Here is a 57,671-nt window from a genome sequence, read left to right as displayed (position 1 = left end):
GCCAGCGCCAAAGGGTGTGGATCGCGATGGCGCTCGCCCAGCAGACCCCGCTGCTGCTGCTCGACGAGCCGACCACGTTCCTCGACATCCAGCACCAGATCGACGTCCTCGACCTGTGCGCCGAACTCCACGAGGAGCAGGGGCGCACGCTCGTCGCGGTGCTGCACGACCTCAACCACGCGGCCCGGTACGCGACCCATCTGATCGCCCTGAGGGGCGGCGAGGTCATCGCCGAGGGCGCGCCGGGCGAGATCGTCACCGCCGCCCTGGTCGAGGAGGTCTTCGGGCTGCGCTGCCAGGTCATCGACGACCCGGAGACGGGGACGCCGCTGGTGGTGCCGGCGGCGCGCAGGGCGCGGACGGGCGCCGGGAGGCTCGCGGCTACAGAAGCTTCCTGAGCTGGAACAGGTCCTTCAGGCCGGCCTCCAGTTTCACCCTGCCCGAGCCCCAGGCCTTGGCGAAGTTCAGCTCGCCGTCGACCATCGCCACCAGGTCGTCGCCGGTCATCGTCAGTCTGATCTGCGCCTTCTCCACCGGAGGGCCCTGGAGGGTGTCCTGCACCACGATCCGGCCGCCCGTCATGCGGCCGACGAAGGTGACGTCCAGGTCGGTGATCCGACAGCTCACCGAGCGGTCCAGGGCCGTGGCCGTGCGGACGTCGCCCTGGGCGCTCTGCATGGAGTCGGAGAGCTTCTCGAGTGCGGCGCGGCACTCCTCGGTCGTGGCCATCGCGCACGACGGTACCCCAGGCGTTCGCGGTAGCGTCTGGGCATGAGCGACACAGTGCCGGAGACCGGACCGGGGGCGGCGCAGGCGCCGACGGCGGCCGCGCCCGGGGAGCGCGCGCGGGCGGCCGGCCCGGAGCGGGAGCAGACGGCCGATCCGGGCCCGGAGCAGGCGGCCGGCCCGGAGCAGGCGGCCGAGCGCGACCCCGCCGCCCCCGCGCCGCTGGCCGTCCCCCGGGTCCCCACCGGGCACGCCGAGGTGGACGCGCGGCTGGAGCGGCTGGCCGACGCCGACCACCTCGCCACCGACGGACACGTCGAGGTGTACGAGGATGTACACCGGGGGCTGCGCGACGCGCTCACCGCGCTCGACGCCCGCCCCGGCCCTCCGGCGCCCGCACCGTCGCACGACCCTCGGACGCCTTCACCCTCGTATGGCAGTAGGAGCTGAACCGAACGTGGCAGGAGTCGCACGTCGCCGTCTGGACGCGGAGCTGGTCCGCCGCAAGCTCGCGCGCTCGCGTGAGCACGCCGGGCAGCTGATCGCCGCCGGCCGGGTCAGCGTCGGCAAGACCGTCGCGACGAAGCCGGCCACCCAGGTCGAGACCGCGGCCGCGATCGTCGTCGCCGCCGACGCCGACGACCCGGACTACGTCTCCCGCGGCGGGCACAAGCTCGCCGGGGCGCTGGAGGCGTTCGTGCCCCAGGGGCTCGCGGTGCGCGGGCGGCGGGCGCTCGACGCCGGCGCCTCCACCGGAGGGTTCACGGACGTGCTGCTGCGCGCGGGCGCCGCCCATGTCGTCGCCGTGGACGTCGGATACGGACAACTCGCCTGGTCTCTGCAGAGCGATGAACGCGTCACCGTCAAGGACCGTACGAACGTACGCGAGTTGACGCTTGAAGCGATCGATGGGGAGCCTGTGGATCTTGTCGTGGGGGACTTGTCCTTCATCCCGCTCGGGCTGGTGCTGCCGGCTCTGGCACGGTGCGCCGCACCCGACGCGGACCTGGTGATGATGGTCAAGCCCCAGTTCGAGGTGGGGAAGGAACGGCTCGGCAGCGGGGGCGTCGTGCGCAGCCCGCAGCTGCGGGCGGAGGCCGTGCGGGGCGTGGCCGCGAAGGCGTGGGACCTGGGACTCGGGGTGCGGGGGGTCACCGCCAGTCCGCTGCCCGGACCGTCGGGCAATGTCGAGTACTTTCTGTGGCTTCGGTCCGGGGCGCCCGCCCTGGACCCGGCCGACGTCGACCGTGCAGTTGCGGAGGGGCCGCGTTGAGTCAGAACCGAGCTCGTACTGTTTTCCTGCTCGCCCACACCGGACGGCCGGCCGCCATCCGCAGCGCCGAGCTGGTCGTCAAGGGGCTGCTGCGCGAGGGCATCGGGGTGCGCGTCCTGGAGTACGAGGCCTCCGACCTGCATGTCCCGGACGACGTGGAGCTGGTCGCCGAGGCCACCCCGCAGTGCCTGGAGGGGTGCGAGCTGCTCATCGTCCTCGGCGGTGACGGCACGCTGCTGCGCGGCGCCGAGTTCGCGCGGGCGTCCGGGGTGCCGATGCTCGGCGTCAACCTCGGCAGCGTCGGCTTCCTCGCGGAGGCCGAGCGCGACGACCTCGACAAGGTCGTCGACCGGGTGGTGACCCGGGCGTACGAGGTCGAGGAGCGCATGACCGTCGACGTCGTCGTGCACCGCAACGGGGACATCGTGCACACCGACTGGGCGCTGAACGAGGCGGCGGTGCAGAAGGCGGGCGCCGAGAAGCTGCTCGAGGTGGTGCTGGAGATCGACGGGCGGCCGGTCACCGGGTTCGGGTGCGACGGCATCGTCCTGTCGACGCCCACCGGCTCCACCGCGTACGCGTTCTCGGCCGGCGGGCCCGTGGTGTGGCCCGAGGTGGAGGCGCTGCTGATGGTGCCGATCAGCGCGCACGCGCTGTTCGCGAAGCCGCTGGTGACCTCGCCGAACTCGGTGCTCGCGGTCGAGCTGCTGCCGCACATCCCGCCGGGCGTCCTGTGGTGCGACGGGCGGCGGACCTTCGAGCTGCCTCCGGGCGCCCGGGTCGAGGTGCGGCGCGGTGCGGTGCCGGTACGGCTCGCCCGGCTGCACCACGCCTCCTTCACCGACCGTCTGGTGGCGAAGTTCGCCCTGCCCGTCGCGGGATGGCGCGGGGCGCGGAACTAGGAGCCTTCGTCGGGATCGGGGGCCGGGGAGGCGCGTCCACCCGCCCGGGTGACAGGGTGCCTCGCACTTTCCCTCCCCGACCTCGTAAGGTCGTCTCCGTGTTGGAGGAGATGCGGATACGGTCGCTCGGAGTCATCGACGACGCTGTCGTCGAGCTGTCGCCAGGCTTCACCGCCGTCACCGGCGAGACGGGCGCGGGCAAGACCATGGTGGTCACCAGCCTCGGACTGCTGCTGGGCGGACGCGCCGATCCCGCGCTGGTGCGGATCGGTGCGGAGAAGGCGGTCGTGGAGGGGCGGATCACGGTGCCCCCGGGCGCCGCGGCGGCCCTGCGGGCCGAGGAGGCGGGCGCCGAGCTGGACGACGGGGCGTTGCTCATCAGCCGGACCGTTTCCGCCGAGGGGCGGTCGCGGGCGCACGTGGGCGGGCGGAGCGTGCCCATGGGCGTGCTCGCCGAACTCGCCGACGAGCTGGTGGCCGTGCACGGGCAGACCGACCAGCAGGGGCTGCTCAAGCCGTCCCGGCAGCGGCAGGCGCTCGACCGGTACGCGGGAGACGCGGTGACGGTCCCGCTCGCCAAGTACACCGAGGCCTACCGGCGGCTGCGGGCGGTGGCCGTCGAGCTGGACGAGATCGTCACCCGCGCGCGCGAGCGGGCGCAGGAGGCCGACCTGCTGCGCTTCGGACTCGACGAGATCGCCGGCGTCGAACCGCGCGCCGGGGAGGACGCCGAGCTGGCGGAGGAGGCCGAGCGGCTCGGACACGCGGAGGCCCTGTCGTCCGCCGCCACGGCCGCGCACGCCGCGCTGGCCGGGAACCCCGAGGATCCCGAGGGCATCGACGCCGCCACCCTCGTGGCGGGCGCGCAGCGGGCCCTGGAGGCCGTCCGGGCGCACGACCCGGCGCTGGCCGCGCTCACCGACCGGATCGGGGAGATCGGGATCCTGCTGGGCGACGTCGCGGGCGAGCTGGCCGGATACGCCGACGACCTGGACGCCGATCCGCTGCGGCTGGCGGCCGTCGAGGAGCGGCGGGCCGCGCTCACCGCCCTCACCCGCAAGTACGGGCCGGACGTGAACTCCGTGCTCGCCTGGGCCGAGCAGGGCGCCGCCCGGCTGACCGAGCTGGACGGCGACGACGGACGCATCGGGGAGCTGACCGCCGAGCGGGACGCGCTGCGGGCCGAACTGGGCGGGCTGGCGCAGGCGCTGACCGACGCGCGCACCGACGCCGCCGGCCGGTTCGCCGCGGCCGTGACCGCCGAGCTGGCCTCGCTGGCCATGCCGCACGCGCGCGTGTCGTTCGACATCCGGCAGACGGACGATCCGCAGGGCGTCGAGGTCGACGGCCGTCCGGTCGCCTACGGGCCGGCCGGCGTGGACGAGGTGGAGCTGCTGCTCGCCCCGCATCCGGGCGCCCCGGCGCGGCCCGTCGCCAAGGGCGCGTCGGGTGGTGAGCTCTCACGCGTGATGCTCGCCGTCGAGGTCGTGTTCGCCGGCACGGACCCGGTGCCGACGTATCTCTTCGACGAGGTCGACGCGGGCGTGGGCGGCAAGGCGGCCGTCGAGATCGGACGCCGGCTGGCGCGGCTCGCCAAAACCGCTCAGGTGGTGGTCGTCACGCACCTGCCGCAGGTCGCCGCCTTCGCCGACCGGCAGCTGCTGGTCGAGAAGACCGACGACGGGTCGGTCACCCGGTCCGGGGTGAAGGTCCTGGAGGGCGAGGAGCGCATCCGGGAACTGTCGCGCATGCTCGCCGGCCAGGAGGACTCCGAGACGGCACGCGCCCACGCGGAGGAACTCCTCGCCACGGCCCGGGCGGACGGCTGACGGCCGCCGCGGCCCGGTCGGCCCGCGGCGGGTTCGCCGTCACCGCGCCGGCCGTCCGGAGCTGACCCGCGCCGCTCCCGGCGCGGCGGCACGCGCGGCGGCGGGGAGCGGTTCGGCCGGAGGCGGCGGTTCGGTTCGGGACGGCGGTTCGGCGGGAACGGCGGTCCGGCCCGGGACGGTGATCGGCGCGGGCGGCGGTCCCGGGCGGAGGTCCGGGGGCCGACCGGTCGAACAGGGAATCGGGAGGCTTCACCCGTGGGGGTGAAGCCCGCGGGGTCCAAACCCCTCGCGCGGAGGGCGTAGGGCCCGGAACACCCGTACGTCCTGGCATCCTTGGGCGTAAGACGTGGAGGAACGTCAGCGGTCCACCCCTCCGCCCCGGTTCCCTCTGTACGTTTCTTCGTGACCGTCCGACGCCGAACCAGGAGCCCCGGCCACGTGAGCAGCCACTCACCGCACGGCCAGTCCCCGCTGCGCACCGTGCAGGTGCTGGGCGGCGGCAACGCCGGCAGCAGCGCACACGTGCGCTCCCTGACCGCGGGGCTCGTCGCGCGGGGCGTGCGGGTGACGGTGTGCGCCCCCACCGACGCCGACGACACCTACGACTTCACGGGCGCGGGCGCCGAACACGTGCACGTACCGCGCAGCAGCGACCCGGGCTCCGTGACGGCGCTCCGCGCGGCCTGCACGGACGCCGACCTCGTCCACGCCCACGGCCTGCACGCCTCCTTCAGGGCCGTCCTCGCGCTCAGCGGCCGCACCACCCCGCTCGTCGTCACCTGGCACAACCGCGCGCACGCCGAGGGCGCCCGCGCGCATCTGCTGCGACTGCTGGAACGGCGGGTCGCGCGGACGGCCGCGGTGGTCCTGGGCACCACCTCCGATCTCGTCGACCGGGCCCGCCGCACCGGCGCGCGGGACGCGCGGCTGGCCGCGGCGGCGCTGCCCCGGCCCCCACGGGGGGAGGGACCGCACGACGAGTGCGAACAGCCGCTGCCCAAACTGCGGGCCGAACTCGGCGCGACCGGCCGCCCCTTGCTCGTGGCCGTCGGCCCGCTGGACCGGCACCGGGGCTACGACCTCCTGCTGGACGCCTCGCACGCGTGGCGCGACCTGGATCCGGCGCCCCTGGTCGTGATCGCCGGGGAGGGGCCGTACCGCGCGGAGCTTCAGCGCCGCATCGAGACGGAGGAGCTCCCGGTCCGGCTCGCCGGGCTGCGCGACGACGTCGGCGAACTCCTGGCCGCCGCCGACCTCGCGCTGCTGCCCGGCGGCGGTGAGTCGCGGTCCGTGCTGGCGCAGGAGGCGCTGCACGCGCGCGTGCCGCTCGTCGCGGCGCTGGCGGCCGGCGTCCGCGAACTCGTCGGCGACGCGGCCGAACTGGTGCCGTCCGGCGACGCGCGGGCCTTCGGCGCCGCCGTCGTGCGGCTGCTCGGCGACCCCGCGCGGGCCGGACGGCTGCGGGAGGCGGGCGCCCGGCAGGCGGCCACCTGGCCCACCGAGGACGAGACCGTCGCCCAGGTGCTCAGCGTCTACGACGAGCTGACGCAGCCCCGTCCGATGATCTGACGCCGGGCCGCGCGGCAGGCGACCCGCGCCGGTCTCGACGCCCTCGGCGTCACGTCACGTGGCGTCACGTCACGTGGCGTCGCGCCCGCAGCGCCAGGCTCAGCGCGAGGACCGTCTGGGGGTCGTCGAGGTCGGTGCCGAGCAGTTCGCCGATGCGGGCGAGGCGGTTGTAGAGGGTCTGGCGGTTCAGATGCAGCTCGCGGGCCGTCTCCGCCTTGCGGCCCGCGTGCGCCAGATAGGTCTCCAGGGTCGGCAGCAGCGGCGGCTTGGAGCGCAGGTCGTGATCGCGGACCGGCCCGATCGCACGGTCCACGAACGCCGCCAGGTCCCGGTGGTCGCGCAGCCGCCACAGCAGCAGGTCGATGTCCAGGCGGCGGGCGTCGTACCAGGGGCGGTCGGGGAGCCCGTGCGCGGCCGTCGCCGTCTCCGCGGCATGCCTGAGGCCCGCCGAGGCGGCCGCCCAGCCGCCGGCCACGCCCACGACCACCACCGCGGGCGCGGCGCCGGGCCGCTGCATCCCGGCCCGCTCCACCCCGGCGCGCAGCGCCGCCGCGACCCGGTCGGCCACGGCGGGCCGCTCCGACTCCGAGCGCAGGCCGAGCAGCACCGGCACCCGGCCCTCCACCGGGCGCACCCCCAGCAGCACCGGCACGCCCAGCGACGTCAGCTCCTCCGCGACCGCCCGCGCCAGCACCGCCCAGCCGCCGCCGGGGGAGGGGCCCTCGCCCAGCCGCATGACGACCGGCAGCAGCGGCCCGGCGGCGGGCCTGAAGCCCAGCACCCGGGCCTGCGCCGGGGCGTCCTCCGCGGCGATCCGCCCCTCGGCGAGGTCGGTGAGGAAGTCGCCCCGGCCGCGCGCGGCCAGCTCGTCCTCCTGGCGGGCCTGCATCAGCACCACGGCCAGCACGCCCGCCGCGCGTTCGGCCGCGATCCGGTGCACGGGAGCCAGCGGGCCGCGCACGGGCAGCTGCACCAGCCGGGCGCGCACCGCACCCGCCCCCGGCCCGCCCCCGGGCACGTCCACCAGGACCGAACCGGCGGGGGGCGGCGCGTCCTTGTGCGGGCCGCGCAGCCCCTCCCACACCTGGAGCGGATCCGCGCCCTGCGGCCCCTCCCCGGCCGCGTACAGCAGCCGTCCGTCGGTCGTCTCCAGGAACACCGGGTTGTCGCCGAAGCCGGCCAGGATCCCCAGCACCTGCGGGATGCCGCCGCCGCCGAGCAGGGCGTGCGTGCAGCGCCGGTGCACCTCCTCGGCCTGCTGGAGAAGGGCGTAGTGCCCGTTGACGATCTCGGTGTGGACCTCCTCCGTGACCGTCACGAACGCCACCTCGCGGTGCAGTTGGACGAGCGGGAGCCCCGTGCCGCGGGCCGTCTCGACCAGGGCGGCGGGCAGCCGCTCGAAACGCGGCCCCAGCTCGATCACCAGGGCCGCGATGCCCCGCTCGGCCAGGGTGCGCACGAACGCCCGCTGCTCGGCGGGGCGGGCGCCGAGGCCGTAGCCCGTGGTCAGCAGCAGCTCGCCGCCCTTGAGCAGCGAGGCGATGTGCGGGACCTCGCCGGCGTGCACCCAGCGCACCGTGCGCTCCAGCCGCTCGCCGCCCGCGAGGACCTCGGGCAGCCCGCTGCGCAGTCCGGGCAGCTCCAGCGCACGCCGCACGGTGATGCCGGCGCTCCGGCTGTCGAGTCGGTGGTCCGTGGGGCTGTTCGTGGGGCGGTCCGCGGGGCTGTCCATGCAGCGGACGCTACCTGCGCGGACGTCCCGCCGACATCCGCGGGGCGGTGTCAGGAGGGCCGGATGTTGTGGTTGAAGCGGAACACGTTCCCGGGGTCGTAGTCCCGCTTGACGTCCGCGAGCCGCCGGGCGTTCGTCTCGCCGACGCCCGCCACGACCCGGTCGCCGCCCTCGTCGCCGATGAAGTTGAGGTACACCGCTCCGGTGCTCCACGGCCGCGCGTCGGCCCGGACGTCCCGGACCCACCGCACGCACCGCTCGTCGTCGGCCGGGTCCTCCCACAGCCCGAAGGGATGCACGGCCCAGGGCGCGTCGCGGTACGGCACGGGGTACTCGTGCGGCCCGGAGCCGATCGCGCCGCCCTGCGGGAACAGCGTGTGCATGGTGCCGGTCGGCACGGGCACGGTCAGCCCGCGGGCGCAGTACACGTCGACGAAGTCGTCCGGGAGGCCGGTCAGGTACTCCGCCGACCAGTGGTTCCGCATCCCGGGCGGGTCGTCGAGCATGCACTGGACGTCGGCGTACGGCATCGCTCCGACGACCTCCGCCTCGTGCGGAAGCGCCAGCAGGGGGTGGGCGAGCTTGCGCAGGTCCTCCTCGGCGCCGGCGTAGGTCAGCAGCACCCCGCACAGCAGCGAGCCGACCAGGTGCGGCGGGACGAACTCCGCGGGCGGGCCGGTGAAGTAGATGACGGCGCCGCTCGCCTCGTCCGGGCCGGACGCGATGACGTCCCGGAAGGTGCGGGTGGCGTCGGGGCCGAGCTCCGGCTGGAAGAGCAGCAGCGCGATGGAGAACTCGGGCAGCTCGTGCAGCTTCAGGGTGAGCGCCGTGGCGACGCCGAAGTTGCCGCCGCCGCCGTGCAGCGCCCAGAACAGGTCCGGGTGGTCGTCGGCGTTGGCGCGCACCCGCCGGCCGTCGGCGGTGACCAGTTCGACGTCGAGCAGGTTGTCCACGGCCAGTCCGAAGCAGCGGTCCAGCCAGCCGGTGCCGCCGCCCAGGACGAAGCCGCCGACGCCGGTCGTGGAGGCCCGCCCGCCGGTCGTGGCCAGCCCGTGGGGGCCGCACGCGCGGTCCAGGTCGCTCATGGTGGCGCCGCCCGCGATCCGGGCCGTCCGGGCGGCCGGGTCGACGGTGACCGTGCGCATGTGGCGCAGGTCCACGACCAGGGCGCCGTCGCCCAGCGCCATGCCGGCGACGCTGTGCCCGCCGCCGCGCACCGCGACGGGCAGGTCCAGGTCGCGGGCGCAGCGCACCGACCGCACGACGTCTGCCTCGTCGACGCACTGGGCGATCACGGCCGGACGGCGGTCGATCATCGCGTTGAAGACGGTCCGGGCCTCGTCGTAACCCGGATCCTCGGGGGCGAACACGTCGCCGACCAGTTCCTCGCGCAGCGCGGACAGTGCCGCGCTCGCCGTCGTCGGGGAGGCCATGGGGCGCCCCCTTCCGTGCAGGGGCCAGAGGGCTCCAGCGTAGGCGGGCGCGGCCGCCCGGTCCTGTTCTGCGGCCGCGACGTCACCGGTCCGTAAGACCTCGGCCGGGCGGCCGCGGGAACCGGGCGTCAGCCGCCGTAGGCCCCCGACGCCGTCAGCCGCAGCGCCGTGTCGATCAGCGGGACGTGGCTGAAGGCCTGCGGGAAGTTGCCGACCTGGCGCTGAAGGCGCGGGTCCCACTCCTCGGCGAGCAGACCGAGGTCGTTGCGCAGCGAGAGCAGCTTCTCGAAGAGCTTGCGCGCCTCGTCGACCCGGCCGATCATCGCGAGGTCGTCCGCCATCCAGAACGAGCAGGCGAGGAACGCGCCCTCGTCGCCCGGGAGGCCGTCCACGCCCTCGTCGCCGCCGGAGGTCGGGTAACGCAGGATGAAGCCGTCCGGGGTGGACAGTTCGCGCTGGATCGCCTCGATGGTGCCGATCACCCGCTTGTCGTCGGGGGGCAGGAAGCCCATCTGCGGGATGAGCAGCAGGGACGCGTCCAGCTCCTTGGAGCCGTAGGACTGGGTGAAGGTGTTGCGTTCCTTGTCGTAGCCCTTCTCGCACACGTCCCGGTGGATGTCGTCGCGCAGCTCGCGCCACTTGTCCAGCGGGCCGTCCGCGTCGCCGGACTCGATCAGCTTGATGGTGCGGTCCACCGCGACCCAGGCCATGACCTTGGAGTGCACGAAGTGGCGGCGCGGGCCGCGCACCTCCCAGATGCCCTCGTCGGGCTCGTCCCAGTGCTGCTCCAGGTAGCGGATCAGCTTCAGCTGGAGCAGGGAGGCGTAGTCGTTGCGGGCCAGTCCGGTCATGTGGCCCAGGTGCAGGGCCTCGGTGACCTCGCCGTAGACGTCGAGCTGGAGCTGGTGCGCGGCGCCGTTGCCGACCCGGACCGGGCCGGAGTTCTCGTAGCCGGGCAGCCAGTCCAGCTCGGCCTCGCCCAGCTCGCGCTCGCCCGCGATGCCGTACATGATCTGCAGGTTCTCGGGGTCGCCGGCGACCGCGCGCAGCAGCCACTCGCGCCAGGCGCGGGCCTCCTCGCGGTAGCCGGTGCGCAGCAGCGAGGACAGGGTGATGGCCGCGTCGCGCAGCCAGGTGTAGCGGTAGTCCCAGTTGCGGACGCCGCCGATGTCCTCCGGCAGGGACGTGGTGGGGGCGGCGACGATGCCTCCGGTCGGGCCGTACGTCAGCGCCTTGAGCGTGATCAGGGAGCGGATCACGGCCTCACGGTAGGGGCCGTGGTACGTGCAGTGCTCGACCCACTCGCGCCAGAACTCCTCGGTCGCCTCCAGGGACTGCTCCGGCTCCGGCAGCGGCGGCGGCTCCTTGTGCGAGGGCTCCCACGAGATCGTGAACGCGATCCGGTCGCCGGGCGCGACGGTGAAGTCGGCGTACGTGGTCAGCGCCTTGCCGTAGGTCTCGCAGTCGGTGTCGAACCACACCGAGTCCGGGCCCGCCACGGCCACCGTGCGGCCCTCGTGCTTGTGCACCCACGGCACGACCCGGCCGTAGGAGAACCGCATCCGCAGGGTCGAGCGCATCGGCACCCGGCCCGAGACGCCCTCGACGATCCGGATCAGCTGGGGCGCGCCGTCGCGGGGAGGCATGAAATCGGTCACCCGGACCGTGCCGCGCGGGGTGTCCCACTCGGACTCCAGGATCAGCGAGTCGCCGCGGTAGGTGCGCCGGGCTGCACGCGGCGGAGGCGCGTCGGAGGCGTGCGCCGGACCGAGGCGCCAGAACCCGTGTTCCTCCGTGCCGAGCAGACCGGCGAAGATCGCGTGCGAGTCGAAGCGGGGCAGGCACAGCCAGTCCACTGTCCCGTCACGGCAGACCAAGGCGGCGGTCTGCATGTCTCCGATGAGTGCGTAGTCTTCGATGCGCCCGGCCACGTGCAACTCCAGTCGAACGGCCACGTCACCCCCATGGGACACGGGGGCTGTCGCTAGTGCGGTCAAGGGGTGGTTGGTAATGCGTCGTTGAGCGCTGAAGCAAAGCAGCCGCTCGGCCCTCAGGGCAAAACGCCGATCACTGCTCAACGAACTGCCGGGCTCCCGTTGTTCCGGTGGGGGACGGGCGGGGGTGTGCCGTCTTGCCGACCGGGCTCGGCAGTGAGTGTCCGAGCAGGATACGACGCACGTAGATGATCTGCGTGCCGCTCCGGACAACGCGGGTGGGCCGAACGGGTGAGCACCGGGTGAGAAACCGGTGCTCGTACGCCCCACCGTGGCGGGCCGTGCGCGGAGCGTGGCCGGAAGCCATCTCTCCGCGGCGCTGATACCCTGGTAGCCCGTGGACCGGTGGTCTCGAAGCCCCCGAACCGCACCCTCGAATCGCGACCACGGGAGCCCCCTCTTGGCCATGACGCCCAAATCCACGACGACCAAGCACATCTTCGTCACCGGGGGTGTCGCCTCCTCGCTCGGCAAGGGTCTGACGGCCTCCAGCCTCGGCATGCTGCTCAAGGCGCGGGGACTGCGCGTCGTGATGCAGAAGCTCGACCCGTACCTGAACGTCGACCCGGGCACGATGAACCCCTTCCAGCACGGTGAGGTGTTCGTCACCAACGACGGCGCCGAGACCGACCTGGACATCGGACACTACGAGCGCTTCCTCGACCGTGACTTGGACGGCTCCGCCAATGTCACTACAGGCCAGGTCTACAACACGGTGATCGCCAAGGAGCGGCGCGGCGAGTACCTGGGCGACACCGTGCAGGTCATCCCGCACATCACCAACGAGATCAAGCACCGCATCCGCCGTATGGCGACGGACCAGGTCGACGTCGTGATCACCGAGGTCGGCGGCACCGTCGGCGACATCGAGTCGCTGCCCTTCCTGGAGACCGTCCGCCAGGTCCGGCACGAGGTCGGCCGGGACAACGTCTTCGTGGTGCACATCTCGCTCCTGCCGTACATCGGCCCCTCCGGCGAGCTGAAGACCAAGCCGACCCAGCACTCGGTGGCGGCGCTGCGCAACATCGGCATCCAGCCGGACGCGATCGTGCTGCGCTGCGACCGCGAGGTGCCGACCGCGATCAAGCGCAAGATCTCGCTGATGTGCGACGTCGACGAGGACGCGGTGGTGGCCTGCCCCGACGCGCGCTCGATCTACGACATCCCCAAGACCGTGCACGGCGAGGGCCTGGACGCCTATGTCGTCCGCAAGCTGGACCTGCCGTTCCGCGACGTGGACTGGACGACGTGGGACGACCTGCTCGACCGCGTCCACAACCCCGACCACGAGATCACCCTCGCGCTGGTCGGCAAGTACATCGACCTGCCCGACGCCTATCTCTCGGTCACCGAGGCGCTGCGCGCCGGCGGCTTCGCCAACAAGGCCCGCGTGAAGATCAAGTGGGTCACCTCCGACGACTGCAAGACCCCGGCGGGCGCCAAGGCGCAGCTCGAGGACGTCGACGGGATCTGCATCCCGGGCGGCTTCGGCGACCGCGGCGTGCTCGGCAAGGTCGGCGCGATCCGCTACGCCCGCGAGAACAGGATCCCGCTCCTCGGGCTCTGCCTGGGCCTGCAGTGCATCGTGATCGAGGCCGCGCGCAACCTGGCCGGCATCGGCGACGCCAACTCCACCGAGTTCGATCCGGCCACCGGCCACCCGGTCATCTCCACGATGGCCGAGCAGCTCGACATCGTGGCCGGCGAGGGCGACATGGGCGGCACGATGCGCCTGGGCATGTACCCGGCGAAGCTGGCCGAGGGCTCCATCGTCCGTGAGGTCTACGACGACAAGGAGTACGTCGAGGAGCGGCACCGCCACCGCTACGAGGTGAACAACGCCTACCGGGCCGAGCTGGAGAAGAAGGCGGGCATCCTGTTCTCGGGCACCTCGCCGGACGGCAAGCTCGTCGAGTACGTCGAGTACCCGCGCGACGTCCACCCCTACCTGGTGGCCACGCAGGCGCACCCGGAGCTGCGGTCGCGGCCCACGCGTCCGCACCCGCTGTTCGCCGGCCTGGTGAAGGCGGCGGTCGAGCGGAAGATCGCCGCGGGGCCGAATTCGGAGTGACACACCGGTTGTACGGTGGCCGGGGTGCAAATCTTCAACGGGTTTGCACCCCGGTTTCGTTTGCGCAGGTGGCACGGTGGAAGGACGCAAGGCATGACGATCAAGGACACTCCGCAGGCGTGGGAGATCCGGGCCACCCGAACCCCCTTCGTGGGCGGCAAGACCTCGGTGCGCACCGACGAGGTGGTCATGCCCGACGGCGCGGTGGTCCGCCGGGACTACCAGGTGCACCCCGGTTCCGTGGCGGTGCTCGCCCTCGACGACGAGGACCGCGTGCTGCTCATCAAGCAGTACCGCCACCCCGTCCGGCACAAGCTGTGGGAGATCCCGGCCGGCCTGCTCGACGTGCCCGGCGAGAACCCGCTGCACGCGGCCCAGCGCGAGCTGTACGAGGAGGCGCACGTCAAGGCCGAGGACTGGCGCGTTCTCACTGACGTGTACACGACTCCCGGCGGCTGCGACGAGTCCGTGCGGATCTTCCTGGCCCGGGGACTGTCGGAGGCGGAGGGGCAGCGCTTCGCGGTGGAGGACGAGGAGGCCGACATGGAGCACGCGCGCGTGCCGGTCGCCGACCTGGTCGGGGCGGTCCTCGCGGGATACGTCCACAACAACTGCCTCGTGGTCGGCGTGCTGTCGCTGGTGGCGGCCCGCGCCGGGGAGGGCGTCGAGGCGCTGCGTCCGGCCGAGGCGCCCTGGCCGGCCCGCCCGTTCGAGGTCTGAGTCCGCCCGCCCGCCCGGCTGTCGTCCATGGCCGGTTTTCGTCCCTTCGGGGCACCTCCGGTGTGACGATCGGCTGATCCGATCGGGGGGTCCCGGCCGCGCGCCGCCGTTCTCCTCCCGGAACGTCGCAGAGCGTGAACTAGGCTCTGGAATCACCCGATCCGGAGTCCCGGCGGGTTGCGTGCGCGGTGGGACGGGAGTGTGGCCCGTGACGGATCAGGCAGTGGACACAGGCGGCGTGCAGCTGTCCGGACACGCTGCGACAGAGGGCCATTTCCTGGGCCGCACCCGGGAGTTGAAGGAACTGCGCGCCGACATCGAGCGCGCGGGCCTGGACACCATCTCCGGCCGAAAGGCCCCCCGCGCGCGCGTGCTCCTGATCGCCGGCCGGCCCGGCTCGGGACGGACCGCGCTCGCCGAGGAACTCGTCCGGCGGATCGCCGACCGGTACCCGGACGGCGTGCTGCGCGCCCGTCTCGCCGAGCCCGACGGCACGCCCGTGCCGGTCGAGCGCGCGGCACGTGAACTGCTCGCCGCGCTGGACGTGCCCGCGCCCGCCGGCGCCGGTGAGGACGACCTGACGGTGCTGCTGCGCGAAGCCCTCGCACCGCGGCGGGCGCTGCTCCTGCTCGACGACGCGACCGGCGCCGAACAGGTCGACGCGCTGCTTCCCGACGCCCCGCAGTGCCTGCTCGTCGCCGTCTCCTCCGGGCCCCTCACCGGCATCGCCGACGTCCGCCCCTGCACCCTGGGCGGCCTGGACACCAAGTCCGCCCTCGAACTGCTGACCCGGTACACCGGCTCCGTCCGCATCACGGTCGACCCGCGCTCCGCCGAGGCGCTCGTGGAGGCCTGCCAGGGCGAGCCCGCCGCCCTGACGCTGGCCGGCGGCTGGCTCGCCGCCCGTCCCCAGGCCGCCGTCGCCGACCTCGCCCGGCAGCTCCACGCGGAGAGCGACGAGGGCGCGCCGCTGAGCCGCGTGTTCGGGCTCGTGCACACCGCGCTGCCCGCCCCCGCGGCCCGCGTGCTGCGGCTGCTGAGCCTCGCCCCGGCCGGACTCGCCGACCCGCACACCGCCTCCGCGCTGGCGGGCTGCTCGGTGGGCGCCGCCCGCACCGTCCTGGACGACCTCACCGCCCTCGGACTGCTGCGGGCCGTGGACTCCCCGCTGCCGCAGTACGAGATCCCCGGCTGTCTGCACCCCCTGCTGCGGGCCGCCGCCCGCACCCACGACCGTCCCGCCGAGCTCCAGCTGGCCCGCGCCCGCATGCTGGAGCGCACGGTACGGCTGCTGCAGTCCTGCCGGGCCGTCACCGAGACCGACAGCCCCCAGGCCCGCGAGAAGCTCCAGAACACGCCGCGCGCGCTGCGCTTCCCCACCCCGCGCGCGGCCGCCGAGTGGCTGGTCGCGCGCCGGCCCGCCCTGCTGGCCTCGGCCCGCCTCGCCGTCGCGGACGGGGAGCTGGACACCCTCGCCCGCCGGCTGATGTCCCAGCTGGTGCGGGCGATGGTGGCGCACCTCGGCACCCAGGCGGCCGCCCCCGACCTGTACGGCGTGCACCGGCTCGTCCTGGACGTCGCCGAGCGCCGCCGGCTGCCCCGGGAGAAGGCCGCGGCCCTGCTGAACCTGGCCGACGTCGACGCGCGCACGGGCCGCACCGCGGAAGCCCTGGTGCGCTACCGGGCCGCGCTGGACGCCGGACGCCAGGCCGGCGATCCGTACGCGATCGGCCGCGCGATGGAATCCGTAGGCGGCGCGCACCTGGAGCTCGGGGACTACGAGCGGGCCGCCGACTGGTTCGGCCGGGCCCTCGCCCAGCGCCTGGCCCGCGACGAGCGCGCGGACGCCGCGCGGCTGTACGGCCGCATGGCCACCGCGCACACCTACGCGGGCCACTACGGGGAGGCGCAGCGGGCCTGGCGGGCGGCCGCCGCGGGGCACCGCAAGAGCGGCGATGTGGCCGCGCACGCACGGGCGTTGAGCGAGCTGGCCCGGGTCCAGGAGTACGCGGGCCGCCCCGAGGATTCGCTGCGCACCTGCGAGGAGGCGGTGGAGTGGGCCGGGCGCGCCGGGGACACCCGCTTGCAGGCCGCGGTGCGGCTGCGGTTGGCCGACACCCTGGACCGCCTGGGCGACCCGGCGGCCGCCCGCCTGCACCGGGGCGAGGCCGAGCGCATCCTGGAAGAGGAGCCCGCGGAAGGCGGTACGGGGCCCGAACAGCCGGATCTCGCCGCTGACACCTGCGAAATCCGCAGTGCATCTGCTGAAGGTTGATGCAATGAAAGGCTAGACAGCGGGAACACCTTCATTAGACTGGCTCTGCCGCACGTTCTCCTGCGGTGCGTCCCGGTGTGCCCTGTATCTCCGGGAATGTCTTCGCTGTGCCCCCACACCCTCTGAGCCAAGGACCGTGATCGACGTGAAGGTCGGCATCCCCCGCGAGGTCAAGAACAACGAGTTCCGGGTGGCCATCACCCCCGCCGGCGTGCACGAGCTGGTGCGCCACGGCCACCAGGTCGTCGTCGAACGAGGCGCCGGCCTCGGCTCGTCCATCACGGACGAGGAGTACGTGGCCGCCGGCGCGCACATCCTGGAGACCGCCGACGAGGTGTGGGCCGCGGCCGACCTGCTGCTGAAGGTCAAGGAGCCCATCGCCGAGGAGTACCACCGGCTCCGCAAGGACCAGACGCTCTTCACCTACCTGCACCTGGCCGCGTCCAAGGAGTGCACCGACGCCCTCGTCGAGTCCGGCACGACCGCCATCGCCTACGAGACCGTCGAGCTGCCGAGCCGCGCACTGCCGCTGCTCGCCCCGATGTCCGAGGTCGCGGGCCGGCTGGCCCCCCAGGTCGGCGCCTACCACCTGATGCGCGCCAACGGCGGCCGCGGTGTGCTGCCCGGCGGCGTCCCCGGCGTGCTGGCCGCCAAGGCGGTCGTCATCGGCGGCGGCGTCTCCGGCTGGAACGCGGCCCAGATCGCCATCGGCATGGGCTTCCACGTGACCCTGCTCGACAAGGACATCAACAAGCTCAAGGAGGCCGACAAGGTCTTCGGCACGAAGATCCAGACCGTCGTCTCCAACGCCTTCGAGCTGGAGAAGGCCTGCCTGGAGGCCGACCTCGTCATCGGCGCCGTGCTCATCCCGGGCGCCAAGGCTCCCAAGCTGGTCACCAACGAACTGGTGTCCCGCATGAAGCCCGGAAGTGTCCTTGTCGACATCGCGATCGACCAGGGCGGCTGCTTCGAGGACTCCCGTCCGACGACGCACGCGGAGCCGACCTTCCCGGTCCACGACTCGGTGTTCTACTGCGTCGCCAACATGCCCGGCGCGGTCCCCAACACCTCCACCTACGCGCTCACCAACGCCACGCTGCCCTACATCGTCGAACTGGCGGACAAGGGCTGGGTCGAGGCGCTGCGCCGCGACGCGGCGCTGGCCAAGGGCCTCAACACCCATGACGGCAAGGTCGTTTACCGCGAGGTCGCCGAGGCGCACGGCCTGGAGCACGTGGAGCTGGACTCCCTGCTCGGCTGAGCCGGCCGGCTCCCCTCGGGCCCTGGGAAGCCAAGTCACCTTTTCGTAAAGGCGATACGTCAACAAGGCGCGTCAACCGCTCCCACCCGGCCGGACCTTGCCCGACAAGGTCCGGCCGGATGTGTGTATGGTCACTTTGCGGCTCTCGGCCAACTCGCCTCGAACGTAACTCTTCGACCGATTCGCACACCGGTGAAACCTGCCGTGCGACGGCCGTACGCCCTTGACAGAGGGATGTTTCATTGCCGACACATCGGGCCGGGTACGGCGGATTGTGTTGCTGCGGACGCCCGACACGCCATAGAGTCGCCAACCGTCGGCATGGTGCCACGCTGACCTTGTCTAGAAGTTTCCTGGTCACCAAGGAGGTAAGACGACTTGTGAATGAGTCGACATTTGCTCCCGGGGGTGGTCAACCAGGAATGCCTACGCGGGACCCGGGTTCCGCGGGGCTCGAGGCTGTCGGCTCCGTCGCTGTCCGAACCTTCGCAGCCCACCAGAGCCAGCGCAGCCCCCATATGGCTCTGTCAGCACACCAGAGCATGGATGGCCATCACGTGAACGCCATGGCCGGCGACGGAAGTGGCGCGCCCCACAACCATTTCGCCGACTACGACGAACTGCCCGACGGGCACTTCTACGATCCCGATGCCGAGTACGAGCCGGACCCGGAATACGCGGCCACGCTCGCGCCCGACGCGGCCCGACAGCGCCGTGAGCGCGTCGGTCCGACCGGACGCCCGCTGCCGTACTTCCCGATCCCGGGCCCGCTGACCGAGCACGGCCCCGCGAAGATCATCGCGATGTGCAACCAGAAGGGCGGCGTGGGCAAGACGACGTCGACCATCAACCTGGGTGCCGCGCTCGCGGAGTACGGCCGGCGGGTGCTGCTCGTGGACTTCGACCCGCAGGGCGCGCTGTCGGTCGGTCTCGGCGTCAACCCGATGGAGCTCGACCTCACCGTCTACAACCTGCTCATGGAGCGGGGCATGGCGGCGGACGAGGTGCTCCTGAAGACGGCGGTCCCCAACATGGACCTGCTGCCCAGCAACATCGACCTGTCGGCCGCCGAGGTGCAGCTGGTCTCCGAGGTCGCGCGCGAGTCCACGCTCCAGCGTGCGCTCAAGCCGCTTCTGGACGACTACGACTACATCGTCATCGACTGCCAGCCCTCGCTCGGCCTGCTCACCGTGAACGCCCTGACGGCCGCTCACAAGGTGATAGTGCCGCTGGAGTGCGAGTTCTTCGCCCTCCGGGGCGTGGCGCTGCTGACCGAGACCATCGAGAAGGTCCAGGAGCGGCTCAACCCGGAGCTGGAGCTCGACGGCATCCTGGCGACCATGTACGACTCGCGCACCGTGCACAGCCGTGAGGTGCTCGCACGGGTCGTCGAGGCGTTCGACGACCACGTCTACCACACGGTCATCGGACGGACGGTCCGCTTCCCGGAGACCACGGTCGCCGGTGAGCCGATCACCACGTACGCCTCCAACTCCGTCGGCGCCGCCGCCTACCGTCAGCTCGCCAGGGAGGTGCTCGCCCGGTGTCACGCCGAGTGAGTCTGCCGGGGGCCGACGAACTCTTCCGTACGACAGGGGGAACGGCGCTACAGCCGTCCGCGCCCCGGCGCTCCGCCAACGGCGAGGCCCGGGTGCCGGCGCCGGCCGGCGAGAGCGACGCGGTGGCGGCCGGCGGCGCGCAGGACGCGCCGCAGGCCGTGCCCGCGCAGGGCGGCGACGGCGAGGGCGCCGAGCACGCCGCGGCCGACGCCGGCCAGGGCGACGCCGGGGAGTCCCGCACCAGGGGCGCCCAGGGGGAGCGTCCCGACCGGCGGCAGGGCGCGCAGGAAGGTTCTGCCGCGGGCGCCCAGGACGACGGCCAGCCGCGCAAGCGCGGCCGGGCCGCCGCACGCCGGCCCAGCGGGCGTGAGCGCCACGACGAGAAGATCACCGTCTATGTCTCCGCCGAGGAGCTCATGGACCTGGAGCACGCCCGGCTGGTGCTGCGCGGCGAGCACGGGCTGGCCGTGGACCGCGGGCGCATCGTCCGGGAGGCGGTCGCCGTGGTCCTCGCCGACCTGGAGAGCCGCGGGGACGCCAGCATCCTCGTACGACGACTTCGCGGGCGGTAGCGGTAGCCTGCGAGGGCCATGACCTCGAACGACGTTCCCGCATCCGCCTCCGGCGGCGAAGCCGGCCGCCGGCGCGCGCTGGGACGTGGACCGGGGACGCCGCCTCCGCCCGCCGAGCCGATCCCGGCCGCACCGCCCCGCCCGGAAGCCCCCGCGCCGCCCCGGCCGCGCCCCACGGTGCCGCCCGACCCCCGCCACCCGGCCGCCCCGGGCCCTGACGCGACGGCTCCGCCCGCGCGGCGGGCCGTCCCGGCCCACTCGGACCCGGCGGGCCCGGACGCGCCGGAGGCGGACGGTCCGGAGGCGGACCCGGCGGCCCCGGCGGCCCCGGCGGCCCGCGGCCCGGCGGCGCCGGATGCCCTGGAGCCCGATCACCCGGAGCCCGGCCCGGCGTTGCCGGGCGCCCCGGAGCCTGATGCCCCGGCGTCCGACGCCCGGAGGCCGGACGGCGCCGGCTCGGAAGGCCCGGAGGCGGGGAGCCCGGAGGCGGGGGCCCCGGAGGTGGCCGACGGGGTGTTCAAGGTGCGGCTGGCCAACTTCGAGGGGCCCTTCGACCTGCTCCTCCAGCTGATCTCCAAGCACAAGCTGGACGTCACCGAGGTCGCCCTGTCGAAGGTCACCGACGAGTTCATGGCCCACATCCGGGCGATGGGCCCCGACTGGGACCTCGACCAGACGACCGAGTTCCTGGTCGTCGCCGCCACCCTGCTCGATCTGAAGGCGGCCCGGCTGCTGCCCGCCGCCGAGGTCGAGGACGAGGCCGACCTGGCCCTGCTGGAGGCCCGCGACCTGCTCTTCGCCCGCCTGCTCCAGTACCGGGCCTACAAGCAGATCGCCGACATCTTCACGCACCGGCTGGAGAGCGAGGGCCACCGCTACCCCCGCACCGTCGGGCTGGAACCGCATCACGCCGAGCTGCTGCCCGAGGTGGTCATCAGCATCGGCGCGGAAGGGTTCGCGAGGCTCGCGGTCAAGGCGATGCAGCCGAGGGCCGAACCGCAGGTGTACGTCGACCACATCCACGCGCCGCTGGTGAGCGTGCAGGAGCAGGCCCGGATCGTCGTCGCACGGCTGCGCGCGCTCGGGGAGACCAGTTTCCGGGCGCTGGTCGCGGACACCGACGACACCCTCACCGTCGTCGCCCGCTTCCTCGCGCTGCTGGAGCTGTACCGGGAGAAGGCCGTCGCCCTCGACCAGGAGACCGCGCTCGGCGAGCTGCTGGTGCGCTGGACGGGCGGGGACGGGGACGCGCAGCCGGCGGTCACCGACGAGTTCGACCGGCCGCCGGAGGAGCCGGGGAAGGAGACACGGACGTGAGCGAGGAGACCGTCGCCGCGCTGGACCTGAAGCCGGCCCTGGAGGCCGTCCTGATGGTCGTCGACGAGCCCGCGACCGAGGAGCATCTCGCGAAGATCCTCCAGCGGCCCCGGCGGCAGGTCGCCGACGCGCTGCGCGAGCTGGCCGACGAGTACACCGTGCAGCGGCGCGGCTTCGAGCTGAGACTCGTCGCGGGCGGCTGGCGGTTCTACACCCGGCCCGAGTACGCGACGGCCGTCGAGGGCTTCGTCCTGGACGGCCAGCAGGCCCGGCTCACGCAGGCCGCGCTGGAGACCCTCGCGGTCGTCGCCTACCGCCAGCCGGTCAGCCGCAGCAGGGTCTCCGCGGTGCGCGGAGTGAACTGCGACGGCGTGATGCGCACCCTGCTCCAGCGCGGTCTGGTGCAGGAGGCGGGCGCGGAACCCGAAACAGGTGCGATCCTGTATGTGACGACGAACTACTTCCTGGAGCGGATGGGCCTGCGCGGCCTGGACGAACTCCCGGAGCTCGCGCCCTTCCTCCCCGAGGCGGCGGCGATCGAGGCCGAGACCCAGGAGGGCGTGCCGTCGTTCGATCCGGACGCTCCGGATTCCGAGGACGCAGACGACAAGACGGAACTTTGATGCGAAGCAGCAGCGGCAGGAACAGCAGCGGAAACAACGGCGGGAGCCGTGGTGGCAACAGCGGCGGCCGCGGCGGGAACAGCGGTGGTCGCGGCGGCAACGGCGGCGGACGCGGTAACCACCGTGGCGCCGGCAACGCCCGCGACGACCAGCAGGGCGGCCGGCCCAAGAACCCGCGCCCGGAGGAGCGCCGGTACGACGTCGGCCCCGGCGGCACCCACGAGGGGCCGAAGACCGGGCGCGGCTCGTCCGCGCGCGGCGGCGCCAAGGGCGGCCCCAAGCAGGGGCAGGGCACCGGGCGCGGCCGGTGGGTGCCGGCGACCTCGCGCGAGTACGAGGCGCGGGCCGAGGAGCGCAACCGCGAGCGGTACGCGGGCAAGAAGGACGTCAGGCTCCCCAAGACGTTCCCCGGCGCCGAGCAGGAGGGCGAGCGGCTGCAGAAGATCCTCGCGCGGGCGGGCTACGGCTCCCGGCGCTCCTGCGAGGAGCTGATCGAGCAGGCGCGCGTCGAGGTCAACGGCGAGATCGTCCTGGAGCAGGGCAAGCGGGTCGACCCCGAGAAGGACGAGGTCAAGGTCGACGGCCTGACCGTCGCGACGCAGTCGTACCAGTTCTTCGCGCTGAACAAGCCGGCCGGCGTCGTCTCCACGATGGAGGACAACGAGGGCCGCCAGTGCCTCGGCGACTACGTGACCAACCGTGAGACGCGGCTGTTCCACGTGGGCCGGCTCGACACCGAGACCGAGGGCGTCATCCTGCTCACCAACCACGGCGAGCTCGCGCACCGGCTGACGCACCCCAAGTACGGCGTGAAGAAGGTCTACCTCGCGCACATCGTGGGCCCGATCCCGCGCGACCTGGGCAAGAAGCTCAAGGACGGCATCCAGCTCGACGACGGCTACGCGAAGGCCGACCACTTCCGCGTCGTCGAGCAGACCGGCAAGAACTACCTGGTCGAGGTGACCCTGCACGAGGGCCGCAAGCACATCGTGCGCCGGATGCTGGCCGAGGCCGGCTTCCCGGTCGACAAGCTGGTGCGCGTCGCCTTCGGCCCGATCACCCTGGGCGACCAGAAGTCGGGCTGGCTGCGCCGGCTGTCCAACACCGAGGTCGGCATGCTGATGAAGGAAGTCGACCTCTAGGAACTCCCGGGCCCCCGGGGCTTGTGCCGGACGACACCCCCTTTTTATAGTCGTGGTGACTATTAAGAGGGGGTGTCCGTCATGCGGAGCCACGACAAGGACGCCGACGACCGCGACGGCGAAGCCCGGAACGCCCGCGACCGGAACGCCCGCGACCGGAACTCCGACGATCAGCGTGTCTACGACAAGCACGCCTACGAGCCCTTCGCCGTCACCGTCGACCTCGCCGTCCTCACCCTCCGCGCCGGCGCCCTGCACGTCCTGCTCGTCGAGCGCGGCCAGGAGCCCTACGAGGGCCGCTGGGCGCTGCCCGGCGGCTTCGTGCTGCCCGACGAGTCCGCGGAGACCGCCGCCCGGCGCGAACTGGCCGAGGAGACCGGCCTGGCGGACGTCTCGGGCCTCCACCTGGAGCAGTTGCGCATCTACAGCGAGCCCGGCCGCGACCCGCGGATGCGGGTCGTCTCCGTCGCCTTCGCCGCCCTCCTGCCCGACGCCCCCGAACCCACCGGCGGCGGCGACGCCCGCCAGGCGCGCTGGCAGCCGTACGACGACGCCGGGCCGCTCGCCTTCGACCACGACCGGATCCTGGCCGACGCCCACGACCGGGTCGGCGCCAAGTTCGAGTACACCTGCCTCGCGACCGCCTTCTGCCCGCCCGAGTTCACCCTCGGCGAGCTCCAGCAGGTCTACGAGACCGTGTGGCGGACCGTCCTCGACCGGCCCAACTTCCGCCGCAAGGTGCTCGCCACGCCGGGCTTCGTCGAACCCGTCCCCGGCGGCGCGCGTCTGACCGGCGGCCGGGGCAAGCCCGCCGCCCTCTACCGCGCGGGCGCCGCCACCGCGCTCCACCCGCCCCTGCTGCGACCGCCCCGGGAAGGACGTTCCGCATGACCACCTCCACCACCGTCCGAAAGCGCGCCACCGGCTCCCTGCTGGGCCTCGCGCTGGGCGACGCCCTCGGGTTCCCGACGGAGTTCGACGACGTCCCGTCGATCCTCGCCAAGTGCGGGCCGTGGCGGGAGATGGACCTCCCGGCGCGCGCCCTCGTCTCCGACGACACCCAGATGACCCTCGCGGTGGGGCGCGCCCTGCGGACCGCCATGGACCGAGGGCTCCTCGTGCCGGCCACTCTGGCGCCGCAACTGCGCAGGGAGTTCGTGGCCTGGAACCGCTCACCGGACAACAACCGGGCCCCGGGGCGCACCTGCCTGACCGCGTGCGACCTCCTCGAGGACGACACGCGGCTGTGGCAGGACGCCAGTCAGATCGGCTCCAAGGGCTGCGGCGCCAACATGCGCGTCGCCCCGATCGGCCTCGTCCCCGGCCTCAGCGACGAACAACGGGCCGGCGCCGCCCAGCTCCAGGCCGCCCTCACCCACGGCCATCCCACCGCGCTCGCCGCCTCCGACCTCACCGCGCACGCCGTGCGCCTCCTCGTCCAGGGCGCCGACCCGTCCGCCCTCGTCGGGCTGCTGCGCTCCTACGCCCTCGACAACCGCTCCCGCTACCACCACCGCTGGCTCGGCGACCTGTGGACCCGCGGCCAGGACCCGAGCCCGGAGCACTTCGTCGAGCGCGGCTGGGACGAGTGCCTGGCCGTCCTGGAACGCCTCCAGGAGACGCTGCGCCACCCGTCGCCCGAGACGGACCCCTGCCTCGCGGCTGGGGAGGGGTGGATCGCCGAGGAGGCCCTGGCCGCCGGCCTGCTGTGCTTCCTGCTCTTCCCCGACGAGCCGCTGACCGTCCTGCGCCGGGCGGCCTGCTCCTCCGGGGACTCCGACTCCATCGCCTGTCTCGCGGGCGCCTTCGCGGGCGCGCACGCCGGCGCGGACGCCTGGCCGACGGACTGGGCGGACCGGATCGAGTACCAGGGGGAGCTGGTGACGCTCGGGGCGCTGTGGGACCAGTGAGCCGGTGACCGGGCCGGGCCCTCAGGCCAGGCTGATCGTGCCCCGCGCGACCGTGATCTTCTCGGCGGGCAGCGGGACGGACGCCGGGCCGCGGGCCACCGAGCCGTCCGCGACACGGAACTCGCTGCCGTGGCAGGGGCAGCGGATGACGCCGTCGGCGACGCGGGAGACCGTGCAGCCCTGGTGGGTGCAGACGGCGGAGAACGCCTTGAAGTCGTCCTTCGTCGGCTGGGTGACGACGACCTTCTCGTCGGCGAAGATCTTGCCGCCGCCGACGGGGATGTCGGCCGTCTTCGCCAGCTCCCCGCCGCCGGACGCGTGCGTGGGCTTGTCGGACGACGACGAGCCGCCGTCGCCGTACGTGCCGCAGGCCGCCGTGAGCGCCGCGGCCGCGCCGCCCGCCGCCAGGAGAACCGTGCGCCGTGGTGTCGCGGGGAGGGTCATGTCGTCACTCCGAAAGTGCGGAAGAACCAGAGGGCGGAGGTGAGCCAGATCACCGTCAGCACGGTGAAGACGAGCCCGCCGACGATCGGCAGCAGCGGACCCCGAAGGCGCTCCCTGCGGAGCAGCAGCATCTTGGCACTGAACGCGCCGAAGAAGAAGCAACCCAGGACGGAGTGCCACATCACGCGTGTTCCGTACGTCTGATACCCCAGCGCGTACAGACAGTGCACCGCAACCGGGACCGCGATCAGGAAGGCGGCCCGGCCCGACCAGCGGTGCAGCGCGCCGGACCAGGCGGGCCCGGGCAGCTTCCCGTACAGCATCGGCGCCGAGGCGAGCTGCACCAGGGCGAAGAACATCGCGGCCGACGCCAGCCAGGCCTTCACCGCGCCCGTGCTGCTGAAACCGGCCAGGTCGAAGGCCGTCCCGGTCGGCTCGTGCACGCTGCCGTAGACGCCCAGGGCGACCGCCACGGCGCAGGCGACCAGTGCCGGGACCAGAAAGCGGGCCGGGCTCGGGCCGCGCCCCGCGGGCTCGGGGACGCCGCGCGCGGCGGCGTTCGGGTCGACGGTCATGGGGCTCCCTGCTCGAACGGGGGTCAGGGGGTGGCGGGCCCGGCGCGCGGGACGCGGAAGGCGGCGGACGCGGGGGCGGGGGAGGAGGCGGGGGGAACCGTGCTCCGGGCCGGGGCAGGGGCAGGGGCCGGGCTCGGCGAGCGCTCCCGGTACGGGGAGGTCGGGGCCTTCGTCCCCGTCGTCGCGTCGAGCGTCAGCAGGGCCAGGCCGAGCACCAGTCCCGCGAGGAGGGTGAGCAGGGGTCCTGGACGCTTCATGCCGGGCCTTCCCCGATGCGGGTGTCCTGCCGTCAGCGTGCCACGGCGGCGCGGGCCGCACCCCTCGTGAAGGGCGTACGGGGGCATCGCCGTCTCGGCACGCGGGCGCGCGCACCGGACCGACGCGGGCTGACTAGGCTGGACACGTCACGTGGACGTGTCCCGTGCCACGTGCCGCGCGGCCGTGCCACGTGCCGTGGCCCGGCACATCGGGCCGCGGCGCACGAGGGCGCGGGCCGTCCGCCGGCACACCGACGCATCAGCACACTTCAGCGAGGAGCAGCGCCGTGGCGGTACGAGCGGTCCGGGGAGCCGTCCAACTCGAGCGGGACGAGGCCGGCCACATGGACGAGCAGGTGGGGGCGCTGCTCACCGCCGTCCTCGAGCGCAACGCGCTCGCCGCCGACGACCTGATCAGCATCTGGTTCACGGCCACGCCCGACCTGCACAGCGACTTCCCGGCGGCCGCGGCCCGCAAGCTCGGCATCGTCGACGTACCGCTGATCTGCGCCCAGGAACTGGACGTCGAGGGCGCCATGCCGCGGGTGGTGCGCATCCTCGCGCACGTCGAGTCCGACCGGCCGCGCGCCGGGATCAGCCACGTGTACCTCGGCGCCGCGGCCGCCCTGCGCAAGGACATCGCCCAGTGAGGACCGCGCTCGTCATCGGCACCGGGCTGATCGGCACGTCCGCCGCCCTGGCCCTGGTGCAGCGGGGCGTCGCCGTCCACCTCGCCGACCACGACCCCGAGCAGGCCCGTACGGCGGCCGCGCTGGGCGCCGGCACCGACGAGACGCCCGAGGGTCCGGTGGACCTCGCGATCGTCGCCGCCCCGCCCGCCCACGTGGCAGGCGTGCTCGCCGACGCGATGCGCCGGGGCGTGGCCCGCGGGTACCTCGACGTCGCCAGCGTCAAGGGCGGGCCGCGCCGTGAACTGCTGGCGCTCGGCCTCGACCTGTCGGCGTACATCGGCAGCCACCCCATGTCGGGCCGGGAGAAGTCGGGGCCGCTCGCCGCGACCGGCGACCTCTTCGAGGGCCGCCCCTGGGTGCTGACGCCGACCCGGGACACCGACACCGAGGTGCTGAACCTCGCCCTGGAGTTGGTCTCGCACTGCCGGGCCGTGCCGGTGGTCATGGACGCCGACGCCCACGACCGCGCCGTGGCGCTCGTCTCCCACATGCCCCACCTGGTCTCCAGCCTGGTCGCGGCGCGCCTGGAGCACGCCGAGGAGGCCGCCGTACGGCTGTGCGGCCAGGGCATCAGGGACGTCACCCGGATCGCCGCCTCCGACCCCCGGATGTGGATCGACATCCTGTCCGCGAACCCCGGCCCGGTCGCCGACCTCCTCACCGAGGTCGCCGCCGACCTGGAGGAGACCGTCCAGGCGCTGCGCGCCCTCCAGTCCGGCGACGACGCGAAGCGGCGCGAGGGCGCGGGCGGAGTCGAGGACGTCCTGCGCCGCGGCAACGCCGGCCAGGTCCGCGTCCCCGGCAAGCACGGAGCGGCACCGCGGGCCTACGAGATCGTCGCCGTGCTGATCGACGACCAGCCGGGCCAGCTGGCCCGCATCTTCGCCGACGCCGGGCAGGCGGGCGTCAACATCGAGGACGTCCGCATCGAGCACGCGACGGGGCAGCAGGCGGGCCTGGTGCAGCTCATGGTCGAACCCAAGTCGGCAGCGGTCCTTTCGGCGGCACTCCGGGAACGGGGCTGGGCGATCCGCCAGTGACCGGACCGCCGGCCGCCGGACAGCGCTCCGCCGCCCGGTGGATCGGCGAACCGCCGGGCGCAGGGCTGCCGGACTGTCGATCAGCCGGGCTGCCGGGTCGCCTGACACCGGACCACCGGACCACCGGACCGCCTGACACCGAACCGCCGGGCGCAGGGCTGCCGGACGGTCGACCAGCCGGACCACCGGCCCGCCTGACACCGGACCACCGGGCGCAGGGCTGCCGGACAGCCGGACTGCCGGACGGTCGACCAGCCGGGCTGCCGGGTCGCCTGACACCGGACCACCGGACCACCGGCCCGCCGGGCACCGGACCGCCGGGCACCGGACGCCTGCCCGTCAGGCTGCCGGTCGCCGGTCGCCGGTCGGTGGATCGGCCGGACCGCCTGTCTCCGCAAGCGCAAGGCCGCCGGGCATCCGGACCCCCTGACTGCCGGGGCGACGGGACGGCCTCTCAGCCGGGGCCGTCCGACGGCTGAGCGGTGGGGCAGCCGGGCAGCCGGGCAGCCGATGGCCTGCCGTGCGACGGTCCTGTCCTGGCCGCGCGGCGGCTGCCGGCCGAGGGGCCGGTACGGGTCGCTGGGGCGGCTCGGCGCGGGGGGCGACGGGAGTCGGCGGAGGGCCGGCGGGGCCGTGCGGCCGGACGAGTGACGTGCGGCCGGTAACCTTGTACGGGGCACAGTCGCGCCCCGTACCTCCACCGCCTCGCACCAGGAAGGTGTCCCCCCGTGGAAAACGGCGCCGCCCAGCCCGTGATCGTCGCCATCGACGGTCCGTCCGGCACCGGCAAGTCGAGCACGTCCAAGGCCGTGGCCGGCCGGCTCGGACTGAGCTACCTGGACACCGGCGCCCAGTACCGGGCGATCACCTGGTGGATGGTGAACAACGGGATCGACATCGAGGACCCCACCGCGATCGCGGCCGTCGCCGGAAAGCCCGAGATCCTCTCCGGCACCGACCCGGCCCACCCGACCATCACGGTCGACGGCGTCGACGTCGCCGCGCCGATCCGCACCCAGGAGGTCACCTCCAAGGTCAGCGCGGTCAGCGCCGTGCCCGAGGTGCGGGCCCGGATCACCGAGTTGCAGCGGTCGCTGGCCGCCGCCGCGGAGCGGGGCATCGTCGTCGAGGGGCGGGACATCGGCACGACCGTGCTGCCAGGCGCCGACCTCAAGATCTTCCTCACCGCCTCCCCGGAGGCCCGCGCCGCCCGCCGCAGCGGCGAGCTGAAGGGCGCCGACCTGCACCGCACCCGTGAGGCGCTGATCAGGCGGGACGCGGCCGACTCCTCCCGCAAGACCTCCCCGCTCGCCAAGGCGGACGACGCCGTCGAGGTGGACACCACCGCCCTGACGCTGACCCAGGTCATCGAGTGCGTCGTCACCCTCGTCGAGGAGAAGCGGGCCGCGCGGTGACCCCGACGACGGCCGTGCCCTCCGAGCGGGGCGCCGAGGTCGGGCGGCGCATCGGCGTCGGTCTGATGTACGGGCTGTGGAAGCCGCGTGTGCTGGGCGCCTGGAAGGTGCCGGCGAGCGGCCCGCTGATCTTCGCGATCAACCACTCGCACAACATCGACGGCCCGATGGTGATGGGCGTGGCGCCCCGGCCGACGCACTTCCTGATCAAGAAGGAAGCGTTCGTCGGCCCGCTGGACCCCTTCCTCACCGGCATCGGCCAGCTCAAGGTCGACCGGGACACCACCGACCGCACCGCCATCACCCGCGCGCTGGGCGTGCTGCACAACGGCGGGGTCCTCGGGATCTTCCCGGAGGGCACCCGTGGCGAGGGCGACTTCGCGGCCCTGCGCGCCGGGCTCGCCTACTTCGCGGTGCGCGGCGGCGCGCCGATCGTGCCCGTCGCCGTGCTGGGAAGCACCGAGCGCGGCGGACGGTTGATAAAGGCGCTGCCCCCGCTGCGCTCCCGCGTGGACGTCGTCTTCGGAGACGCGTTCGAGGCGGGCGACGGCAGCGGACGGCGCACCCGCAAGGCGCTGGACGAGGCCACCGAACGCATCCGGAAACAGCTCGCCGCACACCTGGAAAACGCCAGGCGCCTGACGGGACGCTGAGCGACACTGAATACCGAGTAGTGGATCAACCCGGACAGAACGGGTGCTCCACCGATCACCACGAATGAACGACGAGGTACGGACTTCATGAACGACCACATCCAGCCCGACGGCTCGGACTCCTTCGAGCACGACCACGGGGCGCTCGGCGACGCCGAGTACGCGGAGTTCATGGAGCTCGCCGCGGTCGAGGGCTTCGACATCGAGGACGTCGAGGGCGCCATCGAGGAGGCAGGCCACGGGCCGCTGCCCGTGCTCGCCGTCGTCGGCCGCCCCAATGTCGGCAAGTCGACCCTGGTGAACCGGATCATCGGCCGCCGCGAGGCCGTCGTCGAGGACAAGCCGGGCGTGACCCGCGACCGGGTGACCTACGAGGCCGAATGGTCGGGCCGCCGCTTCAAGCTCGTCGACACCGGCGGCTGGGAGCAGGACGTCCTCGGCATCGACGCCTCCGTGGCCGCCCAGGCCGAGTACGCGATCGAGGCCGCCGACGCCGTCGTCTTCGTCGTCGACGCCAAGGTCGGCGCGACCGACACCGACGAGGCGGTCGTCCGGCTGCTGCGCAAGGCGGGCAAGCCCGTCGTGCTGGCCGCCAACAAGGTCGACGGCCCTAGCGCGGAGGCCGACGCGGCCTACCTGTGGTCCCTCGGGCTCGGCGAGCCGCACCCGATCTCCGCGCTGCACGGCCGCGGCACCGGCGACATGCTGGACGCCGTCCTGGAGGCCCTGCCTGAGGCCCCCGCGCAGACCTTCGGCACCGCGGTGGGCGGCCCGCGCCGGATCGCGCTCATCGGCCGGCCGAACGTCGGCAAGTCCTCGCTGCTGAACAAGGTGGCGAACGAGGAGCGCGTCGTCGTCAACGAGATCGCGGGCACCACCCGCGACCCGGTCGACGAGCTGATCGAACTCGGCGGCGTCACCTGGAAGTTCGTCGACACGGCGGGCATCCGCAAGCGCGTCCACCTCCAGCAGGGCGCCGACTACTACGCCTCGCTGCGCACCGCCGCGGCCGTGGAGAAGGCCGAGGTGGCGGTCATCCTGATCGACGCCTCCGAGTCGATCTCGGTGCAGGACCAGCGCATCGTGACGATGGCCGTGGACGCCGGACGCGCCCTGGTCATCGCCTACAACAAGTGGGACACCCTCGACGAGGAGCGCCGCTACTACCTGGAGCGCGAGATCGAGACCGAGTTCGCCCAGGTGGCGTGGGCGCCGCGGGTGAACGTCTCGGCGCGCACGGGGCGGCACATGGAGAAGCTGGTCCCGGCGATCGAGGCCGCTCTGGCGGGCTGGGAGACGCGTGTTCCCACCGGCCGCCTGAACGCCTTCCTCGGCGAGCTGGTCGCGGCCCACCCGCACCCGGTGCGGGGCGGCAAGCAGCCGCGCATCCTCTTCGGCACCCAGGCCGGCACCAAGCCCCCGCGGTTCGTGTTCTTCGCCTCCGGGTTCATCGAGGCGGGTTACCGGCGCTTCATCGAGCGCCGGTTGCGCGAGGAGTTCGGCTTCGAGGGCACGCCGATCCACATCTCGGTCCGGGTGCGCGAGAAGCGCGGCGGCAAGAAGAAGTGACGACACGGCTGGAGGGCGGCGCCCGTCGCGGGCGCCGCCCTCCAGCCGTGTGTGCGTGGATTCGCCCGTGGGGGCGGATCAGAAGGTTCTGCGGGGGGCCGGCGGAAGGGCCGCCGGGACGTGGTGCATCGCGGTGGGCGCCGGCTCCTGCTGGCCGATCTGCCCGATCCGCTGCCACTGGGACTGCTGCCCGACCCGCTGCCACTGGGACTGCTGCCCGGTTCCGTGCCGCGCGCTCTGCGCCCCCGCGCTGTAGGCGCTGTACGAGCTGGAGAACGACCCCGGGCGCGGCGCCGGGTAGGAACCCGTGGAGCCCGTGCGGTACGGGATGTTCCCGAAGGCGGTGAACCCCAGTTCGTCCTCGCCGCTGCGGTCGCCCGGCAGCGAGCGGAACGTCTTGACGTACTCCGCGTAGAGCGCGTCGTAGATCGGCGTGGCGGAGGGGCCGCCCTGGGAGTCCTGAGCCGGTCGCGCGGACGGGATCGACTGGTAGGACGGGCGGCGGGGAACGTCGTAGGTGTGCACGTATGTCCAAACGACGCGGCGCGCGAAGAGATGCGGCACAGCGGGAGTCCGCGGGGGACGCCCGCCGTGCCGCCGCGTGCCCGGCGCCCGCGGGGGAGCCGGGGCGCGGGGACCCGACCGGTCCGCGCCGCGCCGGGCGCCCCCGCCCCGCCCGGCGGACAGGGCTCGGGGGCCCCGCGAGGGGGAGGCCCAGACCCTGGCGAGGGATGGCTCCGACCCCCGGGAGGGGCGGCTCAGGTGCCCGCGAGGGGGAGGGCCGCGCCGACCAGGTGCCCGTTCGCGGCGGCCTTGTCCAGCGCGTCCCGCAGGAGGTCCTCACGGGGCTGGCGTCCGATGGAGCCCACCGGCGAGGCGAACATCAGTACCTGCTGGTGCTTGTTGGCGGCGGCCCGCCACCCCTCCGTCACCTGGAGCGGCTGGTGCGCCTGCCACCAGGCGACCGGCTGGCCGCCGTTGGACGACGGTTGTAGCACGGCGTGCAGCTGCCCCATCGCCAGCAGGACGGACCAGCCGTGCTGCACCGGCGGCACCTCGGTCAGCTCGCTGAGCGGCATGAAGCCCTGCTCGATGAGGAGCGGCAGGAAGTCGTCGCCGGCGCCGGTCGTGCCGGGGCGCACGATGGGCGCGGTCGGCTCGACGACCAGGGCGGGGTGCAACTCCCCGGCGATCAGGACGAGTCCGCTCGTCACACCGAGCACCGCCTGCTCGGGCACGACCTTGTCGGGGTCCAGGTCGACGGTGTCGCCGCTGATGGAGCGCACCGCGCCCTGCAACTGCTCCTCCGTGACCTGGACGATCTGGGACGGCAGACAGGTGGCGTGGGCGAAGGCGAGGACGGCGGTCTCGTCCCCGATGAACAGGACGGTGCTGGTGTGCTCGTTCTCGGAGTCGCCCGGGGTGCGGCAGGACGTGCAGTCGTAACTGCCCGGGGCGTTGTCTCCGGCGAGCAGCCGGTCGGCTTCTTCGTCGCCGATCTCGGCGCGTACCTCGTCGCTGACGTCGAGCATGCGCGGCACGGGTGGCTCCCTCGGATGCGGTGCGTGGGCGAGGCCGGGTGCTCCGGCTCGTGGTCCGGGCGGTACCCGGCTCATGAAGATGACAACGGGCGATCTGTGGCGGGAGTCACGCTTCAGAGCGAACGGAATCGAACCATCCTGCCCCGGCCTTCACTCTGCGTGCGGAATCGACCACTCCATGTCAAGTAACAGGGAGGTCACGACAGTTGGGCCGGTGACCCGGCTCACAGGGCGAGTGGATACGTGGTCGACAAATGGCGACAAGTGAGCATGAACTGGGTGTCCGGAATTCGCCGCTACCCAAGGTAACGGCCAACTGGCCTGCGGCAATGGCCGATTGGTTGTTAACGGGGCGTCAGGTTCCCTAGATTGCTCCGCCGTGTGCAACGAGCACCGCTCGGGAACGTCCGCCGGCCGCGCAGAGCCAGACAGCGCGCAGCACCATCGCCGGCGGTCGGGGCCGGGCGCGCCGACCGCGTTCCCGCGCGGCCGCCGCGCTCCGGTCAGGGGGAGCCCGGGTACGTAGAGAGGGATCTACATGTCCGATTGTGCCGATCAGCAGTCCCGCACGTCGTCGCGCAAGACGGCGGTCCTCGCCGGGGCGGTTCTTCTCGCCCCTCTCGGACTGCTCTCCGCCACCGCGGACGCGGCGGCGGCCGACAGCGGGGTGTGGGACCGCATCGCCCAGTGCGAGAGCGGCGGCAACTGGCACATCAACACCGGCAACGGGTACTACGGCGGACTGCAGTTCTCCGCCGGTACTTGGCGCGCCTACGGCGGGGCCGCCTACGCGCCGACCGCCGACAAGGCCGGCAAGGCACAGCAGATCGCCGTGGCCGCCAAGGTGCAGAACTCCCAGGGGTGGGGCGCGTGGCCGACCTGCTCGGCGCGCGCGGGAGCGGCCGGCGGCGCACCAGGGGCCGACCGCCCCTCCTCGGCCCGTTCCGACTCGGCCGGCACGAAGTCCTCGAAGCCCACGAAGTCGTCGAAGTCCTCCAGGCCCTCGCAGTCCTCGCAGCCCTCGAAGTACGCGGCGGCCGGGAAGTCGGCGAAGTCCACCCGCTCCGGCTCCGAGTCGTCGGGGGCGGGTTCGTCCACGACCGCGGAGCGTGCCTCCGGGCAGACCTCGCAGACCTCGGCGGGCGTCGCGCGCGGCGACTACACCGTCCGCCGGGGCGACACCCTGAGCGCCATCGCGGCCCGCAACGGGATGACCTGGCAGCGCGTCTACGCCGGCAACCGGGACGTCATCGGCGGCGATCCCGACCTGATCGTCCCGGGGCAGCGCCTCACGCTCTGACCCGCCCGCGCTCCCGCCCGGCGACGCGGCGGCCCCGTCCGGCAGGGCGACCGGACGGGGCCGCCGCGCCCGCACGTCCGTACGGAGGATGTGTGGGGATGTGTGGGGGAGCCGTGTATTTCCTATGGGCCGTCAGCTTTCGGGCGGGGCGGCGGAAGGGAAATGAACCGGTCCTCCGGGGCCCGTTTCCGACTCTTTCCGACGGGTTATTCACGGCTCTCGGACGGGTGCCGACAATTGCGTTCGAATACGCGGAGAAGGCCTCCGGAACCGCCCGTCCGTGTGACGGTCCGCTGTGCACGAATGGCCGTACGACGGCTGAAACGCGTGTCGGGATCCTGTGACAGAAGTGTGACCGCCCGGTTCCGCATCCGGGGTTCGGTGTTCCCGGGAGGCGCCGGGGCCTAGCGTGGAGTCATGGCACCGAACACCGCTCCGCAGGCGGAGCCGCAGGACAGTCCGGACGGTTACGTCGGCCTGGAGGCCGGGCAGGCCGAACGGCTCGCGCGTGAACGGGGGTGGTCGACGGTGCGCTCGTTGGAGCCCGGGGCCATCGTCACCATGGAGTACCGCTTCGGGCGGCTGAACCTGGAGGTGCGGGACGGCCGGGTCGCCCGCGCCTGGAAGGGCTGAGCAGGCCGCGCGGCGCACGCCATGCGGGTATGGCGGTCGTGTGGGTACGGCGGTGGTGTGGGTACGGCGGTCGTGTGGGTACGGCGAAGGCCCCGGCTCCTGGGGAGGTTCCAGGAGCCGGGGCCTTCGCCGTAACCGGACCGGGGTGCGTACCGGAGTCCGTCGTGGCGTGGCGTTCGCCGAGGTCAGCCGCCGGTGAGGGGGCGGGCCCCCGAGGCGGCGGCGCCGCGCGGGAGGCGGTCGGGGTGCGGCGGGCGGCGGCTGCCGACCGGGGTGACCGGGGTGCGCTCGGAGCGGGTCGTGTGCGGGCCCTGGGCCAGGTAGGCGGGCGCGCGGGGGGCGCGGGCCGGGGTGACCGGTTCGGGAGCCGCCGCGGGATCGTCCTGCGCCGTGGGGAGCTGGGTGAGCGGCACGGGCACGGCGACGGGGGCGGACGGCGCGGGAGCGGCGACCGTGCGGCGGCGGCGCTCGCGCAGCCGGTCGCGCAGCGCGAAGACCGAGACCTCGGCGCGGGCGATCAGCGGCTCGCACCAGGGCAGCGCCAGCAGGATCAGCAGCCCGGCGGCCCAGCCCAGCACCACGTCGCTCAGCCAGTGCGTACCGAGGTAGACGGTGGTGAGGCCGACGCCGAGGGAGACGACGGCGGACACGGCGGACAGCCAGCGGCGCGCCCTGGGCGTGGACGCCAGATACGCCAGGATTCCCCAGGTCACGACCGCGTTGGCGGTGTGGCCGCTGGGGAATATATCGCCGCCCAGACCCATCTCGTTCGAGCCGATGGTGGTCGCGTAGTGCGGTCCCAGCCGGCCCATGCCGAGCTTCGCCGCACCCACCGTGATGTTCAGCAGCAGCAGCGAGGCGCCCAGCGTGAGCAGCGGGCGCAGGGTGTGCTGGCGCCAGGACCTCCAGCCGAGCCAGGCGGCGACCATCACGGCGGTCGGGCCGCGCTGGCCGAGGACCACGTAGTAGTCGAGGAAGGCGTGGATCTCCGGCCACTGCTGGTACGGCCGGAAGAACATGACCTGCCAGTCGAGGCGGACCAGCCACGACGTGATCACCACGAGCCACACGATCGCCAGATAGAAGGCCAGGGTCGCCAGCAGCAGGGCGACCCTGTGCCGGCTCATCTTCGGCACGTCGATGTGGGCCGGTCGTTCCGGCTCACGGTCGAGCCTGGCGAACACCCGGTCCAGACGGGTGAGGTTTCGTTCGGTACGCACCTAAACGACGTTACAGCGAGTGAGCTCTGGACCCGGCCGAATCCGCCGGTTTGTGATGACGATGTGATGTGGGATTGCTCTCAGAACACTGTTTATCCCCATGGAATCGCTAATCGTCGAACGGTGTTCCCTTCAATTCCTTTGATCATTCCTAGGGATAGTTTTAGGTAACCGATGAAAGGCTTCACCTGAAAGCCGGACGGCCTCACGGGGGACCCGAGCCGTTCAGCCACCACGCCCCGTACACGGCCGAGGCGGTGGCCACGCACCCCACGACCAGCGCCGCCCGGCCCGTGCGCAGCCGGGACAGGGCCAGGGCGAGCGGCAGCAGCAGCGGGAAGGCCGGCAGGAGCAGCCGCGGCTTCGAGCCGAAGTAGCTGGACGCGCACAGGGCGAGCGCGAGGACCGTGCCGCCGTACACCAGCAGCGGCAGGGGCTGGCCCTGCCGCACGCAGACCGCGAACAGCCACAGCAGCAGGCCGACGCCGGCGATCAGTCCGAGGCCGGCGAGGGCGCCGGGGGCCGACGTGAACTTCCCGGCGATGAAGCGGGCGAAGGCGAGGCCCCCGTCGAAGCCGTTGCGCCAGCCCGCCTGGACGTCGAGGTAGCCGAGCGGGCCGCGGCCGGTGCGGTGGCCGACCCACAGGACGTAGCCGGCGGCGCCGATGGGCGCGAGGAGCATGGCGAGGGCGCGCGCGGCGCGGCGGGGCGTCGGCGCGGTCGCTTCGCGCCCCGCGGGGGCTTCGGCGGACGGACGGGGGGCGTGTACGGGGGCGGGCGCGCCGGGGGCGGGCGCTGTGCTGCGGGTTCCCGCGATCGAGGGCTCCCGGCGGACCGCACGGTCCCGCAGGAGTGACGCCGCGCAGGCCGCCCACACCGCGGCGACCACCGCGAGCCCCACCGGGCGGGTCAGACCGGACAACGAGGCCAGGGCCCCCGCGGTCACCCACCGGCCGCTGAGCACCGCGTACAGCGACCACGCGGCCAGCGCGGTGAACAGGGACTCGCTGTACGCCATCGACTGCACGATCCCGACCGGCAGCACGGCCCACACCAGCACCGCGCACAACCCGGCCCGCCGTCCGTACACGTGGTCGGCGACCGCGAAGATCCCCCAGGCCGCCGCGAGCGAGGCGAGCAGGGCCACGACGAATCCGGCGTCGGCGTACGACAGCGGGGTCAGCGCGTGCAGAAGCCTTTCCAGCCAGGGCAGCAGCGGGAAAAAGGCCAGATCGGCGTGGACGTCGCCGTTCGGCAGGCGGATCTCGTACCCGTAGCCCCGCTCGGCGACCCTGCTGTACCAGATCGCGTCCCAGCGGGCGGTGAGCAGTGTGTGGGCGCTCTTGTCGCGGGCGGCGGCCCACATGGCGAGGCCGAGCAGGCCCAGGGCGCGTACGGCCGCGTACCCCAGGAGGGCGGGGGCCGCCCGGAACGGGGACGCGGAGCCGGAGGGCGTCACACGGGTCTGGAGATCGGTCACGGGCTCGATTATCGACGGGCGGCGCGCGGCCCCGGGCCGGGGAACCCGCGGGAAGCCGCGCGGCCCGGGAGCGCCGACGCGCCCCGCACGCCGGGGCCAGGGAGGCCCCGTGCGCCCTGCGGCGCTGGGCCATGGGGACCCTCCGCGCGCCCCGCCCGGGGGCCGTGCGACGACCCGTGCGGGCCGGGTGCGCAGTGGCGTACGCCACACGGGTCGCTCCGGAACGGTGAGATGTCCGCCACGTGGCCCTGGCGCGAACTCGCGTACGCTGCGTGTCACTCGTGTTCGTTTGCGCGGGCCGGAGATCACCGCTCCTCTCCGGCCGAGTCGCGGGGAGTCCCCACCCCGCGAGCCCGCCGAACCGGGGGATCACCTGGGAGGTACGTACATGTCCGGGACGACCACGGCCGCCGCTGGGCTGCGCCGGAGGACGGCCGGGGCCGGTGCCGACCGCTGGGTCGTCCTGGTGGTGCTGTGCGTCAGCCTGCTCCTGGTCGCCGTCGACGCGACCGTCCTGCACGTGGCGGTGCCGGCCGTCACCGAGGACCTGCGGCCCGACGGGATCGAGCTGCTCTGGATCGTCGACACCTATCCGCTGGTCTGCGCCTCGATGCTGATCCTGTTCGGCACGCTCGGCGACAAGGTCGGCCGCAGACGGATCCTGCTGCTCGGATACGCCCTGTTCGGCGTCGCGTCCGCGCTGGCGGCCTTCGCCGGGAGCGCCCAGACGCTGATCGCGGCGCGGGCGCTGCTGGGCGTGGGCGGCGCGATGATCATGCCCGCGACGCTGTCGATCCTGCGGCAGGTGTTCCCGGACCGGCGTGAGCGGGCGCTGGCGGTGGGCATCTGGAGCGCGGTGGCCGCGGTGGGCGCGGCGATCGGACCGCTGCTCGGCGGCTTCCTCCTCGAACACTTCTGGTGGGGCTCGGTCTTTCTCGTCAACATTCCGTTGATGCTGGTCAGTCTGCCGGTGGGACGGCTGCTGCTGCCCGAGTCGCGCGGCGCGGAGGACGGTCCGTGGGACGTGGTCGGCGCGCTGATGGCGGCGGCCGGACTGTTCGGCGTCGTCCTGGGCGTGAAGCGGCTGGGCGGCGGCGAGCTGGGGCCGTTCACCGTGGTGCCGCTGGCCGTGGGCGCGGTGCTGATCGTCCTGTTCGTACGACGTCAGCGGCGGCGCACGCATCCCCTGGTGGACCTGGGGATGTTCGCGCGGCCGGCGTTCAGCACGGCGGTCGGGTGCATCGTGCTGGCCATGCTGGCGCTGGTCGGCCTCGAACTGATCGCGGCGCAGTACCTGCAACTCGTGCTGGGCCTGTCTCCGCTGGAGACGGGACTGCGGCTGCTGCCGCTGACCTTCGCCGCGATGGCGGCGGGGCTCGCGGGAGCCCGGCTGCTGCGCGGGTTCGGGCCGCGGCGGATGGTGTGCGGGGGGTTCCTGCTCACGGCGGCGGCCGTGCTGGTGCTGACCGCGATGGGCGGCTCGGACAACGCGGGGCTGCTGCTGTCCGGGTTCCTGCTGCTCGGGTTCGGCCTGGAGACGACCCTGTTCGCGGCGTACGAGTCGATGCTGAGCGAGGCCCCGCAGGAGCAGGCGGGCGGGGCGGCGGCGATCGGCGAGACGTCGTACCAGCTGGGGGCGGGGATCGGGATCGCGCTCCTCGGGACGGTCATGAACGCCGCGTACGCTCCCGGCCTGTCCTCCGTGCCCGGCGTGCCGGCGTCGGCGTCCGCGGCCGCGGGACATTCGCTGGGCGAGGCCTACGAGGTGGCCGGGCAGCTGGGCGGGCCGGCGGGCGCGGCGCTGCGGCACGTCGCGAAGGACAGCTTCGTGCACGGCCTGCATGTCACGCTGCTGGTCAGCGCGGGGTTGCTGCTGCTGGGGGCGGCCATGGCGTTGCGGTTGCCGCGGATCATGCAGTGCGAGGCGCCTCCGGCGGGGGTGGGGGTTCCTGCGCCTCGGGAGGTCGTGCAGTCCCGCGTCTCGGCCTGACGCCGAGGCGGCGGCCTGCGGCCTCCCCGCCCGTCTCCCACCCGCGCACCGCCCGTGACGGTCGGTGGAGGGGTGGGTGTTGCCTGTGGGGGTTCCTCGCCGTCGGCGGCTGCCGGCTTGTGCGTGCGGCGTGCGGCCTGCGGCCTCGCCGCCCGTCTCCCACCCGCGCACCGCCTGTGACGGTCGGTGGAGGGGTGGGTGTTGCCTGTGGGGGTTCCTCGCCGTCGGCGGCTGCCGGCTTGTGCGTGCGGCGTGCGGCCTGCGGCCTCGCCGCCCGTCTCCCACCCGCGCACCGCCCATGACGGTCGGTGGAGGGGTGGGCGTTGCTTGTGGGGGTCCCTCGCCGTCGGCGGCCTCGGGCCTTGCCGGCCGCTCTCCGACCCGCGCACCGCCCGTGACGGTCGGTGGAGGGGTGGGGCGGCCGCCCGCTTGCGCGTCGGGTGGTCTGCGGTTCCTGCCGCCTCCCATCGACCGCCCGCTCGCCCCGTCCTCTCCCGGTCGGGCTACTGGACGTTCGGGGTGGGGGGTCGTAGGGTCGGGCGGGAGTGGTTTACTAGCGGTGCTAGTTTTAGGTTCTGCCGGAGGCTGTCGTATGTCCGCGTCCTCGAAGTTGCCCCCGTTCGACCCCGCCGACCCGCTCGGGATCGATGATCTGCTGGACGCCGAGGATCTCGCGATCCGTGACACCGTGCGCGGCTGGGCGGCGGACCGGGTGTTGCCGTACGTCGCCGAGTGGTACGAGAGCGGGGAGCTGCCGGTCATCCGGGAGCTCGCCCGGGAACTCGGCGGGATCGGGGCGCTCGGGATGTCGCTCAGCGGCTACGGGTGCGCGGGCGCGAGCGCCGTGCAGTACGGGCTCGCCTGTCTGGAGCTGGAGGCCGCCGACTCCGGGATCCGCTCGCTCGTCTCCGTGCAGGGGTCCCTGGCGATGTACGCCGTGCACCGCTTCGGCTCCGAGGAGCAGAAGACGCAGTGGTTGCCCCGCATGGCCGCCGGTGACGTCATCGGGTGCTTCGGGCTCACCGAGCCCGATCACGGGTCCGACCCGGCGGGCATGCGGACGTACGCCAAGCGGGACGGCTCCGACTGGGTGCTCAACGGCCGCAAGATGTGGATCACCAACGGGTCCGTCGCCGGGGTGGCCGTCGTCTGGGCGCAGAGCGACGACGGGATCCGCGGCTTCGTGGTGCCCACCGACGCTCCGGGGTTCTCCGCGCCCGAGATCAAGCACAAGTGGTCCCTGCGGGCCAGTGTGACCAGCGAACTCGTGCTCGACGACGTGCGGTTGCCGGCGGATGCCGTCCTGCCGGAGGTCACCGGGCTGCGCGGCCCGCTCAGCTGTCTGTCCCACGCGCGCTACGGCATCGTCTGGGGCGCGATGGGCGCGGCCCGGTCCTGTTTCGAGACCGCGGTCGAGTACGCGAGAACCCGGGAGCAGTTCGGGCGGCCCATCGGCGGGTTCCAGCTCACGCAGGCCAAGCTCGCCGACATGGCGGTCGAGCTGCACAAGGGGATTCTGCTCGCCCACCATCTGGGGCGGCGCATGGACGCCGGCCGCCTGCGTCCCGAGCAGGTCAGCTTCGGCAAGCTCAACAACGTGCGGGAGGCGATCGAGATCTGCCGGACCGCCCGCACCGTCCTCGGGGCCAACGGGATCTCGCTCGAATACCCCGTCATGCGGCACGCGACGAACCTGGAGTCGGTCCTCACCTATGAGGGCACCGTCGAGATGCACCAGCTCGTGCTGGGCAAGGCGCTCACCGGGCTCGACGCCTTCCGCTGATCCGGCCCGGGGCCGGGGCAGGGCCGGCGAGCGGCCCTGCCTCAGCTCTGGTTGAAGAAGCCGTCCGTGCGGTGCGCGGACGGATCCCCGTTCACGATCTCCGTGTTGGCGGGGCTCAGCAGGAACACCCGGGTGGACACCCGCTCGATCGAGCCCCGCAGGCCGAAGATCAGCCCTGCCGCGAAGTCGACGACGCGCTTGGCGTCGGCGGCCTCCATGGCGGTGAGGTTCATGATGACCGGCACGCCCTCGCGGAACAGTTCACCGATCGCCCGCGCGTCCCGGAAGCTGTCCGGGGTGACGGTGCCGATGCGGCGGCCCTTCTCCTCGGCCGTGTCCGCCGCCACCTTCACGCGCGGGTCGGTGACCCAGACGTCCTGCGAGTCGGTCCCCTCGGAATAGTCGTCGTCGTAGTAACGCTCGTCATCGTTGTCGTCGACGAGGCCAAGCCAGGCACTCGCCTTGCGCACCGATCCCATGGACGCCTCCTCTCACAGCGGTCTTTCTGCTTTCCGCATTCCCCATGGTCGTCCATGATGCGGATGTCGCGCCAAGTGGTTAGACGCCGCGCGGGGGGTTTGTGACGGTACTGGTGCACAGCTAATACGTCGAGAGCCCGCGTCTCCCAAGGGTCGCACCGCATACGGCTGCTGACTGTGAGTGAAATATGATTCTTCGTGGCGGACGGGTGACGGACGGTGCGTCCGGGTGAACAGAGTGCCCCGCATCCGGCATGACAATCGGTCGATAGCATGCGGCAGCTCATGTCCCAAGGACGACGGGGGTTGTCGTGTTCGGAATCGTCAGGCCGTGCTCTCACCGGCTCGGAGAGGGTCTCAAGGCCCAGTGGATGGCCCACCTGTGCGGGCTGTGTCTCGCGCTGCGCGGCGACCACGGGCAGTTCGCCCGGGTCGTCACCAACTACGACGGCCTGATCATCTCGGTTCTGACGGAGGCTCAGGCCGAGCGCGTCACCGCCGACGGATGGCGGCGCACGGCGGGACCGTGCCCGCTGCGGGGCATGCGCACCGCCTCCGTGGCCCAGGGCGAGGGCGCCCGGCTCGCGGCCGCCGTCTCGCTGGTGCTCGCCTCCGCCAAGGTGCGTGACCATGTCGCCGACGGGGACGGGATGCTGGCGCGGCGGCCGGTCGCCGCCGCCGCGCGCCGGGTCGCCGAGAGCTGGGGGCGGGCCGGAGAACGCGGCGGGGCGGCCGTCGGGTTCGACACCGCCGTCCTCGTCGACGCCGTGGACCGGCAGGTGGGGATCGAGGCGCTCGCCGGGCCGGGCACCTCGCTGCTGACCGTCACCGAGCCGACGGAGACCGCCACCGCCGCCGCCTTCGCGCACACCGCCGTCCTGGCGGGCCGGCCCGGCAACGCCGCGCCGCTCGCCGAGGCCGGCCGTCTCTTCGGACGGCTGGCGCACCTGCTGGACGCCGTCGAGGACCAGGCGGCGGACGCGGCGGCCGGCGCCTGGAACCCGCTGACGGCCACGCACACCCCGCTCGCCGAGGCCCGTCGGCTCGCCGACGACGCGCTGCACGGCATCCGGCTCGCCCTGCGCGACGTCGAGTTCGAGGAGGGCAGGCTGGCGCACCTGCTGCTCGCGCACGAGCTGGGACGGTCGGTGGACCGGGCGTTCGGCACGCAGTCGTGCGGACACGCGCACGGAACGCCGGACGCGGCCGCACCCCGAGCAGGAGCGGGGGAGGGGGTGGGGGCGGGACCCGAGGGGGCGACGCCGGGGCCCGTGGGCGCCTTCGGGCCGCCGACCGGGCCGTACGCCCCGCGGAACCCGGCCGGTCCGAACGCCCCGCACCCGCCCGGCGATCCCTACGGCAACCCCTACGGCGGTGAGCCGCCCCGGCCGCAGAAGCGGGGCTTCCTGGCGGGTTGCGCGGTCGCGATCGGTCTGTGCTGCACCTGCAAGGTCTGCTGCGCCGACGAGTTCGAGGGCCCCTGGTCGAAGAAGAAGCGCGAGGGCCTGTGCAACGACTGCGGGGACTGCGGCGACTGTGACTGCGGTTGCTGCGACTGCTGTGACGGGTGTTCCTGCTGTGAGTGCTGCGCCTGCGACTGCTCCTGCTGACGCTCCGTCACATGCCGCACCCGGACGCCCGTCGTGGCGGGGGTGAGAGCCCGACGCGCGGCGGCTCGTGGTCGGCAAGCGGTTGTCCGGGGTGCGTCGTGGGGGTGTGCGGCGCGCTGCGCGAGGGTCATACGGAGGGTCGAATTCCGGACATCGGGGCCCCGTGACGGCCCGAACGGCGGCCTGGCACCCCCACCGTGACCGGTCCCGGCGAGGCCTCCGCCCGCGCCCGGCGGACCGTTGCGCGGGTCCCCGCGCAGGTCAGCCTCGGCCCCGGCCCGGCGCGGGGCAAAGGCCCGCCCGCGACCGGCGGGCATGGCCCGGCGCCGGGGACGGCGGACGGACGCCGGGCGGCAGCGGTGCGCGCCGGTCCTCGGGAGCACCCGAGAGGTCCGGTGAGGTCCGGTGAGGTCCGGCGAGGTCCGGGAAGGTGTGACGTTCTCCCGGAAGCGCCGGGGACGACCCGGGCCCCGGACGCTGAGGCGGGGCCGGTGCCGCCGCCGTCCGCCACGCGCGCCGGCCGGCGCCTGGCGCCGGGGCCCGGCCGCGGACGACCGCCGCCGGAGGGCTCGGGGGAAGTCGCGGGACGGGTCGGCGGACGTCGCGTTCCCCGACGCCACCGGCGGACCGGCCGGTCGGCGCGGCCGCTTCCCCACGCCCCGCTTCCCCGCGCCCCGCGCCCCAGGTCTCGGGCCCCGCGCCCCGCGCCCCGCGCCCCGCGCCCCAGGTCTCGGGCCCCGCGCCCCGCGCCCCGCGCCCCAGGTCTCGGGCCCCGCGCCCCACGCGCCAGGTCTCGCGCCCCGCGCCCCGCGCCCCACGCGCCAGGTCTCACGCCCCGCGCCCCGCGCACCGGACGCGCGGGACGGCGCGGGACGGCGCGCCGGCGGCCCCGGCGCGGCCGTACTGCCTCCGTGCGCCATTGCCGGTACTTCGGTCCGTTCGCGGCCCCGGCCGGGAAGACATGGGACGTGGCGGTCGGGGAACAGCAGGGCAACCCGGTCTGAGCTGGGACAAGAGGGCTGCAAGAGGGATCGACTCACGCAGTTCGTTCACGGTTTGACGGCTGAAAGGCACCCTTGCGCCTACCGGCCGTTCGGCCGAATACTCCCCCTCAGCGCTTGTCAGGGTCACGGCGTGTCCGAAATCCGGACGAACGTCGGCCCTGGCTGCGCCTCACGGGCTCCGACCCCACACACGACGGGCCCCCGACTTCCCCTGGGAGGGAACGAAACGTGAGGATCAAGCGCACCACCCCCACCACCCCCGAGAGCGGCATCTCGAGACGGACCCGGCTGACCGCCGTGGCCACCGGACTCGTGGCCGCGGCCGCCGTCGCGATTCCCCACGCGAGCGCGGCGGACAACACCACCTTCAGCGCGGCCGAACTCCGCAGCGCCGGCGCCTCGGTGCTGAAGGCGGACGTCCCGGGCACCGCCTGGGCGGTCGACGGCAAGACCAACCGACTGGTGGTCACCGTCGACAGCACGGTCTCCGACGCCGAGATCGCGAGGATCAGACAGCAGGCGGGCGGCAACGCCGGAGCACTGACGATCAAGCACACCCCGGGGAAGTTCAACAAGCTCATCGCCGGCGGCGACGCCATCTACGGCGGCGGCTACCGCTGCTCGCTCGGCTTCAACGTCCGCAGCGGCAGCACGTACTACTTCCTCACCGCCGGGCACTGCGGCGAGGTCGCGTCGACCTGGTACTCCAACTCCGGGCAGACGAGCACCCTGGGCACCAACGTCAGCTACAGCTTCCCGACCAACGACTACGCGCTGGTCCGCTACACCAACTCCTCCGTCACCAAGTCCGGCACCGCGGGCAACACGGACATCACCAGTGCGGGGACGCCCAGCGTCGGCGCCACCGTCTACCGTGACGGGTCGACGACCGGCATCCACAGCGGCCGGGTCACCGCGCTGAACGCGACCGTGAACTACGGCGGCGGCGACGTCGTCTACGGCATGATCCAGACCAACGTCTGCGCCGAGGGCGGCGACTCCGGCGGCGCGCTGTACTCGACCAGCGGCGTCGCCTACGGCCTCACCTCCGGCGGCAGCGGAAACTGCAGCTCCGGCGGCACCACCTTCTTCCAGCCGGTGGTGGAGGCCCTGAACGCCTACGGAGTCAGCGTCTTCTGACCCGTCGTCCGGCAGCTCGTCCGTCCCGCGGTTCGTCCCGTCGGGCAGCTCGCCGCGTCCGTCGGTCCGGCGCGGCTTCCGGTCCGTTCCGTCCTCGGGCCCGTCCCTTCCGTCGGGCTCACCAGGGCCCCCGCACGCGATGCGTCGCGCGCGGGGGCCCCTCGCCGTCCGGAGCGGGTTCGTCCGGCGCTGACAAAAGCGCCGGCGGGTGCTGCGCACTTGTGAGCACCCCGGAGCCGCACGGACCGGCCGGCCCTACGGTCCGGCTATGAACACGAGCAGCAGCACGGGAAGAACCGCGAAAGCCCTGCGCAGCGCCGCGCTTGCGGTGCTGCTGACCGCGGGCGCCCTCACCGCCGCCCCCGGCGCCCGGGCCGAACCCGCGAGGACCGAGACGCCGGTGGCCTCCACGAGCGGCGTCACCGGCGTGACCGAGACGGCGGTCCGGCTGAAGGCGCCGCTGCCCGTCTCCTTCGGAGCCCGTCCGGCGGCGTGCGACTGGCTGTCGTACCTGCGCTACCGCTCCGCCGACGGTCCCGCCGCGCCGGCCGACGCGGACCGCGTCCTCGTCGCCCAGCCCGGCATCCTGGAGGGCGCCGGGGCCTTCGACAGCGTCGCCCGCAACACCGTGGCGCGCGCCGCCGAGCAGGGCCTGCACATCGAGTTCTGGGCCCTGGACCGGCGCTCCAACTGCCTGGAGGACCACACCGGCGTCGACTCCGGCGACCAGCACGCGGCCGTCGACTACTACTACCGGGGCAGGCAGGTCGGCGGGCGCGCCTTCGCCGGGTTCGTCGGCAACGAGCGGCTGGGCTGGATGGCGCGGCTCGGCGTCGAGCAGACCGTCCGCGACCAGTACACCCTGCTCACCGCCGAACTGCCCGACCAGCGCGTACGGGAGCGCAAGGTGCTGTGCGGCGGCCACTCGCTCGGCGGGGTCGTCACCGGGTACTTCGCCACGGCCGACTTCGACGGCGACCGCACCACCACCGCCGACGCCGGCTACCGGCAGTGCGCCGGCTACTTCGCCCTCGACACGACCGTCTCCACCTCGCTCGGCGACCTCAGCGGCAGCATCCCGGACGACACGAACCTGCCCGACGTCGGCCTCGGCTACGGCGTCGTCCAGGCCGGGCTCGACAGCGGACTGCTGCCGCGCTCGCTGTCCGCGCCGGTCCTGCTGAACCCCGGGACCATGACGCTGCTGGCCATCGCCGGTATCGGCGCGACGCGCGACCCGGACGGTGAGGCCGACCTGCCGTCCTATCTGCCCTCGGGCCTCAACATCGAGGCCACCAACCGCTTCCTGTTCTCCAGGGACGCCGCCGCCTTCGTCACCGGCACGCCCGCGGTGAAGGACTTCCGGCTGACCAACGCCGCCGTGCTCGGGGCGCTGATGGACGACAACTCCGTGCCGCTGGCGTTCCTTCAGAGCAGCGTCGGCTTCTTCGACGGCGGGCCGGTCGTCGACAAGAGCTTCCCCGTCGCCAACGGCGGCACCCCGCAGCCGGGGCTGTTCGGCACCGCGTACAAGGCCATCCCCGACCGGCCGCACGGACCGCTGTACACCTGGCGCGACTACGACCGGGTCGGCGACCCCGACGACCCGGGCCGCCGGTCCGCCGACGGGACGCCGTTCACCGACGCGGGCAAGGAGGTCACCGCGCTGGGGGAGCTGGCCCGCAGCCTCGCCGAGCAGCCGCTTGACTTCACCGAGCAGTATTTCCCGACCAAGCTCGTCACCGACCTCGAAATGGCCGGATCCCCGCAGGTGAAACGGCTCGTCGCCCACCCCGAGGGGCTCACCGCCAAGCCGGTCCTCACCGTGCTCGCGGGGGACGGACTGCTGGCCGGCCGCATCCCGGCCGACCTGCACCCGCTGGTCGCCGACGGCTACCAGCACCTCGACGTGCTGACCGCGGCGCCGGTGCAGAACAACGGCCGGCCCGAGCCGGTCTCCACCGCGCTCACCGCCTTCGCCCGCGACCCCCGCTAGCGGTACCCGCGCAGCGTGAGGGCCCGGGAGATCCTCCCGGGCCCTCGCGTCGTGCCGTCGTGCCGTCGTGCCGTCGTGCGGATCGAGGCTCAGGGCCTCGGCGGGCCGGGACTCAGACCCTGCCCGCCGCGAAGACGGCGGCCGCGTCGGCGTTCGCCGTGTAGCCGAGGTGCGCCAGGACGTCGCCGCCGCCGTTCTCGCAGATGGGGTCGCCGTGGGCGCAGAAGTCGACGGTGCGGGACTGGTAGACGCCGGTGACGCTCTTGCCGAGCGCCCGGATCGGGTTGCCGAACAGCAGCACCGCCGCCACCCGCGGTTCGAGCGCGGCGGGGATCGTGGCGACGATGGGGCTGCCGACCACCGCTCCGGCGCTGCTCACCCCGATGGAGTTGTCGACGACGTTCGCGCCCTGCGAGTAGCCGACGAGGACGAACCGCTGGTTCGGGCAGGCGGCCGCCTGGCTTCGGACATGGTTCACCACATCCGCGTTGCCCTGCGCCGCCGACGTGAGAGAAAGGTCCGCCGGATAGTTCACCTTGTAGCCGGAGAGGCTTTTACCCGTCAGTTTCCGTTGCAGGGCGGAATAGACCGGGTCGCCGACGATCAGTCCGAGCGTGCCCGGTTCGAAAGTGCCGCGAGCGGCCACGACGTCGATGTCCGAGCAGGCGGCGGCCGACGCGGCGGGCGCGGTGAGAACGGCCGAAGCGACCCCGCCGAGCAGGGAGAGCGCGGCCAGGAACGAGCGAATACGCATGGGGATCCTTTGCGGATGGGGCGCTGTCCAGCGCCTGGGGGAAAGGACACCCCGAACGTATTCGTTTTGCCTGCGGAGCCGTTATGGACGGGAATTCAGAAAGTCCCCGGCTTTTTGTTGCCGATATGAGTGGGAGGGAGTGGGGGGAATGCCGGGCGAGCGCCGGACGGCATCGCCGGGCGCCGGGGGGAGCGGACCTGACGAACGGGCGGCCAGCCGGCTAGGCGCCGCCGTCGCGCGGTCCCCGCAGTTCGCCGGCGCGCAGGGCCAGGATGAGGTCCAGGCGGGTGGCGGGCTCGTGCAGGGCGTCGCCGAAGAGCCTCTCCAGCTGGCGCAGGCGGTAGCGGACCGTCTGCGGGTGCACATGGAGCCGGGCGGCGACGTCGGGCACGTTGCTGCCGCTGAGCAGCCAGGCCAGCAGCGTCTCCGCCAGCCGCGGGCGCTGTCCCTCGGACACCGCGTCGAGCGGCGCGAGGGCCCGCGACTCCAGTCGGGCGAGCAGCGGTTCGTCGCCGTGCAGCAGCAGGGTCGACAGATGGTCGGCGCACCGCACCACGCCCTGCCGGGGCAGCACCCCGCGGCCCATCAGCCCCAGCGCGCGGGTCGCCCAGTGCAGCGACCGGGCGGCCTCGGCGAGCGGCACCGTGGGGCCGATCGCCGCCGGCCGGCCGCGCAGCGCGAGGGCGAACGCCCGCCCGCCGAACCGGCCGGAGCCGTCCGGGTCGGGCACCAGCATCCGGGGCGGCCGGGACTCCATGTCCACCAGCGCCCCGGCGGCCGCGAGCGGCCGCTCCTCCTCGCGCCGCTCCGGCGTGGCCGCCAGCGCGACGACCGCGGCGTACGGCGGCACCGACCACCGTGCGCCGTGCGCCAGGTCCTGCACCGCCTCCGGGGACACCGGTCCGTCGCCGAGCAGCAGGTCGAGCAGGCGTCTGCGCCGGCGTTCCAGCTCGTCGGTACTGTGCAGCCGGGCCTCCGCGTATCCGGCGGCGGCCGCCTCGGCCACCTCGTGGACGGTGCGGAACGCCAGCTCGCCCAGGGCCGCCACGACCGTGGAGTCCAGCCCGAGTTCCTCGGCGGTGCGGCCCATCTGCCGCCAGGCGACCAGCCCTCCGACGCGCAGCGCGGACTGAAGGGCGTCCAGGCTGCGCCCCTCCAGGGCCTCGCCCCGGCCGAGTTCGTAGTAGGTCGCCGCGATCGCGTCCCCCTGCCCGCGCGGATCGGCGATGTGGTCCACGAAGAGCGTGAGGGCCTGGACGACGCCGGCCCGCAGGCGCGCGCGGTAGGTCCCGTCGGCCAGTCGCGCGTACTCCGGGACCCGGCCGCGGACCTCCTCCTCCACCTCGTCGGCGACGGCCTCCAGCCCGTCGCGCAGCAGCCTGGCCAGTTCGGCCGGCACAGGGGAGGCGCCGCGGCCCTGCGGCACGCCGCGCGGGGTGGGGGAAGCCACGGCGGTCACTCCTTTCACCCGGAAGCGGCTCACCCGCGGGCCGTCGCCCGCGGGCCGAGGGGGCAGTCCCGTGTTGGACGGACGTCCCCTGCGCTCCGTTCCGTGCCCCGGCGCCGCCGGTGTCACTCCGGCACCCCCAGCCCACGGGCGAGCATCGGCCACGAGGCGGTGAACTCCCGCTTCCAGTACGTCCAGCTGTGTCCTCCTCCCGGGTAGTAGTGGGCGGTGACCGGGACGCCGAGCAGTGCGAGCGTGTCGGTGAAGGCGTGGGCGGAGGGCCACAGGGCGCTCTCCAGCGCCTCGGGCAGCCAGTCGCCGCTGCCGCCCGCCACCCCGCTGCCGCTGGACACGTACAGGCTCGTGCCGCGCAGCCCCGCGGCCCGGGCGCGCGGGTTGAAGTCGCGCCAGGTGAGCGGGTTCAGCAGCGGGTTGCCCCACAGGGTGCGGGGCAGCAGGTTCTCGCGGGCGACGATGGCGTCCACAATCGGCGGCACGCCCGGCGCGGTGGTGTCGAGGATGCCGCTGTAGGAGGCCGCCGCGGCGTACCGGCCGGGGTGGCGTGCCGCGTGCGCCATCGCGCCGTAGCCGCCGGTGGAGACCCCGGCGACGGCCCGCGCGCCGGAGGCCCGGTAGTCCCGGGCGAGCAGCGCCGGAACCTCCTCGACCTGGAAGGTCTCGTAGTCGGGACCGCTGCGCCAGTCGGTGGGGATGCCGGTGGGGCCCGCGTCCGGGATCGCCACGATCAGCTGCCGGCCCTCGGTGAAGGACTCGATGTCCGTCTCCCGCGTCCAGGAGGTGTAGTCGTCGTGGGCGCCGTGCAGCAGGTACAGGACGGGATAGGAGCGGTCGGGCCGGGCGTCGAAGTCCGACGGCAGGATCAGCCGCAGCGGCGCGCTGCGGCCGAGGGCCGGGGACGTCACGGACACGTCCAGGGTGCGCGGCCCGACCCGGGTCACGGCCCGGCTCGTGGCCGCCCGCGCGGGGGCGGTCCGGCCCGTCGAGGCGCGGGCGGCGGCGGTCCGGGCGCCGAGCAGGGCCGTGAGGCCGACGGCCGTCGCGGCTCTGGCGACGGCCCGCCGGGACACCGCGCCGGCGGGGTGCGGCGCGGGGGCGGCGGGCAGTGACGTGGCGGCGCCGGGGCGCGGCGTGGCGGCGGTGGGGCGGGACATGGCGGCTCCTCGTCGTCCGGTTCAGCGACTGTGCTCGGCGAGCGCGCGCCGCAGACCGGCGGCGAGCTCGTCGACGTGCGGGGGGTCGAGCAGCGACAGATGGTGGCCCCCGACGCTCACGACCGTCAGCCGCGGGCACACCTCGTCCCAGCCCAGGGCCTCGTCGTCGCGTTCGTAGGCGGGGTCGCGCACGGTGTGCGGGGCGGGCCCGGCGGCCCGGTACAGCACCACGGGTCCGTCGAACGTCCCCGGCCGGTGGGCCTCGCCGGTCCTGAGGTCCAGATAGGAGGCGCGCTGGTGCTCCAGGGCGGCGGCCGGCACGTCGGCGGTCTCGCGCAGCGCGCGCAGCACGGCGTCGATGCGCTCGCCGTCGTCGTCCGTCGCGACGAGTTCGTCGTAGGGCAGCTCCAGCCGCACCCCGTACGCGTCGAGGACGTGCCGGGCGAAGCCGGTGAGGTGGGAGCGGATCCGGTCCGCCGGGGTGACGCCGGGCAGGGGGAGCGGGCGTACCGAGTCGAGGAGCGCCACCAGGCCCACGTGCCGTCCGGCCGCGGTCAGCTGCCGTGCGGTCTCCTGGGCGACGAATCCGCCGAAGGACCAACCGCCCAGCAGGCACGGCCCGTCGGGGTGGACGGCGCTGATCGCCTCCGCGTACCGGCGTGCCTTCTCCGGCACCGTGCGGGCCTGTTCGACGCGTTCGAGCCCGTACACCGGCCGGTCGTCCCCGAGCCGGTCGACGAGCGCCCGGTAGACGCCGGTCGTGCCGCCGGCGGCGTGCGCCAGGAAGAGCGGGGCCCGCGCGCCGCCGGCGTGCAGGACGCGCAGCGGGGAGTCCGGCTCCCCGGCGGGCACGGCGCGCCGGACGAGGTCGGCCACCCCCTCGACCGTGCCGGCGCCGAGCAGGGCGCGCAGCGGGAGCGTGATGCCGAACTCGCCTTCGAGGGCGGTGCGGATGCGGACGGCCATCAGGGAGTCCAGGCCCAGGTCGGTCAGGGCGGCGGCGGGCGCGATCCGGGCCGCCGGGTGGCCGGTGACCGCGGCGACGTGATGGCGGACGCGACCGGTGAGGGAGGCGTCCTCGGGGGCGGCGGGCTCCGTGGAGACCTCCGCGGCCGGGACGGGGGCCGTCGCCGGGCGGCCGTCCGTCCACCAGTGCCGCCGACGCCGCCAGCGCGGTGCGGGCAGGTCGACGACGCGGCCCGGCGGCAGCGGCAGGCGTCCCCCGGCCGCGTACCAGGCCCCCACCCGGGTCAGGAACGCGGCGAAGTCGTCGGCGTCGCGGCGCAGCGTGCCCAGGACGAGGGCGCCGGGGGCGGCGCTGGTCAGGGCCCCGGTCAGCACGGGGTGCGGCGAGATCTCGACGAACGCGCCGTGGCCGTCGGCGACGGCGGCCGCGACGGCCCGGTCCAGGCGCACGGGCCGCCGCAGGTTCGCCGCCCAGTGCGCCGCGTCGAACGCCGCCTCGCCGCGGGGGTCGTCCAGGACGGTGGAGTAGACCGGCACACGCGGCCGCCCGCCCCGGACGTCGGCCAGCGCCCCGGTCAGCTCCGGCAGCAGCGGATCGACCTGCGGGGAGTGCCCGGCGCCGGCCACCCGCAGGGCGCGGGCGGCCCGCCCCCGCGCCCGCAGCGCCGCCACCAGCGCGGCGACCGCCGCTTGCGCGCCGGTGACGACCTGCCGGCCGGGCGCGGAGTACACGGCGACCCGCACGTCCGGGAACTCCGACTCCAGGGAGCCGAGTTCACCGTCATCGAGGTTGACGACGGCCATCGCCCCGCCGCGCAGCCCGCCGAGCAGCCGGGATCGCACGGCGACCACCCGGGCCGCGTCCGACACGTCCAGCGCGCCCGCGCACACCGCGGCGGCCACCTCGCCCAGCGAGTGCCCGATGACGGCGACGGGCTCGACGCCCTGGGCGCGCCACAGCTCCGCGAGCGCCAACTGCGTCCCGAACAGCGCAGGCTGGGCGATCTCCACCCGGTCCAGGCCGGCGCCGGACGCCAGCCGGTCGTACAGGGACCAGCCGCAGTGCGGGGCCAGCGCGACGTCGAGTTTCTCCACGGCCGCGGCGAAGACGGGCTCCTCGGCCAGCAGCCGGCGTCCCATGCCGGCCCACTGGCTGCCGTGGCCGGAGAAGACCCACACCGGCCCGCGCCCGGCCGGGGAGCGCTCGTCGGCGACGACCCGGGGGTGGGGCCGGTCCCGCGCCAGCGCCTCCAGCGCGTCCACGAGGTCCTCCCGGTCACGGGCGGCGACGGCGACCCGCGCCCGGCCGCGCCCGGTGCGCCCGGCGAGGGTGCGCGCCACGTCGGCCGGATGCGCCGCGCGCCCCTCGGGCGTGCGCAGCCACTCGGCCAGCCGGCCCGCGGTGTCCCGGACGCGGCCGGCGTCGGCGTCGCAGAGCAGGTGCAGGCGCGCGGCCGGTTCCCCGCCGGGCGGCGGCGGCAGGACGGCGGGCCGCGCCTCCTCCAGCACCGCGTGCGCGTTGGTGCCGCCGAACCCGAAGCCGGAGACCCCGGCGGTGGCCGTCCCGCCGTAGCGGGGCCACGGCTCCGGCTCGGTCACCACCCGCAGCCGCCCGTCGTCCAGCGCGCTGCCCCGCGCGCAGTGCAGGGACGGCGGCACGAGGTCGTGGTGCAGCGCGAGCACCGTCTTCACCAGCCCGGCGATGCCCGCGGCGGACTCCAGATGCCCGAGGTTGCCCTTGACGGATCCCAGCAGCAGCGGCTGGTCGGCGTCGCGGCCCGCCCCGAGCACCGCGCCGAGCGCGCCCGCCTCGATCGGATCGCCCAGCGGGGTGCCGGTGCCGTGCGCCTCGACGGCGTCGACGCGCCCCGGATCGAGTCCGGCCCGCGCGTAGGCGGTTGCCAGCAGGGCTCGCTGGGCCGCGGGGTTGGGCGCGAGAAGACCGCCCGAGCGGCCGTCGGAGTTGACGGCGGTGGCGCGGACGACGGCCAGGACGCGGTCGCCGTCGCGTTCGGCGTCGGACAGCCGCTTCAGCAGCACGGCCGCGCAGCCCTCGCCGCGGCCGATGCCGTCGGCCGCCGCGGAGAACGGCTTGCAGCGCCCGTCCGGGGCGAGGGCGCCGGCCCGCCGGAACGCGACCGTGACGGCGGGGGAGAGCAGCACGTTGACCCCGGCGGCGATCGCCGTGTCGACCTCGCCCGTGCGCAGGCTGACGCAGGCCTGGTGCACGGCGACCAGCGACGACGAGCAGGCGGTGTCGACGGCCACGCTCGGGCCCCGGGTGTCCAGGACGTACGCCACCCGTCCCGCGGTCACGCTCAGCGCGCCCCCGGCCGGCGCCCACGGGTCCACCGCGGCCGGGTCGGCGCCGGTCAGCGAGCCGTACTCGGGGGCGGAGACGCCCACGAAGACGCCGGTCGCGGTGCCGGCGAGGGAGGCGGCCGGGACGGACGCGTGGTCGAGGGTCTCGTGGACGACCTCCAGCAGGATCCGCTGCTGCGGATCCATCACCGCGGCCTCGCGTGGGGTGATGTGGAAGAAGTCCGCGTCGAACCCGGCGACGTCGTCGAGATAGCCGCCGTGCGACGGCGCGTCGGCGGGCGGGTAGGCCGTGAAGTCCCGCCAGCGGTCCTCCGGCACCCGCCGGATCGCGTCCACGCCCCCGGTCAGCAGCCGCCAGTAGTCGGCGGGCCCGTGCACGCCCCCCGGCAGCCGGCAGCCGACCCCGATGACGGCGACGGGCTCGTCCGCCGGTCCCGGGCCGGGCGCTCGGGCCGCGGGAACGTCCGGAGCGGCGGCCGCCGGGCCGCGGCACAGGTGCTCCACCAGGGCGTCGCCGGTGGGCGCCTCCCACAGCAGGGTCGCGGGCAGTTCCCGCCCGGTGGCCCGGGACAGCTCCCCGGCCAGGACGACCGCGTCCCGCGAGGACATGCCGAGGTCCGCCAGCGGCCGGTCCATCGGGACGTCCGCGGCGGCCGTGCCCTGCCAGGAGGCCGCCCGGCCGGCGATCAGCCGGCGCAACGCCGCTCCGTCGACGGCGCTCACCCGGCCGCCCCCGTCCCGGTCGCCGTCCCGGTCGTCACCGCCACCGTCTCCGTCCCTGGCGCGTACGCGCCCGCCAGGTACCGTTCACGGGCCAGCGTCCGCGACACCTTGCCGCTGGACGTCCGGGGGACGGCGCCCGGCGGCACGAGCACGACGTCGGCGAGCCGCAGCCCGTGCCGGGCGGACACGGCCGCCCGTACCGTGCGCACCAGGGCCGGAACGTCGATCCCGGCGGGGTCCGCGGTCCGCGCGTGCTCCGCCACCACGGCCGCCCGTTCGCCCTCAGGACCCGGCACGGCGAACGCGGCGAGCCGGTCGCGCCGCACTGCCGGGTGCGCGTCCTGGACGGTGGCCTCCACGTCCTGCGGATAGTGGTTGCGGCCGTCGACGACGATGAGGTCCTTCAGCCGGCCGGTGACGATCAACTGGCCGTCCAGGAACGTCCCGAGGTCACCGGTGCGCAACCAGCCCCCCGAGCGCCGCCCGCCCGCCGGGCCGGGGGTGGTGCCCGTGTGCGCCGGTGCGGGGCTCGGTCCGGACCCCTGCGGTGGGTCGGACGGCGGCCGGCCCGGGGGTCCGGGCGGGGGCTCGGTGAGTTCCGCGCCGAAGACGCGGCGGGTCGGTCCGTCCTGGTCGCGGTAGCCGCGGCCGACGTTGGGGCCGCGCACCCAGATCTCGCCGACCTCGCCCTCCGGCAGCGCGGTGCGCGACACCGGGTCGGCGATACGGACCTGCTGCCCGGCCGGGGCGCCGCAGCCGGCGAGCAGCACGGCCGTGGGATCGTCGGGCCGAGCGGGCAGGGCCTTCCCCGCGGTCAGCGCGTCGCGGTCGAGCGCGAACCGGCGCAGCGGCTCCCAGGGCCGGGCCGCGCTGACGAACACGGTGGCCTCCGCGAGCCCGTACGACGGGCAGTGGGTCCGCGCCACGAGTCCCCGGGCGGCGAAGGCGGCCTGGAAGGCGTCGGCCGTGCCGGGCCGCACCGGCTCGCTGCCGTTGATCAGTGCGGTGATCCGGTCCAGTCGCAGCTCCGCCTTCTGCCCCTCGGTGACGGCCGAGGCACAGTAGTCGTAGGCGAAGTTGGGCGCGGCGCTCACCGCGTGCGGATGCGCGGAGAGCAGCCGCAGCCAGCGCGCGGGCTCGTGCAGGAACGCGACCGGGTCCATGAGCACCGACAGCGCTCCCCGCGAGACCGGGGCGGCGACGCTCAGCACGAGCCCCATGTCGTGGTAGAGCGGCAGCCACCCCACGCAGGTCACCGGGGCGCCCTCGGCGACGTACGCGGTCAGCGCCTGACGGGCGTTGGCGACGACGTTGGCGTGCGTGATCTCCACGCCCGCCGGGGTCCGGGTCGAGCCGGAGGTGTACTGCAGATAGGCGACGTCGGTGTCGTCCGGCGTCTCCGGCAGCGGGGGGAGGTCCCCGGCGGCGGCGTCGGGCACCAGGTCGGCGGCGACGACCCGCACCGCACCGCCCGCGCAGAACTCCCGCACCTCGCCGAGGAGCTCGCTCGTCGTGACGACGACCGCCGGACACGCGTCGGCGAGCACGGCGCGGAGCCGGTCGCCGTGTCCGGGCAGCCCCGGCGGGTACAGCGGGACGGCGACCATGCGTGCGGCCAGCGCCGCGAGGAACGCGGTGACGTACCGCGTGCCCTGCGGGCACAGCAGCGCGACCCGCGCCCCGGGCCCGGCCTCCTCGGCGAGCCGTGCGGCCAGCGCCCGCACCCGCAGGTCCAGTCGGCGCCAGGTCAGGGTGCGGTGCACGCCCCGCGGGTGGGCGGCGGGGTGGTCGACGAAGGTGAACGCCCGGCGGTCGGGGGTGGTCGCGGCCCAGTGCCGCACGTACGCGGGCAGACTCCGGCAGGCGGGTGCGGGCGGGAGGCGGGGGGTGTCCGTCACGGATGGCTCCTCACACGGTCAGAGCGGGATGTTGCCGTGCCGGCGCTCCGGCATCGGGGCGCGCTTGCCGCGCAGCGCGCGCAGGGCGCGGCAGACGTGGGCGCGGGTGTCGCGCGGGGCGATGACGGCGTCGACGTATCCGCGTTCGGCGGCGGGATAGGGGGTGCCGTGGGTGCTCTCGTACGCGGCGACGAGACGGGCCCGCAGCGCGTCGGGGTCGTCGGCGGCGGCGATCTCCCGCCGGTGCAGGACGCCGACGGCGCCCTCGGCGCCCATGACCGCGATCCGGGCCGTGGGCCAGGCGAGGTTGATGTCGGCGCCCAGGTGCTTGGATCCCATCACCGCGTATCCGCCGCCGTACGCCTTGCGCACCACCACGGTGACCTTGGGGACGGTCGCCTCGGCGTAGGCGTAGAGCAGTTTGGCGCCGCGCCGGATGATCCCGCCCTGCTCCTGGCGGACCCCGGAGAGATAACCGGGGACGTCGGCGAAGGTCAGCAGCGGGATGCCGAACGCGTCGCAGAACCGCACGAAGCGCGCGGCCTTCTCGGAGGCGTCGATGTCGAGGACGCCGGCCGCGTGCAGCGGCTGGTTGGCGACGACGCCGACCGGGGCGCCCTCGACGAGGGCCAGGGCGCAGACGATGTTGGGCGCGAACAG

The 57,671-nt window shown here is 74.1% G+C and carries 47 protein-coding genes (2 of these 47 running past the window's edge); 29 read left to right on the top strand and 18 right to left on the bottom strand.

Annotated elements, in window-relative coordinates:
* Positions 1-398: the final stretch of an ABC transporter ATP-binding protein gene (locus OG802_RS07605; protein WP_329408438.1), read on the top strand. 427 nt of this gene lie to the left of the window's left edge; only the last 398 of its 825 coding nucleotides appear in the window; its start codon lies beyond the left edge, outside the window; its stop codon occupies positions 396-398.
* Here OG802_RS07605 and OG802_RS07600 read toward each other — a convergent pair.
* Entirely contained in the window at positions 382-729 is a 348-nt protein-coding gene (locus tag OG802_RS07600; RefSeq protein WP_329408437.1) for an SCP2 sterol-binding domain-containing protein, read from the bottom strand. The two genes, OG802_RS07605 and OG802_RS07600, sit on opposite strands and share 17 nt — an antisense overlap.
* A gap of 42 nt (positions 730-771) precedes the next feature.
* Here OG802_RS07600 and OG802_RS07595 point away from each other — a divergent pair, with 42 nt between their 5' ends.
* The 5 genes from OG802_RS07595 to OG802_RS07575 all read left to right on the top strand — a co-directional run bounded on the left by OG802_RS07595 (position 772) and on the right by OG802_RS07575 (position 6,299).
* A complete protein-coding gene (locus OG802_RS07595; RefSeq protein ID WP_329408435.1) occupies positions 772-1,176 on the top strand; it encodes a hypothetical protein in 405 nt (134 codons plus the stop codon).
* Between the two features lie 7 nt (positions 1,177-1,183).
* Positions 1,184-1,999 carry a TlyA family RNA methyltransferase gene (locus OG802_RS07590; protein ID WP_329408434.1) on the top strand — a complete coding sequence of 272 codons (816 nt, stop codon included), beginning with the start codon at positions 1,184-1,186 and terminating at the stop codon, positions 1,997-1,999.
* Positions 1,996-2,901, top strand: coding sequence for an NAD kinase (locus OG802_RS07585; RefSeq protein ID WP_069773189.1), 906 nt, complete (start codon positions 1,996-1,998; stop codon positions 2,899-2,901). The genes OG802_RS07590 and OG802_RS07585 overlap by 4 nt, the downstream gene beginning before the upstream one ends.
* A gap of 110 nt (positions 2,902-3,011) precedes the next feature.
* Positions 3,012-4,730 (top strand): DNA repair protein RecN, encoded by a 1,719-nt coding sequence (recN, locus tag OG802_RS07580; protein WP_329416983.1) that lies wholly within the window; start codon positions 3,012-3,014, stop codon positions 4,728-4,730.
* Between the two features lie 438 nt (positions 4,731-5,168).
* Entirely contained in the window at positions 5,169-6,299 is a 1,131-nt protein-coding gene (locus OG802_RS07575) for a glycosyltransferase family 4 protein (protein ID WP_329408431.1), read from the top strand.
* A gap of 64 nt (positions 6,300-6,363) precedes the next feature.
* On the opposite strand, the gene OG802_RS07570 is transcribed toward OG802_RS07575, so the two are convergent.
* The 3 genes from OG802_RS07570 to OG802_RS07560 form a co-directional block, all read right to left on the bottom strand.
* Positions 6,364-8,031: a PucR family transcriptional regulator gene (locus OG802_RS07570; RefSeq protein ID WP_329408429.1), complete on the bottom strand. Its 1,668-nt coding sequence runs from the start codon at positions 8,029-8,031 to the stop codon at positions 6,364-6,366.
* A gap of 50 nt (positions 8,032-8,081) precedes the next feature.
* Positions 8,082-9,464: an FAD-binding oxidoreductase gene (locus OG802_RS07565; RefSeq protein ID WP_329408427.1), complete on the bottom strand. Its 1,383-nt coding sequence runs from the start codon at positions 9,462-9,464 to the stop codon at positions 8,082-8,084.
* A gap of 128 nt (positions 9,465-9,592) precedes the next feature.
* Positions 9,593-11,395 carry a glycoside hydrolase family 15 protein gene (locus tag OG802_RS07560; protein ID WP_329416982.1) on the bottom strand — a complete coding sequence of 601 codons (1,803 nt, stop codon included), beginning with the start codon at positions 11,393-11,395 and terminating at the stop codon, positions 9,593-9,595.
* 469 nt (positions 11,396-11,864) lie between these two features.
* On the opposite strand from OG802_RS07560, the gene OG802_RS07555 reads away from it, so the two are divergent.
* The 11 genes from OG802_RS07555 to OG802_RS07505 all read left to right on the top strand — a co-directional run bounded on the left by OG802_RS07555 (position 11,865) and on the right by OG802_RS07505 (position 24,908).
* Positions 11,865-13,529: a CTP synthase gene (locus OG802_RS07555; RefSeq protein ID WP_329408424.1), complete on the top strand. Its 1,665-nt coding sequence runs from the start codon at positions 11,865-11,867 to the stop codon at positions 13,527-13,529.
* Positions 13,530-13,622: 93 nt separating this feature from the next.
* Positions 13,623-14,249: an NUDIX hydrolase gene (locus OG802_RS07550; protein WP_329408422.1), complete on the top strand. Its 627-nt coding sequence runs from the start codon at positions 13,623-13,625 to the stop codon at positions 14,247-14,249.
* 208 nt (positions 14,250-14,457) lie between these two features.
* Positions 14,458-16,524 (top strand): tetratricopeptide repeat protein, encoded by a 2,067-nt coding sequence (locus tag OG802_RS07545; protein ID WP_329408421.1) that lies wholly within the window; start codon positions 14,458-14,460, stop codon positions 16,522-16,524.
* Between the two features lie 136 nt (positions 16,525-16,660).
* Positions 16,661-17,785 (top strand): alanine dehydrogenase, encoded by a 1,125-nt coding sequence (ald, locus tag OG802_RS07540; RefSeq protein ID WP_329408419.1) that lies wholly within the window; start codon positions 16,661-16,663, stop codon positions 17,783-17,785.
* A 422-nt stretch (positions 17,786-18,207) separates the two neighbouring features.
* Complete coding sequence (locus tag OG802_RS07535; protein ID WP_329408417.1) at positions 18,208-19,344, top strand: ParA family protein; 1,137 nt, start codon at positions 18,208-18,210, stop codon at positions 19,342-19,344.
* Entirely contained in the window at positions 19,329-19,916 is a 588-nt protein-coding gene (locus OG802_RS07530; RefSeq protein ID WP_329408415.1) for a hypothetical protein, read from the top strand. Before OG802_RS07535 ends, OG802_RS07530 begins: the two co-directional genes overlap by 16 nt.
* 18 nt (positions 19,917-19,934) lie before the next feature.
* A complete protein-coding gene (locus OG802_RS07525; RefSeq protein ID WP_329408413.1) occupies positions 19,935-21,233 on the top strand; it encodes a segregation and condensation protein A in 1,299 nt (432 codons plus the stop codon).
* Between the two features lie 53 nt (positions 21,234-21,286).
* Positions 21,287-21,856 carry an SMC-Scp complex subunit ScpB gene (scpB, locus tag OG802_RS07520; protein WP_329416980.1) on the top strand — a complete coding sequence of 190 codons (570 nt, stop codon included), beginning with the start codon at positions 21,287-21,289 and terminating at the stop codon, positions 21,854-21,856.
* Positions 21,856-22,998, top strand: coding sequence for a pseudouridine synthase (locus OG802_RS07515; protein WP_329408412.1), 1,143 nt, complete (start codon positions 21,856-21,858; stop codon positions 22,996-22,998). The genes scpB and OG802_RS07515 overlap by 1 nt, the downstream gene beginning before the upstream one ends.
* 81 nt (positions 22,999-23,079) lie before the next feature.
* A complete protein-coding gene (locus OG802_RS07510; RefSeq protein WP_329408410.1) occupies positions 23,080-23,889 on the top strand; it encodes an NUDIX hydrolase in 810 nt (269 codons plus the stop codon).
* Positions 23,886-24,908: an ADP-ribosylglycohydrolase family protein gene (locus tag OG802_RS07505; RefSeq protein ID WP_329408408.1), complete on the top strand. Its 1,023-nt coding sequence runs from the start codon at positions 23,886-23,888 to the stop codon at positions 24,906-24,908. The genes OG802_RS07510 and OG802_RS07505 overlap by 4 nt, the downstream gene beginning before the upstream one ends.
* A gap of 21 nt (positions 24,909-24,929) precedes the next feature.
* Here the strand turns inward: OG802_RS07505 and OG802_RS07500 are convergent, their stop codons facing one another.
* From OG802_RS07500 to OG802_RS07490, 3 genes are read right to left on the bottom strand one after another with little or no spacing between them, the layout of a single operon-like run.
* Positions 24,930-25,352 (bottom strand): Rieske (2Fe-2S) protein, encoded by a 423-nt coding sequence (locus OG802_RS07500; protein ID WP_329408406.1) that lies wholly within the window; start codon positions 25,350-25,352, stop codon positions 24,930-24,932.
* Positions 25,349-25,927: a DUF6529 family protein gene (locus tag OG802_RS07495; RefSeq protein WP_329408404.1), complete on the bottom strand. Its 579-nt coding sequence runs from the start codon at positions 25,925-25,927 to the stop codon at positions 25,349-25,351. Before OG802_RS07495 ends, OG802_RS07500 begins: the two co-directional genes overlap by 4 nt.
* Positions 25,928-25,950: 23 nt before the next feature.
* Positions 25,951-26,184 (bottom strand): hypothetical protein, encoded by a 234-nt coding sequence (locus tag OG802_RS07490; RefSeq protein ID WP_329408403.1) that lies wholly within the window; start codon positions 26,182-26,184, stop codon positions 25,951-25,953.
* A gap of 287 nt (positions 26,185-26,471) precedes the next feature.
* Here OG802_RS07490 and aroH point away from each other — a divergent pair, with 287 nt between their 5' ends.
* The 5 genes from aroH (at position 26,472) to der (ending at position 31,553) form a co-directional block, all read left to right on the top strand.
* Complete coding sequence (gene aroH, locus OG802_RS07485) at positions 26,472-26,834, top strand: chorismate mutase (protein ID WP_329408402.1); 363 nt, start codon at positions 26,472-26,474, stop codon at positions 26,832-26,834.
* Entirely contained in the window at positions 26,831-27,916 is a 1,086-nt protein-coding gene (locus OG802_RS07480) for a prephenate dehydrogenase (protein WP_329408401.1), read from the top strand. The genes aroH and OG802_RS07480 overlap by 4 nt, the downstream gene beginning before the upstream one ends.
* A 728-nt stretch (positions 27,917-28,644) precedes the next feature.
* Positions 28,645-29,331 (top strand): (d)CMP kinase, encoded by a 687-nt coding sequence (gene cmk / locus OG802_RS07475; RefSeq protein WP_329408399.1) that lies wholly within the window; start codon positions 28,645-28,647, stop codon positions 29,329-29,331.
* A 65-nt stretch (positions 29,332-29,396) separates the two neighbouring features.
* A complete protein-coding gene (locus OG802_RS07470) occupies positions 29,397-29,984 on the top strand; it encodes a lysophospholipid acyltransferase family protein (protein ID WP_329416978.1) in 588 nt (195 codons plus the stop codon).
* An 87-nt stretch (positions 29,985-30,071) separates the two neighbouring features.
* On the top strand, positions 30,072-31,553 hold the full coding sequence (gene der / locus OG802_RS07465) for a ribosome biogenesis GTPase Der (RefSeq protein ID WP_329408397.1): 1,482 nt from the start codon (positions 30,072-30,074) through the stop codon (positions 31,551-31,553).
* A gap of 78 nt (positions 31,554-31,631) precedes the next feature.
* On the opposite strand, the gene OG802_RS07460 is transcribed toward der, so the two are convergent.
* Positions 31,632-32,078: a hypothetical protein gene (locus OG802_RS07460; protein ID WP_329408396.1), complete on the bottom strand. Its 447-nt coding sequence runs from the start codon at positions 32,076-32,078 to the stop codon at positions 31,632-31,634.
* Between the two features lie 233 nt (positions 32,079-32,311).
* Positions 32,312-33,094 carry a hypothetical protein gene (locus OG802_RS07455; protein ID WP_329408395.1) on the bottom strand — a complete coding sequence of 261 codons (783 nt, stop codon included), beginning with the start codon at positions 33,092-33,094 and terminating at the stop codon, positions 32,312-32,314.
* A gap of 538 nt (positions 33,095-33,632) precedes the next feature.
* Here OG802_RS07455 and OG802_RS07450 point away from each other — a divergent pair.
* The gene (locus tag OG802_RS07450; RefSeq protein WP_329408393.1) at positions 33,633-34,394 is read left to right on the top strand and encodes a transglycosylase family protein; all 762 of its coding nucleotides are present in this window, start codon (positions 33,633-33,635) and stop codon (positions 34,392-34,394) included.
* A gap of 417 nt (positions 34,395-34,811) precedes the next feature.
* Positions 34,812-35,027, top strand: a complete 216-nt coding sequence (locus OG802_RS07445; RefSeq protein ID WP_329408391.1) for an I78 family peptidase inhibitor — start codon at positions 34,812-34,814, stop codon at positions 35,025-35,027.
* A 185-nt stretch (positions 35,028-35,212) separates the two neighbouring features.
* Here OG802_RS07445 and OG802_RS07440 read toward each other — a convergent pair whose 3' ends face one another.
* Together OG802_RS07440 and OG802_RS07435 are read right to left on the bottom strand one after the other, a co-directional pair.
* Entirely contained in the window at positions 35,213-36,247 is a 1,035-nt protein-coding gene (locus OG802_RS07440; RefSeq protein WP_329408390.1) for a phosphatase PAP2 family protein, read from the bottom strand.
* Positions 36,248-36,452: 205 nt separating this feature from the next.
* Positions 36,453-37,727 (bottom strand): glycosyltransferase family 39 protein, encoded by a 1,275-nt coding sequence (locus OG802_RS07435; protein WP_329408389.1) that lies wholly within the window; start codon positions 37,725-37,727, stop codon positions 36,453-36,455.
* A gap of 388 nt (positions 37,728-38,115) precedes the next feature.
* Between OG802_RS07435 and OG802_RS07430 the strand changes: the two genes are divergently transcribed.
* The gene (locus OG802_RS07430) at positions 38,116-39,717 is read left to right on the top strand and encodes an MFS transporter (protein WP_329408387.1); all 1,602 of its coding nucleotides are present in this window, start codon (positions 38,116-38,118) and stop codon (positions 39,715-39,717) included.
* Between the two features lie 592 nt (positions 39,718-40,309).
* Positions 40,310-41,500 (top strand): acyl-CoA dehydrogenase family protein, encoded by a 1,191-nt coding sequence (locus OG802_RS07425; RefSeq protein ID WP_329408386.1) that lies wholly within the window; start codon positions 40,310-40,312, stop codon positions 41,498-41,500.
* Between the two features lie 41 nt (positions 41,501-41,541).
* Here the strand turns inward: OG802_RS07425 and OG802_RS07420 are convergent, their stop codons facing one another.
* Positions 41,542-41,979: a cell division protein SepF gene (locus tag OG802_RS07420; protein ID WP_329408385.1), complete on the bottom strand. Its 438-nt coding sequence runs from the start codon at positions 41,977-41,979 to the stop codon at positions 41,542-41,544.
* Between the two features lie 311 nt (positions 41,980-42,290).
* Here OG802_RS07420 and OG802_RS07415 point away from each other — a divergent pair, with 311 nt between their 5' ends.
* The 3 genes from OG802_RS07415 to OG802_RS07405 all read left to right on the top strand — a co-directional run bounded on the left by OG802_RS07415 (position 42,291) and on the right by OG802_RS07405 (position 47,729).
* Complete coding sequence (locus tag OG802_RS07415) at positions 42,291-43,589, top strand: DUF5685 family protein (protein WP_329408384.1); 1,299 nt, start codon at positions 42,291-42,293, stop codon at positions 43,587-43,589.
* Between the two features lie 1,232 nt (positions 43,590-44,821).
* Positions 44,822-45,733, top strand: a complete 912-nt coding sequence (locus OG802_RS07410; RefSeq protein WP_329408382.1) for a S1 family peptidase — start codon at positions 44,822-44,824, stop codon at positions 45,731-45,733.
* 268 nt (positions 45,734-46,001) lie between these two features.
* Entirely contained in the window at positions 46,002-47,729 is a 1,728-nt protein-coding gene (locus OG802_RS07405; protein WP_329408381.1) for a hypothetical protein, read from the top strand.
* A gap of 112 nt (positions 47,730-47,841) precedes the next feature.
* Here OG802_RS07405 and OG802_RS07400 read toward each other — a convergent pair whose 3' ends face one another.
* The 6 genes from OG802_RS07400 to OG802_RS07375 form a co-directional block, all read right to left on the bottom strand.
* Positions 47,842-48,483 carry a cutinase family protein gene (locus OG802_RS07400; protein ID WP_329408380.1) on the bottom strand — a complete coding sequence of 214 codons (642 nt, stop codon included), beginning with the start codon at positions 48,481-48,483 and terminating at the stop codon, positions 47,842-47,844.
* A gap of 220 nt (positions 48,484-48,703) precedes the next feature.
* Entirely contained in the window at positions 48,704-49,933 is a 1,230-nt protein-coding gene (locus OG802_RS07395; RefSeq protein WP_329408379.1) for a PucR family transcriptional regulator, read from the bottom strand.
* Positions 49,934-50,055: 122 nt separating this feature from the next.
* The gene (locus OG802_RS07390; RefSeq protein WP_329408377.1) at positions 50,056-51,102 is read right to left on the bottom strand and encodes an alpha/beta hydrolase; all 1,047 of its coding nucleotides are present in this window, start codon (positions 51,100-51,102) and stop codon (positions 50,056-50,058) included.
* Positions 51,103-51,123: 21 nt separating this feature from the next.
* The gene (locus tag OG802_RS07385) at positions 51,124-55,113 is read right to left on the bottom strand and encodes an acyltransferase domain-containing protein (protein ID WP_329408375.1); all 3,990 of its coding nucleotides are present in this window, start codon (positions 55,111-55,113) and stop codon (positions 51,124-51,126) included.
* A complete protein-coding gene (locus tag OG802_RS07380; protein WP_329408374.1) occupies positions 55,110-57,011 on the bottom strand; it encodes a fatty acyl-AMP ligase in 1,902 nt (633 codons plus the stop codon). Before OG802_RS07380 ends, OG802_RS07385 begins: the two co-directional genes overlap by 4 nt.
* Before the next feature lie 18 nt (positions 57,012-57,029).
* Positions 57,030-57,671, bottom strand: the end of a protein-coding gene (locus OG802_RS07375) for an acyl-CoA carboxylase subunit beta (protein ID WP_443055437.1). The gene runs 933 nt beyond the window's last position; 642 of the gene's 1,575 nt are visible here — the last part of the coding sequence; its start codon lies beyond the right edge, outside the window; it ends in the stop codon at positions 57,030-57,032.

Source organism: Streptomyces sp. NBC_00704 (genome assembly GCF_036226605.1).
Lineage (GTDB): Bacteria > Actinomycetota > Actinomycetes > Streptomycetales > Streptomycetaceae > Streptomyces.
This window is presented reverse-complemented; position numbering and strand designations above follow the sequence as displayed.

What these genes read in the sequence shown, in the direction of transcription:
- OG802_RS07425 (WP_329408386.1), top strand. Translation starts at nt 40,310, where the DNA reads ATGTCCGCGTCCTCGAAGTTGCCCCCGTTCGACCCCGCCGACCCGCTC.
- OG802_RS07500 (WP_329408406.1), bottom strand. Translation starts at nt 25,352, where the DNA reads ATGACCCTCCCCGCGACACCACGGCGCACGGTTCTCCTGGCGGCGGGC.
- OG802_RS07600 (WP_329408437.1), bottom strand. Translation starts at nt 729, where the DNA reads ATGGCCACGACCGAGGAGTGCCGCGCCGCACTCGAGAAGCTCTCCGAC.
- OG802_RS07535 (WP_329408417.1), top strand. Translation starts at nt 18,208, where the DNA reads ATGCCTACGCGGGACCCGGGTTCCGCGGGGCTCGAGGCTGTCGGCTCC.
- OG802_RS07430 (WP_329408387.1), top strand. Translation starts at nt 38,116, where the DNA reads ATGTCCGGGACGACCACGGCCGCCGCTGGGCTGCGCCGGAGGACGGCC.
- OG802_RS07400 (WP_329408380.1), bottom strand. Translation starts at nt 48,483, where the DNA reads ATGCGTATTCGCTCGTTCCTGGCCGCGCTCTCCCTGCTCGGCGGGGTC.
- OG802_RS07595 (WP_329408435.1), top strand. Translation starts at nt 772, where the DNA reads ATGAGCGACACAGTGCCGGAGACCGGACCGGGGGCGGCGCAGGCGCCG.
- scpB (WP_329416980.1), top strand. Translation starts at nt 21,287, where the DNA reads ATGGTCGTCGACGAGCCCGCGACCGAGGAGCATCTCGCGAAGATCCTC.
- OG802_RS07495 (WP_329408404.1), bottom strand. Translation starts at nt 25,927, where the DNA reads ATGACCGTCGACCCGAACGCCGCCGCGCGCGGCGTCCCCGAGCCCGCG.
- recN (WP_329416983.1), top strand. Translation starts at nt 3,012, where the DNA reads ATGCGGATACGGTCGCTCGGAGTCATCGACGACGCTGTCGTCGAGCTG.
- der (WP_329408397.1), top strand. Translation starts at nt 30,072, where the DNA reads ATGAACGACCACATCCAGCCCGACGGCTCGGACTCCTTCGAGCACGAC.
- OG802_RS07515 (WP_329408412.1), top strand. Translation starts at nt 21,856, where the DNA reads ATGCGAAGCAGCAGCGGCAGGAACAGCAGCGGAAACAACGGCGGGAGC.
- OG802_RS07450 (WP_329408393.1), top strand. Translation starts at nt 33,633, where the DNA reads ATGTCCGATTGTGCCGATCAGCAGTCCCGCACGTCGTCGCGCAAGACG.
- OG802_RS07510 (WP_329408410.1), top strand. Translation starts at nt 23,080, where the DNA reads ATGCGGAGCCACGACAAGGACGCCGACGACCGCGACGGCGAAGCCCGG.
- OG802_RS07525 (WP_329408413.1), top strand. Translation starts at nt 19,935, where the DNA reads ATGACCTCGAACGACGTTCCCGCATCCGCCTCCGGCGGCGAAGCCGGC.
- OG802_RS07445 (WP_329408391.1), top strand. Translation starts at nt 34,812, where the DNA reads ATGGCACCGAACACCGCTCCGCAGGCGGAGCCGCAGGACAGTCCGGAC.
- OG802_RS07570 (WP_329408429.1), bottom strand. Translation starts at nt 8,031, where the DNA reads ATGGACAGCCCCGCGGACCGCCCCACGAACAGCCCCACGGACCACCGA.
- OG802_RS07550 (WP_329408422.1), top strand. Translation starts at nt 13,623, where the DNA reads ATGACGATCAAGGACACTCCGCAGGCGTGGGAGATCCGGGCCACCCGA.
- OG802_RS07390 (WP_329408377.1), bottom strand. Translation starts at nt 51,102, where the DNA reads ATGTCCCGCCCCACCGCCGCCACGCCGCGCCCCGGCGCCGCCACGTCA.
- OG802_RS07420 (WP_329408385.1), bottom strand. Translation starts at nt 41,979, where the DNA reads ATGGGATCGGTGCGCAAGGCGAGTGCCTGGCTTGGCCTCGTCGACGAC.
- OG802_RS07555 (WP_329408424.1), top strand. Translation starts at nt 11,865, where the DNA reads ATGACGCCCAAATCCACGACGACCAAGCACATCTTCGTCACCGGGGGT.
- OG802_RS07405 (WP_329408381.1), top strand. Translation starts at nt 46,002, where the DNA reads ATGAACACGAGCAGCAGCACGGGAAGAACCGCGAAAGCCCTGCGCAGC.
- OG802_RS07470 (WP_329416978.1), top strand. Translation starts at nt 29,397, where the DNA reads ATGTACGGGCTGTGGAAGCCGCGTGTGCTGGGCGCCTGGAAGGTGCCG.
- OG802_RS07505 (WP_329408408.1), top strand. Translation starts at nt 23,886, where the DNA reads ATGACCACCTCCACCACCGTCCGAAAGCGCGCCACCGGCTCCCTGCTG.
- OG802_RS07565 (WP_329408427.1), bottom strand. Translation starts at nt 9,464, where the DNA reads ATGGCCTCCCCGACGACGGCGAGCGCGGCACTGTCCGCGCTGCGCGAG.
- OG802_RS07490 (WP_329408403.1), bottom strand. Translation starts at nt 26,184, where the DNA reads ATGAAGCGTCCAGGACCCCTGCTCACCCTCCTCGCGGGACTGGTGCTC.